Raw genomic sequence first — 40,831 nt, 5'->3', positions numbered from 1 at the left:
CTGGTAGCTCGTCGGGCTCATAACCCGAAGGTCGTCGGTTCAAATCCGGCCCCCGCAACCAATACTTAAACACCCTGACGGGTGTTTTTTTGTTTCTGCTCTCCCATAAAAAAGGCGCCATTCAGCGCCTTTTTATCATCCCCTTCTCGCCAGCGTCGCTCCATCGGCAAAATACGCTTTAATTCCCGCAAGAATGGACTCTGCAACTTCCTGCTGGAAAGTCGCCGTTTTCAGTTTGCGCTCTTCCTCAACGTTACTAATAAACGCCGTTTCGACCAGAATGGAGGGAATATCAGGCGCTTTCAGCACAGCAAACCCGGCCTGCTCGACCTGATTTTTATGCAACTTATTGATTTTACCTAGTTTATTCAGTACTGCTCTACCAAACTTCAGGCTGTCGGCAATGGTCAGCGACTGAACCATATCAAACATGGTGTGGTCGACATAGCGGTCGCCACTTTTGCTCACACCACCAATTAAGTCCGAGGCGTTCTGGGTTTGCGCCAGATATTTTGCCGCAGTACTGGTTGCGCCTTTGGTCGAAAGCGCAAACACCGAGGAGCCGCTCGGCTGGCGGCTGGTAAAGGCATCTGCATGGATAGAGACAAACAGGTCAGCACGTTGTTTCTGTGCTTTTGCTACGCGCACCTGCAATGGAATGAAGATGTCTTCATTACGCGTCATGTACACCTTCATATTGCCCTCTTTCTCGATCAGAGAGCGCAGACGGCGGGCAATCTGTAATACCACGTCTTTTTCACGCGTTTTGTATTTCCCCACCGCGCCAGAGTCTTCGCCACCGTGGCCAGGGTCAAGCATGATGACAATTGGGCGATCGCGCCCTGCCTTACCTGGCTGCGGACCACTTTGCGCAGGCGGCACCTGTTTTTCGAGATCGCCTTTGTTGTAATCCTCCAGCAGCGCCAGCAGCGGGTCTTGCATATCCTGCGCATTGACCGGATAGAGATCCATCACCAGACGCTCTTTAAATCCGGCAACCGGCGCGAGGGCAAACATCTGTGGTTTTACGTTTTGCTTTAATTCAAAAACCATCCGCACGGTTTGCGGATCAAATTGCCCGACGCGTGCTGACTTGATGAACGGGTCGTCAGCACGAATTTGTGCCGCCATCCCCTTGAGCACCGAGTTCAGGTTTACATCTTCAATATCCACCACCACGCGCTCAGGATTACTCAACGCGAACTGCTTATATTTCAGCTGACGGTTTGATTCAACCGTCACACGGGTATAGCTGGACGCAGGCCAGACGCGCACCGCCACGACCTGGCTGACCGCAGCCAGGCTGACCTGACTTACGCTCAATAGCCACATGGCACCCGCGCCTTGCAGTAAACGACGACGGCTGATTGCAGTATTGGATCCTGACATGCCTCTCCCGAGCAAAAAAATCTAAGCTGTGTAACAAGTAAACGACCAATTTGACCGGGAACTTTAGCGAAAGACGCATAATCTGTCATCTATAAAACGGTAAACATTCTTTTTATATTCACGGCATTACTGATAAAAAAGTTGTTCATGCGTAAAATTCGCACTTGCACACGGCGAAAAAACAGAATAAAAATACATTAATTTCGAATAATCATGCAAAGAGGTGTGCCGTGGTGAAGGAACGTAAAACCGAGCTGGTCGAGGGATTCCGCCATTCGGTTCCTTATATCAATACCCACCGGGGAAAAACGTTTGTCATCATGCTCGGCGGCGAAGCCATTGAGCATGAGAATTTCTCCAGTATCGTTAATGATATCGGGTTGTTGCACAGCCTCGGCATCCGTCTGGTCGTCGTCTATGGCGCGCGTCCACAGATCGACGCGAATCTGGCGGCGCATCATCACGAACCGCTGTACCACAAGAATATACGCGTGACTGACGGCAAAACGCTGGAGCTGGTGAAGCAGGCTGCGGGGACATTGCAACTGGACATCACTGCTCGCCTGTCGATGAGCCTCAACAACACGCCGTTGCAGGGCGCTCATATCAACGTCGTCAGTGGCAATTTTATTATTGCACAACCGCTGGGCGTGGATGATGGCGTGGATTACTGCCATAGCGGACGCATCCGGCGGATTGACGAAGAAGCGATTCATCGCCAACTGGATAGCGGTGCCATTGTGCTGATGGGCCCGGTGGCGGTTTCGGTCACTGGCGAGAGCTTTAACCTGACCTCGGAAGAGATTGCCACACAACTTGCCATCAAACTGAAAGCCGAGAAGATGATTGGTTTTTGCTCTTCACAGGGCGTCACCAATGATGATGGCGATATTGTCTCCGAACTTTTCCCTAACGAAGCGCAAGCGCGGGTAGAGGCCCAGGAAGAGAAAGGCGATTACAACTCCGGTACGGTGCGCTTTTTGCGTGGCGCAGTGAAAGCCTGCCGCAGCGGCGTTCGTCGCTGTCATTTAATCAGTTATCAGGAAGATGGCGCGCTGTTGCAGGAGCTGTTCTCACGTGACGGTATCGGTACGCAAATTGTGATGGAAAGCGCGGAGCAGATTCGTCGCGCAACAATCAACGATATTGGCGGCATTCTGGAGTTGATTCGCCCGCTGGAGCAGCAAGGCATTCTGGTACGTCGTTCTCGCGAACAACTGGAGATGGAAATCGACAAATTCACTATTATTCAGCGCGATAACACAACTATTGCCTGCGCCGCGCTTTATCCGTTCCCGGAAGAGAAGATTGGCGAAATGGCCTGTGTGGCAGTACACCCGGATTACCGTAGTTCATCACGGGGCGAGGTTTTACTGGAACGCATTGCCGCTCAGGCGAAGCAGAGCGGGTTAAGCAAATTGTTTGTGCTGACCACGCGCAGTATTCACTGGTTCCAGGAGCGCGGATTTACCCCGGTGGATATTGATTTACTGCCGGAGAGTAAAAAGCAGTTGTACAACTACCAGCGTAAATCCAAAGTGTTGATGGCGGATTTAGGGTAAGCGATGAATATAGCCGGATGCGGCATACGCAATACTTCCAGGTATGATAAGACGCGCCAGCGTCGCATCAGGCATTCACGTTCACTCCCGCGCACCAAACAACGCTGCCAGCCCGCTACGTCGCTCGGTACGAGTGGCGATTGCCGCACTCAAAATACGCTCATCGGCATACAGAGACAAACGTCGACGCGCGCGGGTTACCGCAGTGTAAACCAGTTCTCGCGTTACTACCGGTGTACGCTGGCTCGGTAAAATCAACGCCGCATGGTCGAACTCCGATCCCTGCGATTTATGTACCGTCATCGCCCATGTGGTTTCGTGCTCTGGCAGGCGGCTCGGTTGTACTGACTTGATATTGCCGTCCGGCATCGCAAACCAGACGCGCGTCCCCTGCCCGTGATCCAGCGCAATACCGATATCGCCATTAAACAACCCAAGCGCGCTGTCATTACGGGCAATCATCACCGGTCGGCCTTCGTACCAGCGCGAGTGTGGATGACGATGAATTTTGCGCTTCTGTTGCATAAACTGTTCAATTCGCTCATTCAGTCCAGCGACGCCAAACGGCCCTTCCCGCAGGGCGCACAAAAGCTGGTATTCATTGAACGCCTGAATGATTAAATCCGGCTCGGCACGTGCTTGTAGCAGATCCAGATAACGTCCGTAACCCACAAGAGCTTCTTCAAGCATCGCAATATAGTCTTCGCCGTTCTGCAAAAGCCGTTTTTCGATGTCAGTAAAATCCTGCTGAAAAACCGTTTTCACTGCCGTTTTATCACCACGGTTAATCGCCGCAGCTAACTGACCAATGCCAGAATCGCTGCCGAAACGGTAGCTTTTTTGCAGCAGGCAGAGACTGTCACGCAAAGATGCCGCTTCTGTGCCAGTTCCTGCCGGAACGTGAGTTCCCGTCAGGCGGCTTAGCTGCCCGGCACGCTCGGCGGTAAAGCCGGCATTGGCATAAGCACAAATATCGCCCAGCACAGCCCCTGCCTCAACCGAGGCCAGTTGATCGCGATCGCCAAGAAAGATCACTCGCGCATGATCGGGCAAGGCGTCGATCAGCCTCGACATCATAGGCAGATCGATCATTGATGCTTCATCTACCACCAGCACATCAAGATGCAGCGGGTTACCGGCATGATGACGTAAACGCTGGCTACCTGGCTGCGTACCCAGCAATCGGTGCAAAGTGCTGGCATCTTCCGGAATGCGTTTCTTTTGTTCATCGGTCAGCGGTAACTGGCGCAAAGCCTTGCCAAGCGATTCGGTTAAGCGCGCAGCAGCTTTCCCCGTTGGCGCGGCCAGTCGGATACGGCAGCGTTCACCGTCGGCCATCTGAATTAACGCAGCCAACAACTTCGCCACGGTGGTCGTTTTACCGGTGCCTGGGCCGCCGGAAATCACCGAGATCCGCCGCGTCAGCGCCACCGCTGCCGCCACTTTTTGCCAGTTAATTTCATCGCTTACTGGAAAAAGTTTGTCCAGGGTTTGCGCCAGTAGAGCTTCATCCACCTCAATGGCATGATTCACTTCGTTGAAAAATCGCGCCACTGTGCGCTCATTACACCACATGCGATTCAGGTAAAGACGATCGCCACAGAGGATCATTGGCGTTGGTTCATCTCCCCGGCTGACCGCTTGTGAAGCCAGCAAGCACTCTTCCCAATTTTGTAGCTCACCGATTTCACTGACACAGGTCGCCAACAGCGGATGCGACGCCTCATTATTTTCCAGTCGTGAAAGCGGCAAACAGACGTGTCCCTCTCCGGCATCATGACTTAACAGTGCCGCCGCGAGGGTGACGGCAGGATGTTCATCACCCGCCACAGTCAGGGCAAATTGCACATCCAGCGGGCGTAGCTGTTTGTGCTCCACAGCTTCCAGTAATTGCTTTTGCAATTTCATTACGCCTCCTCCAGGGTCATACCGGCAAACATCTCATCCATCAGGTCAATCAACCCGGCGTTGGGTCGGGTTGCGTAAATCCCTTGTTGCGGATGTTCTTTATCAACGCCACGCAGGAACAGATAAATAACGCCACCAAAGTGACGCTCATAGTCGTAATCAGCAATTCGATGGCGCAGATAACGATGCAGCGCCAGGGTATAAAGCTGATATTGCAGATCATAGCGGTGTGCCTGCATCGCCGCTGCCATAGCCTGTTGGGTGTAAGCCGAACTGTCTTCACCCAACCAGTTGGATTTATAGTCGAGCAGGTAATAACGCCCTTCGTGGCGGAACACCAGGTCGATAAAGCCTTTTAACATGCCGCGTACCTGCATGAACTCCAGCGGCGGGCAGCCAGCCGATAGCGGGTCAAACTGGCGAATTAGTGCATCAAGCTGGCTGGCAATAAGCGGCTCGCTAATCGGCAGGTAAAACTCCATCTCCACCTGTTTATCGCGGGCGGAAAGCTGACTCAGAGTGACGCCAGTTTCATTGAGCGGCGCCTGAAGAATAGCGGTGATCCACTCAGTCAACACCGGTTCCCACTGCGGTTCAAAGCCGCCAAGTTCCAGTTTTTCCCGCACCCAGTTCGGGTCAACCGGCTGGGTAAAATCGAGGTCTTCAAACAAGCTGTGCAAGAACGTCCCCGGTGAGGCGCCACGCGGGAACTGATGCGGTGTTAACGTCGGTTCTTCAACGACGCTGACCACGCCTGCGGCATCAACATCCAGCCGTGGCATCAGATCCTGAGCGATACCATGACCACGCTGCTGCAAACCTGAATAACTGGTGACGCGCCAGTTATCGCCGGGCAATCGTTGTAGCGTCTTCGCATTCAGTTCTGCAGTTAAAACATCATTAACCTGCCAGGGCTGGTTATCACCAGTTTGTGCCGTTTGCCAGGTAATATCATCATCGCATAACGCTTCAATACAGGTGCGAAGCCCTGCCGCATCTTGCGGTTCCCCTTTTTGCAGCAAACGCCCGAGCGCACTTTGGTGGACGTCGGTGTCACCTTTTTTATCGCCACGACGGCGCACCAGCGGTGCAACGCCGAGACTGCAATGCCAAACCGAACGCGTCAGCGCCACGTAAAGCAAACGCAGATCTTCCGCCAGACGTTCGGCCTCCGCGAGATCGACACTTTCTGGCGCAGCGTTAAGATCCAGAACAGCCTCAAACGAGTGGCGATCGTGATAAAACGCCTGATCCTGGACGCGAAAATTGGTAATAAATGGCAACCAGACCAGCGGATATTCCAGCCCTTTTGATTTATGGATCGTGACAATCTGCACCAGATGTTTGTCACTTTCGAGGCGCATTTGCTGGCTGGAGGCATTACTGTCGGGTTCGAGGATATGTTGCGATAACCAGCGTACCAGCGCATGTTCACTTTCCAGCTGCGTTCCGGCTTCTTGTAGCAGTTCGCTGATATGCAAGATATCGGTAAGACGCCGCTCGCCACCTGCCGTGGCCAGCAGGTTTTCTGCAATGTTGCGCGCCGACATCAGCGCCCGCAGCATCGGCATAACGCCGCGTTTGCGCCAGATTTGTCGATATCCATCAAATTCTTCGACGACTGCATCCCACGCATTTTCGTCATCATTCAACGTTTCGATATCAAGGGCGTTCAACCCCATCATCGACGTTGCTAACGCACTGCGCAGAGTGTTCTCACGTTCAGGCGTCATTACAGCCTGCAACAGCCAAAGCATCTCCTGCGCTTCCAGTGTTTCAAAAACACTGTCGCGGTTCGAAAGGTAAACGGAAGGGATTTCCAGCAGCGTTAAGGCATCGCGCACCTGGGCGGCCTCCTGGCGGCTGCGTACCAGCACACTGATGTCCGAGGCGCGAACAGGACGCGCGGTGTCGCCATTCATCAGCAATGCTTCGCCCCGCTGCCCGGCCTGTAGCCAGTCGCGGATTTGCGCAGCACATACCTGCGCCATGGTACTTTGATAATCGCCAATACCGCAGCTTTCACCTTCCATCAGCCACATTTTCATCGCCGGCTGCGTTTCACCTTTAAATACAAAACGCAGTGCCTGATTTTTTCCGGCTGATTTCACTGGAATAAACGGAATTTCGCGGAACATGAAAGCGTCATCAGCCTGGCTGAAAAGTTTGTTCACACTGTTCACCATTCCCGGCGCAGAACGCCAGTTGGTATCTAAGGTGTAGTGAGCGTGAACTTCGCTACGCGCCTTCATGTAGGTGAAAATGTCTGCGCCACGGAATGCGTAAATGGCCTGCTTCGGGTCACCAATCAGCAATAACGCCGTTTCCGGCTGATGGTGCCAGATACGGCGGAAAATCCGGTACTGCTGGGGGTCGGTATCCTGAAATTCGTCGATCATTGCCACTGGAAAGCGCGTACGGATCGCCGTTGCCAGCGCCTCTCCGCTTTCGCTACGCAGCGCGGAATCGAGCCGACTTAGCATGTCATCAAAGCCCAGTTCGCCACGGCGGCGTTTTTCGCGCGCTACTGTTTCGCGGATCTCAGCCAATGCGCGGGTGATCACCACATCACGGATCGACAATGGTTCGGCAAGCAGTTGATCGATCGCCTCAAACAGCGGATGTCGCGGTGTTTCCCCCCCGGCCTTCGTGCGATCTTCTAAGAAACGCTGAGAGAATTTTTCCAGCGACTCCGGCAACTGATAGCTGTTGGTCTCTTCTTCTGCCCAGGCGCTGATCTTGTCTATCCATTTAGCCTGATTGCTACGGTTAAACTTGCGGCGATCAATACCGGAAGATTCGATCAGCACATCCAGTTCACCTACTGCGTCACGCCACTGCTGTTTTACGGCATCGATACGCGCCACAATTTGCGCATGGCGGGAAGCCAGAGTTTCATCATCGGGCGGCGGCGCTTTGATAACCGGCGCTTCCCCTTGCAGATAACGGTTAATATCTCGCAGTAACGCCTGCGGCCCTTTCCAGGTTTCAAAGACGACCTGGGCAATTTCACGCGGTAACGGGTAGCAATGGCGACGCCAGAAATCGGCGCAGGCCTGGTAGCGCAGTAGAGACTCGTCTTCAATCAGCTGCTGCTCAAACAACATGCCGGATTCAAAGGCATTCAGGTTGAGCATTCGCTGGCAAAAACCGTGGATGGTAAAGACTGCTGCTTCATCCATCTGTCGCTCAGCTAACAGCAACCACTGCGCGGCTTGCGCTTTATCGTCGATCTCTTCCAGCAGGCGTGCATACAGCGGATTGTCGGTGGTTTCACGCAGACAGGCGATGCGTAATTCATGAATATTGCTACGGATACGACCGCGCAATTCTGCCGTGGCAGCCTCGGTAAAGGTTACTACCAGCAGTTCTTCAACGGTCAATGGGCGGGGAAAGGCGGAGGAACCGCCTAGTCCAAGTAACAGGCGCAAATAGAGCGCCGCAATCGTAAAGGTTTTGCCTGTGCCGGCAGAGGCTTCAATCAGGCGCTCGCCCTGTAAGGGCAAGCGCAAAGGATCTAGTGTCTCGGCGACATCACTCATTCTTTTCACTCATCAGGGGCATTGTTTGCTGCAACGCGCTGACGTTCTCCCATACTTTCCAGCCTTCAGGATGCACATATTCGGCTTTCCCGTTCTGGCTGCCGGAAATCTGCGACAGGATAGCCATGCCTTGCGGCTCGACCACCGCCTGATGGAAGAAATCGGCCAGTTTTTGCGGCGTCAGCAGTTTTATCTGTGCCACGATTTTATCACGCGAATCGAAGCGCATATTGCCGCGATCGAAATCTTTACTTAACTTCGATGCTTCTTCGCCGAGCGTTTGCGGTGCCTGCAGCATCTGGGTAATCACCGCCTGCTGGATTTGGGCAAACTCTTCTGGCTTCATCGCCCGCAATTTTGCCTCTGCGGTTGGGAAAAAGGCTTTGTATCGCTCCCACAGGTATGAGGGCTGTTTATCATTGCTTTGCAGCAAGAAGCCCATGCCCCACTGACGCCCTACACTCATTGGGAACGCAAACACGGCATAGCCCAACTGTTCTTCGGTACGCAACTGATTGTAGAACCAGGGCTGTACAATCTGCGCCAGCAGAGAACTGTAGGCTGAACTGGTGTATTCATCGTAGCCAGTCGGTACGAAAACCGCTGCCAGGGCAGAGTCGGTACTGTTACCGGCTTTTTCAAAGATGACGGACTGTTTTTTCTCAACCACTACATCTTTGTTACGACACCACTCTGAACCATCAGCGCCCAACTGTTTTTGCACATCGCGTGCCAGCGTTGTTGCCTGGGCTTCGGTCATGTTGCCGATAACCATAAACTCTGGTCGTGCCCCCGTTTTTAAGGCGTCGCGGTAAGCCAGCACCTCTTTCAGAGTGATGGAGGGCAAAATTTTACGTCGCTCATCTCGCGAGAAGTACGGCACCTGTGAGAGCATTTGCGCGGGCATAATCGCCTGCTCAAACGCTTTGCCCTTTTCTGCGGAATCCATCATCTGGTTATACCAGGATTTCGCCTGCTCAAGCTGATCTTCCGTAGCGGTATAGCTAAAGTAGCCCTCCAGCAGAGCCTGGAAAAGCTGCGGCAGCCGCTGAGTGTAACCATTAGCATTGACCATAAGGCCGTTGTTAGCGTTGGTGGAAAAACTAATGCCACCAACTGACGCCTGGTTGCTTAACTGATCAAGCGCCAGCCCTGCGAGATAATCATTGAGCGCAAACATTACCTGATTACGGGCGCTGTCCATGGCTTTCGGGTTACGCAAAATCAGGCTGACATCTGCTTTGGGTTCGCTGGCAAAATAACGGCTTGGCGCATACACCACACGCAGATTCGACTCATCAACAATCAGCTCTGGATGGTCGTATTTCTTCTCTGACTTAATCAGCGAGAAATCGTCAGGAATATAGGGGTTAAGCTCCGGCAAGGAGAGCGCAATGTCGGCGGCTTTTTTCTGCCAGTCAGCGAAGGTTTGTTCGCTGATTTTATCGACCTGATACGGCGCATCGACAAAGTAAGCCGTTTTATTGTGCGGCTCTTTCGGGCTGATATACCAGATACGCGCGTTCTGCGGCGTCATCATCGCCAGACGTTCTTTTACTGCTTTAGCATCGTACCGATCGGCAATATTGACTGCATCCAGCGTATGCTCAACAGGAACGCGAATCATGGTATCCGCCAGCCATTCGACGTAATCCATATCACGGGTGATTGACGGATAACGGAAGTCGATATCCAGCACATTCGCCAGCTCATCGAAATACTGTTTATCAATCCCTTTTTCGCGTAACAGATTGAGGTAGCTGAAAATGGCCGCCACAACCTGATCGCGATTCGCCAGACCTTTATCGGTTAAGGACGCAGAAATCGCTAATACGCCGCTGTTACCGTTGACGATAGGATCGGAGTTGGCGCTAATGCCCTCAACTAATCCCTGCTTTTGCAGCCAGTCAGAAAGTGTACCTGGGCTGCGATTACCAATCAGATAGGTAATCAACTCATCCGTTTTACTACGGAACTTCTCCGAGTTGTTATCGATGCGAAACTCGACGCGCAGCACTTTACGCGGCAGCGCCGGGACGTAATGAATGATAATGCCCTTTTGCGCGTCGGTGACTACCGGCACGGTGATTTCCGGTTTCTGGCTCTCTTTGTTAGGCACGCGACCGAAGGTGTCCGCCGCCATTTTTGCCAGTTCCGGCAATGGTTTGTTGCTGTAGATAACCGCCTTCATCAGATTGGCAGAGTAATATTTCTCATGGAAATCTTTCAGCGCCTGCTGCACAGGATTACCGGGTTTGTCGCTTAAGGTTTCCAGGTTACCGCCAGAAAACTTTGAACCTGGGTGCGCCGGGTTAATGGTTTCTGCGCTGACCTGCGCCATGCGCATCCCGTCACGCGTGCGCGCCATGGTTAATTCAGCGTTCACTGCATTACGTTCACGTTCGGCATATTTCTTGTCGAGCAAGGGTTCTGCAATAGCATCGGCCAGGCGATCTACCGCACCGGGCAAGGCGTCGTTCTCAACTTCCAGATAGAAAGCCGTGCGATATGGTGCCGTGCTGGCATTGTGACTGCCGCCGTGCATTTTGAGATATTCAGCGAGGCTATCTGCTTGAGGGTACTTTTTCGAACCCATCAGACTCATATGTTCAAGGTAATGTGCCAGCCCCTGATACGCTTCAGGATCTTCCAGCGACCCAACGGGCACTACCAGCGCCGAAAGCGATTTAACCGCCTGCGGATCAGAAACCAGCAAGACCACCATACCGTTATCCAGACGTATAGCCTGATACTGGCGGTTATCTTTATCACTTTTACGGATGGTTTCCTGAATCGGCTGCCATCCCGTTTCTGCCTGACTTAAGGGTGCCCAAAGGGCAACAAACAACAGTAATGCTTTGAACCAGGTGCTGCGGGGCATTCACGAACCTCATTATCAACTTTATTTTTCAACCAGATTCAATAACTTAAAGAAAATCATCCGGCAGAATATAATCTTGTGCTGAACGAGTCAGCCTGTGTCTATATAACCATCAGTCCGTGACTGGTGCGCATCATAAAGTAAGCAGATGGATTGCGCAATTTTTATACAGAACTCATGATTGATTAAAACGAAATAGCGGTAACAAGAAACGCTGCGACTGATCAACGATGGCTTCCATTGTCTCTGGCGTTAATTGCCGCCAGAGCCGTTGATACCAGATATCATCACCTTCACCACGCACCATCATGTTGCCCTCGTAAGCCTGAAGGAATTTCGTTCGAGCTTTTTGCAACGTGGAATCGTCATCCAGCATGGCATCGTTTGCCGCGTCATAACAGGTTTTTAGCCATGCGCCGCCACTTTCAGGTAACACCAGCAACGGCGCGGACATTCCTTCACGATACCCCTCAATCAGTTGTGAGAGGTAATGTAAAGCCTGTTCGGCTGCAAGCGGCGGGAAACGCCACTCGCCGTCTTTGCGTAGAAAAAGGCGGCTTTCACCGTTACCACCACTGGCACAGTAGACAAGGTGTTCTAACCAAAGTTGCATTCCCTGTGCCACACTGAGCAAAGAGGGACGCCAGCGCAGCAGGCCATCCGGCTGAACCTGCGGCAACCACCCAGTAATTTGCACACCGTTGCACGCGAGATCGATTTCCATACTCTGCCCCGGCTGGCGACAGGCAATGACTCTGTCGGCAAGCTGCTGCATCTCCTGACACTGCGTTTCCCAGAAAATTTCACCAAAAGCACCGTACGGTAAATCCCCTGCCGCCCGGAAGCGGCGGAACAAGCATTCTGCATCATCCTGATCCACCAACGCATTTAATAACTGCTGATTGATTTGATAACGACTAAGCCCTTCGAGAATAAATGGCTCGGTATCGGGAATTTCGCTGTCTTCGGTACGAAAATGCACCTGTAAACGCATCTGGAAAAACGCTCGCACCGGATGCGCCCAGAATCGTTGTAGCGTTTCCAGCGGCACGGTTTCTGGCAAGGTAAACGGTAAAGGCTGGACAAATTCAGAATGCGCCTTGCCTGCCTGGCTGGCTGCCGGTAGCCATTCACGTGCATAGCTTTGTAACTCGCCAGGCTGGTAGTTTTGCGGATCAAACGGCATCCGGGTATGGAGGCACGTAAGATGCTCTTTTACTCTTGCCTCGCTTTCATCACAGTTAAGCTCTTCATCACCCGGCAGATAATGACTTTGTCCGATGTAGTCGATCAGTTCCTGCACCAGCACCGACGGGAAACGTTCACTGTTATCCTGGATAGAACGCCCGATATAGCTGATATAGAGTTTTTGCTGTGCGGAAATTAACGCTTCCAGGAACAGATAGCGGTCGTCATCGCGACGGCTACGGTCGCCACGCTTCGGTTTCTGGCTCATTAAATCAAAGCCCAATGGTGCAAGCTGGCGTGGGTAAACGCCATCGTTCATCCCCAGCAGGCAAACCACTTTGAACGGGATTGAACGCATTGGCATCAGCGTACAAATGTTAACCGGCCCCGCAAGAAAACGCTGGCTGATACGTTCTTGATCCAGGCGTTGTGCCAGTTCATCACGTAACAGTGACAGCGGCACCGCATCGCCATACTGCGCACCTAAACCTTCGGCGATAATCGCTTGCCACTGCTGCTCAATAAGCGTCATCGCCGCTTCGGTTTCCGCATCCGGCAGGAAGAAGGCGTTGAGCATATCGCGACAAACCGGCAGCCACTCCTCAAGCGGACGCTCCTGCGCCAGGCCGCGACGCCAGATATTCAGTTGCATTAGCAGTGACGCCAGATGCCCTACCAGTTCTGCAATTAAGCCGCTCGATTCGTCATAAGGAAGAACCGATTGCCACTCGCCCTGGGCGCTCTCCATTGCATAGCCCAGCAACATGCGTGTCAGGCCAAATCGCCAGGTGTGTTGCCCGGTGGCGGGGAGTTCCAGCTCGCGAACGTTGTCGTCATCAATCCCCCAGCGAATGCCGGATTCATTAACCCACAGACGTAAATAACGTAGCCCTTCTTCGGTGATATCAAACCGCGCCGCCAGTACCGGCACGTCCAGCAGCGCCAGCACGTCCTCCGACACAAAGCGGCTGTCTGGCAGTGATAACAGGCTGATAAACGCTTCCAGCACCGGATGCGACTGCCGCGCCCGACGGTCGGAAATGGCATAAGGCAGGTAACGATCCGCAGGCGCGCTACCAAATACAGCCTGAATAAACGGACTGTAGCTATCGATGTCGGCCACCATCACGATGATGTCGCGTGGAGTAAGTGTCGGATCTTCTTCCAGCATCGCCAGCAGGCGATCGTGCAAAACTTCCACTTCGCGCTGCGGGCTGTGGCATACGTGGAAGGTGACGCTGTTATCCTGCGGATCAAGCAGACGTTTGTTGTCGCTGCGGGAAAACTCGCTCAGATTCACGCCTGCGACCGCACGGTTTTCCAGTTCCAGAATATCGGACTGGATGTTATGCAACAGGCTGTCTGGCGTAACATCAACGAATGCGTCCAGCTCCTGACTGCTCTGGAGATCGGCAAGCAGATAGATGTAGTCGCGCCCCAGTTTGCCCCACGAGGCCAGTAGCGGGTTACCAACATCCTGTTCGCCGTCGCTGTTAAACAACTGGCCGGCGTTTTCGCTATCGCGGAATAGCGGCAATTCGCGATCTTCAAAACTGTGTCGCCGCTGGCGAGTCAGCAGTTTCGCCAGATAAGCCGGATCTTTAATATCGCCCCAGTAATAGCGACAGGGGTTGGTAAACAGAAGATGGATTTCAATATGTTTACCCAGCGCCTGTAGCGCCTGTAGATAAACAGGCGGTAACGCGGAAATACCGCATATAAAGACACGCGAAGGTAACCCCGGCGGGCAGGTCGTCGCGGACTCCAGCGTTTCGATAAAGCGTTGATAGAGATTGGCACGGTGCCAGCGCGGTTGCCCCAGTTCATGGGTATATTCCACCAGCGCCTTCCACAACGGTGCTTGCCAGACCTGCGCTTCTCCCAGCCCTTCAACCAGGCGCCCCGCTTCCCACTGTGCCAGCCAGTCCGGGCGATAGACCAGATACTGGTCAAACAGATCCGCCGCTTTTGAGGAAAGCTGAAACAGCTTGCGCTTGTCGCTATCGTCAGTCAGGTAATGACGCAACAGGGTAAAATCTTCGCGATCCAGCAGTTGCGGCAGCAGAGTCATCAGTTTCCAGCTCATGCTCTGTTTGTTGAAGGCGCTCTCTTTGGGGATCTCCGGCAATACGCGGACGAACATATCCCAGATAAAGCTCGCCGGCAGCGGGAAATCAATGTTTGCCGCAATGCCGAACTTCTGCGACAGCGTCATTTGCAGCCACTGCGCCATACCGGTACTTTGCACCAGAATCATTTCTGGCTCAAAAGGATCGTCCAGCCGTTCGCGTTCGACGATAAACTCCATCAACGCTTCCAGCACGTCCAGACGATTGGAATGGTAGACCCTTAACATAGCGGCTCCTGACTACTGACGATTCGGGCAATGCAGGCGGGTCATCTCGCCTTCTCTGCCCCCGGGTGAAACTAACGTAACGCTGATGCTGACACATCCCGCCTGCGATGTCTGCATTCGGTTAACCTGCCAGTTGGCAGGTGGCGAAATCGCGCGCAGTTGCGTTTGCTGCCAGCCATGCCGCCAGAGTTGCAGATACTGGTTTCTGCTGGCAAAACTGTTTATTAATGTTCTCTGATACCCCGATAATGCAGTGACAATCATTACCATCAGCACCATCGCCAACATCACTTCCGGCAGGCTAAAGCCTTGTTGATTCTTCAGGGAAGCTGACATAACGCTCCCTCTTTCTGCGGGCAGAAATCACTCCAGCCGCGTGGCGAAAAAACAATGTTTCCATCGATGACTTCGCCTGTTCGCCACAACAAAACGCCTTCATAACCGGCAATCAGCAAGATTTCATTATCTGCCAGTAAACGCAGACAAACCCGGGCACCGGTTGCAGCGTACTGTGAGCACTGAACTGCGGGCTGCGTCTGCCAGGAGTGCATTCTGCCCCATTCCAGCGCCGACTGTACGATAGCCTGGCGACGCAATGACTGGCTTTCCATAGTCACCCGAGAGGCAAAACTGCGATCCTGTTGGCTCATTCCCTGTAGCAGCAAGCTGCCCAAAACCAGCAACATCAGAACCAGTGCCAGCGATGAAACTCCCCGTTCACTATTCACAGGTTGAATCCTGTTACGCTATAGCTGGCATCCACCACGGTTTGTGGTTCAGCCTTACTGGCGCCCCGCATATTAACCGTCAACACCGGCGAGAAACCGCTGACATCCTGACGCACGACCTGAAAAGTGTCGATAATGATGGCATCCGGATTAGTGACTTTATCCCAGCCCTTACCTTCACAAGATGTCGCACCACGTAGCGTTTCCAGCACATGCTCCTTCAGACGAAATCCAATCTGGTCGGACTCTTTTACCGGTTCGCGCTCCCAGATACCGTTACTGTTCGCATCCCACTGTACAATGATGCAGTCACCCTGCCCGACAATGACCAGCCCCTCGCCAGTGCAGCTACCATGACAATAACCCGCTCTCTGGAGATGCTTCGCGACTGTAAATATCCGCAGCCAGATTTCATCTTCCAGCGCCAGCTTACGGGCGCTCGTCAAACTTTCACGCTGTAATGCAGGCAGAAATCGTGCAGCCCCCAGCAACAGTACGCTACTGATCGCCATAGCAATCAAAACTTCCAGCAGAGAAAATCCTTGCTCTTTTACAGACATCCTTCTGTTTCTCCTTGCTGGCAAAGCCGGAGCCTTCCCCACGGCGAAACCACCAGCCACCACTCGCCCGTTGAGTTTTTGAAGCGAATATGCCCTGCCCATGCGGTATTGCGCATGCCAAATAAAGTGAGCGAAGGCGTCAGGTCGCTCATTTCTACGTCGGGCCAGCGTGGCACGAAGAGCAGCGGTGAACTGCCATGACAGGCATTCGCCCCTGCGGCAGAACTCACAAGACACCATAACTTCCCCTCCCTGATGACGCTGATACTGTGGTCGCGGTTATGCCAGTTGGCATCCTCACGTAAATAGAGCAAATAGTCCCGCGCCTGGCTGGCGGTTTGCCATAGCCGTTGCGACTGCTGCCAGTATTGCCAGCCATAAAGTCCACTTGCGCTTAACATGACCAAAATCAGCATCGCAACCAGCGTTTCAATCAGCGTATAACCACGTTGTGTTTTCATGCCGGCAGTATGCGACGAGGAGAAAAAAAGACGAGGGTCAGTTTCTCATTCTTCGGTACGTCTTCCGGAGTATTTACGCTGTTGCAGGGCGTTGCAAAATTTCGGGAAGGCGTCTCGAAGAATTTAGCGGAGAGTAAAAAAAACCGACGCACACTGGCGTCGGCTCTGGCAGGATGTTGCGTAATTTAGATAGCAACCGGCGCTTTAATGCCCGGATGCGGATCGTAGCCTTCAATCTCAAAGTCTTCGAAACGGTAGTCGAAGATGGATTCAGGTTTACGTTTGATAATCAGCTTCGGCAGCGGACGCGGTTCACGACTTAATTGCAAATGGGTTTGATCCATATGATTGCTGTACAGGTGCGTATCGCCACCGGTCCAGACAAAATCACCCACTTCCAGATCGCACTGCTGCGCCATCATATGCACCAGTAACGCGTAGCTGGCAATATTAAACGGCAGGCCGAGGAAAACGTCACAGGAACGCTGATAAAGCTGGCAAGAGAGTTTGCCGTCTGCCACATAGAACTGGAAGAACGCATGGCACGGCGCCAGCGCCATTTTATCCAGTTCGCCTACGTTCCACGCCGAAACAATAATACGGCGGGAATCCGGATCGTTTTTCAGCTGGTTCAGTACCGTAGTGATCTGGTCAATATGACGACCATCTGGCGTTGGCCAGGCGCGCCACTGTTTACCATAAACCGGACCGAGATCGCCGTTTTCATCGGCCCACTCGTCCCAAATGGTGACATTGTTTTCGTGCAGGTAAGCAATGTTAGTGTCGCCCTGCAGGAACCACAGCAGTTCATGGATAATGGAACGCAGGTGGCAACGTTTGGTTGTCACTAACGGGAATCCATCCTGCAGGTTAAAACGCATCTGATGACCAAAAATGGAAAGCGTTCCGGTTCCGGTACGGTCGTTTTTCTGTGTGCCTTCGTCGAGCACTTTTTGCATCAGTTCTAAATACTGTTTCATGGTTCCTCAGGAAACGTGTTGCTGTGGGCTGCGACGATATGCCCAGACCATCATGAAAACACCCGCGACAATCATCGGGATGGAAAGAATTTGCCCCATGCTGATGTACTGCACCCATGCACCGGTGAACTGCGCATCGGGCTGGCGGAAAAACTCAACAATGATGCGAAACGCGCCATAGCCAATCAGGAACAAGCCTGAGACAGCCCCCATGGGGCGCGGTTTACGGATATACAGGTTGAGGATAATAAACAGCACCACACCTTCCAGCAGCATCTCGTAAAGTTGCGACGGGTGGCGCGGTAGTACGCCGTAGGTGTCGAAAATGGATTGCCACTGTGGGTTGTTTTGCAGCAACAGAATGTCTTCGGTACGGGAGCCAGGGAACAGCATGGCAAACGGGAAGTTCGGGTCAACGCGCCCCCATAATTCACCGTTAATAAAGTTGCCCAGACGCCCGGCTCCAAGGCCAAATGGAATGAGCGGTGCGATAAAATCAGAGACCTGGAAGAAGGAACGTTTGGTGCGGCGGGCGAAGATAATCATCACCACAATCACGCCAATCAGACCGCCGTGGAAGGACATGCCGCCGTCCCAGACACGGAACAGATACAGCGGATCGGCCATAAACTGCGGGAAGTTGTAGAACAGAACATAACCAATACGTCCGCCAAGGAAGACGCCGAGGAAGCCCGCATAGAGTAAGTTTTCAACTTCATTTTTGGTCCAGCCGCTGCCTGGACGGCTAGCCCGACGCCCAGCCAGCCACATTGCAAAAATGAAACCCACCAGATACATCAGGCCGTACCAGTGAAGCGCCACGGGTCCTATTGAGAAAATGACCGGATCAAATTCCGGAAAATGCAGATAGCTACTGGTCATCTGTCACCACAAGTTCTTGTTATTTCGCTGAAAGAGAACAGCGATTGAAATGCGCGCCGCAGGTTTCAGGCGCTCCAAAGGTGCGAATAATAACACAAGGGAACCTGGCTGGTTGCCGGATACCGTTAAAAGATATGTATATGATCCGCGCTATAACCCCCCGCGAATCAGCCCGCCCATACCGCGACGCTCCATAAATGCCGCTACCTGATGACGAACTTCGGTCGCCAGTTGCGCTTCCAGACTGCGCTGCGCAAGATTTTCTGCTTCGGCAAAATCAATGCGCCGCAGCAGGTATTTTACGCGCGCGACAGAACGTCCGTTCATAGACAGATGGCGATACCCCAGCCCAATGAGGATTGCCACGCACATGGGATCGCCCGCCATTTCACCGCATAAACGCAGATCGATTCCCTGCGTTTCCGCCTCACGGGCGATCATCGCCAGAGCACGTAACATTCCAGGATGAAGACTGTCATAAATGTTCGCTACTCTGGTGTTGTTGCGATCAACGGCCAGGATGTATTGAGTCAGGTCGTTGGTGCCAACAGAGATAAAATCGACCCGGTTTGCCAGATGCGGCAGCATAAATACCATTGAAGGTACTTCCAGCATGATACCGATGCGTGGTTTGGGAATTGCGTAACCGATCATCTCCTCGACTTCACGTCCGGCACGTTCAATCAGGCGGCGTGCTTCGTCAACTTCATCCAGGCTTGTGACCATTGGCAACAGAATGTGCAGGTTGCCCGTTGCAGCATTGGCGCGCAACATCGCCCGCACCTGGATCAAAAAGATCTCCGGCTGATCGAGCGTAATGCGAATCCCACGCCACCCCAGGCATGGATTCTCTTCGCTGATCGGCATGTAGGGCAATTGTTTGTCAGCACCGACATCCAGCGTACGCAGGGTGACGGGTTTATCATTGAACATTTGCAGCATCCCCTGATACTGCGCCACCTGTTCTTCTTCCGACGGGAAACCACTTTGCAGCATGAAAGGGATTTCGGTGCGATAAAGACCGATACCATCAATGCGACTGCCCAGTTTTTCTTCATGTTCCGGGCTTAATCCCGCATTGAGCATAACTTTTATGCGCTCGCCGCTTTTTAACTGCGCAGGTAAATTGACATCATCTTCTGCCAGACGGCTAAGCTCAATCTCTTCGCTAATCAGCCGCTGATATTCTTGCAGCAGTACCGGCTCCGGATCGACCAGCAATTCACCGCGATAACCATCAACGATCAGCGTGCGACGATGCAGCACCGAAGGCTGAATGTCCGCGCCCATCACGGTAGGGATCCCCAGCGCACGTACCATAATCGCAGCATGGGAGTTGGCTGCGCCATCGCGCACGACAACGCCGACTAAGCGATCCTGAGGCAGCTCTGCAAGGGTTGTCGCTGACAGTTCATCTGCCACCAGAATGAAACGTTCCGGCCAGGCGTTCGCCCCCTGGTTGGCATCATCAAGGTGAAACAACAATCGCTGGCCCAGCGCACGTAAATCACCGGCTCGCTCTTTGAGATAGCTATCACTTAGCGCAGCAAACTGTTCGGCGAATTTTTCAATGACCGTTTTCACCGCCCACTCTGCAACTGAGCCTTTATCCACCTCGTCAAATAATTCGCGACGCAGACGCGTGTCAGAAAGCAGGTGTGAGTAAAGATCGAAAATAGCCGCTGTTTCTTTTTGTGCACCGGCAGCAAAGCGTTTGCTGTAGCGACGAAACTCGTTAGCCGCTTCTTCCAGCGCCCCGGTCAGTCGCTCGCGTTCCAGAGCCGGATCCAGCGTTGATGCCTGATATACCTGTTCCATTAAAGGTAACGTGGCATCCTGCCAGCCTTCAGCAATCGCCACGCCGGGCGCTGCCGGTAATGCGCGGATTCGCGTCTGGCGATATTGCCCAAACAAGGCAGTCAACTGCGACTGAGAAAGAATAGCTGCCATCTGGGTGGCAAGCGTCACCAGGAAAGATTCTTCACTTTCGTTGTACTGCCGCAACTCTCGTTGCTGTACCACCAGTACACCAAGTAACTGGCGACGTTGAATAATTGGCACGCCTAAAAACGCGCGGAAACGTTCTTCTTTTACGGAGGGGATATATTTGAAGCTGGGGTGTTTTTGCGCATCCGCAAGGTTTATCGGTTCCGCCAGCCTGCCAACCAGGCCGACGATCCCTTCATCAAACGCGAGCGTTACGGTGCGACCACGTGGCTTTTTTAATCCTCGGGTCGCCATCAGGTAGTAACAACGTCGGTCGTGATCGGCCAGGTAGACCGAACAGACCTCGGTATCCATCGCAAGACAGATGTCGGTAACCAGAATATTTAACGCCTCATTCAGGCGTGGTGCGCTGGCTACCTTTTCGACTATTTCGCGCAGGCGAGTGAGCATAATGGGCGTGACTTAACCTCTTTTACGTCGATAAGCAGATACGTTTTGTGGTTTAGGCGTATTTTCTTGCAGCGCCATCACAACACTTGCGAACTCTTTCATTACCCTACGGTAGACATCACGTTTAAATGACACCACCTGTCTGACCGGATACCAGTAACTTACCCATCGCCAGCCGTCAAACTCTGGTGTACTGCTGGTTTGCATATTGATTTCTGCATCGCCGCTCACCAGCTGCAAGAGAAACCATTTTTGTTTTTGGCCGATACAAACCGGCTTCGTGTCCCAACGCACCAAACGTTTCGGTAATTTGTAGCGCAACCAGTTACGCGTTGAAGCAAGGATTCGAACGTCTTTACGGCTTAATCCTACTTCTTCAAACAATTCACGGTACATCGCCTGTTCTGCGGATTCTCCGGGATTAATTCCGCCTTGCGGAAATTGCCAGGAGTGCTGACCAAATCGCCGGGCCCACATCACCTGCCCCTGACGATTACAAATCACGATACCTACGTTTGGGCGGTAGCCATCGTCATCAATCACCGGACTACCTCAAAATAAAGCTTTATATACGAATGATTGTTTCATACTCCAGGAAGACGGTAAACCACTCTCTGCAGGGCATTACACACTAATAACAATTGAATAACTCACAGTTAAGTGCAGAGTTATAAACAGAGGACGGGGTGGATAGCCGTTTTTATTCACCTTTTCTGTGGATAGAGTTGTGAAGAACTACGGAATTACCACGGGAAAACCCAGAGCATTCTGAATCAGTCGCTAAAATACACTTTAAAATATTCGTTATTAATCAATACATTAAACACATAAATATTGATAAAACAGAGAAATTCGTGACCCATGTCACACCACTCATTTACGCGTTGGCGAAAGATCAACCAACGTCGTATTTATCCACAGAATGTGCCACTAAGTTAAGCACCGCACCACTAAAAATTAGAGTTTCGTCGCACGTCAAGGCTGTAAATGGAAACAGTAGTGAGGGTTTTTCACAGTTATCCCAGCTTTCTGTGGATAACATGGTGTAAGATCCTGTTTATTTTCAGTGACCAGAATTGGAAAACCCACCAGGACGTTGCGCAACACCGTCACCTGTGGATTAAAAAACAAGATAAATCATAGAATTGAATAACGCTTGTGGAAAAAGTTACACTCTGAATATTCGGTACAAAATAGCTGCTTATTTTTTAACCAAGGTGTAATACCATGTCTCAACCTCGCCCATTGTCCTCTCCTCCCGAAACTGAAGCGCAGTTATTAGCACAAGCACAGCAACTTTCTGGCTACACCCTGGGTGAACTGGCAGCACTTGCCGGGTTGGTTGCGCCGGAGAATTTAAAACGCGATAAAGGTTGGATCGGTGTGTTACTGGAGATCTGGCTTGGCGCCAGCGCAGGGAGTAAACCTGAACAAGATTTTGCCGCATTAGGCGTGGAACTCAAGACTATCCCTGTGGATAGTCTTGGTCGTCCGCTGGAAACGACATTCGTTTGTGTTGCACCATTAACCGGCAATAGCGGTGTGACCTGGGAAACCAGTCACGTCCGCCACAAACTTAAACGGGTGTTATGGATACCGGTTGAAGGCGAGCGCAGCATCCCGCTGGCGCAGCGTCGCGTAGGAGCACCGTTGTTGTGGAGTCCGAACGAAGAAGAAGACCGCCAGCTACGCGAAGACTGGGAAGAATTGATGGATATGATTGTCCTCGGTCAGGTTGAGCGAATCACCGCTCGTCACGGGGAATATTTGCAAATACGACCGAAAGCGGCGAATGCGAAAGCTCTCACCGAAGCCATTGGCGCCCGGGGCGAACGAATTCTGACATTGCCGCGCGGATTTTATCTGAAGAAGAAGTTCACCAGCGCACTGCTGGCCCGTCATTTTTTGATCCAGTAGCCATCGCTTTGACCTGCTGCATTCCGGGCATATAATTACCGCTTCATTTTTTTGGCAGGGCTTTTTAGATGTTATTTGCATGGATAACCGATCCTAACGCCTGGCTTGCGCTCGGTACGCTGACGCTGCTGGAGATCGTTCTTGGGATCGATAATATTATTTTCCTTTCTCTGGTGGTCGCAAAGTTGCCCACCGCACAGCGTGGTCACGCGCGGCGTCTGGGACTGGCTGGAGCCATGGTTATGCGTCTGGCGCTGCTGGCGTCGATTGCCTGGGTTACGCGCCTGACGAATCCGCTTTTTACAATTTTCAGTCAGGAAATTTCCGCTCGTGATTTGATTCTGCTGCTGGGTGGTCTGTTCCTTATCTGGAAAGCCAGTAAGGAAATCCACGAATCTATCGAAGGTGAAGAAGAAGGGCTGAAAACACGCGTTTCATCATTCCTCGGTGCTATCGTACAGATTATGCTGCTGGATATTATTTTCAGCCTCGATTCAGTGATTACCGCCGTGGGTCTGTCGGATCATCTGTTTATTATGATGGCGGCCGTCGTCATTGCAGTAGGTGTGATGATGTTCGCCGCGCGTTCGATTGGTGATTTTGTTGAACGCCACCCTTCGGTAAAAATGCTGGCGCTCTCTTTCCTGATTCTGGTGGGCTTTACCCTGATACTGGAAAGTTTCGATATCCACGTACCGAAAGGTTACATCTACTTCGCAATGTTCTTCTCCATTGCAGTAGAAAGCCTCAACCTGATTCGCAATAAAAAGAATCCGCTCTGATATTCCGTTCGCTCTCCAGTGGGAGAGCGAACGTCTTCCCTTTATTCTCACAGTTTAAGACTTTCCTGCTTTCAAGATGTATAACGTCAGATTATAAACAGACTATTATCATTGATGGGCTTAATGAGGATAACCGGATGAAAAAATGGGCAGTATTAATTTCCGCAGTCGGACTGGCATTTGCTGTTTCCGGTTGTAGTAGTGATTATGTGATGGCCACTAAAGATGGTCGAATGATCCTGACTGATGGAAAACCGGAAATTGACGATGATACCGGGCTTGTGAGTTATCACGATCAACAAGGTAACGCGATGCAAATTAACCGCGATGATGTCTCGCAAATTATTGAACGTTAAAAAATAAGGTCAGCATCCGGCTGACCTTAAGATTTTTCGCTTTCCCTTTTCCCTTCCCTCTGCCATTTTTATATTCCTTATGTCGTGATTATAAAAAGGAAACGGCTATGCAATATCACCGTATACCCCACAGCTCGCTGGAAGTCAGCACGCTGGGGCTTGGCACGATGACGTTTGGTGAACAGAACAGCGAAGCCGACGCCCACGCACAACTCGACTATGCCGTCGCTCAGGGCATTAATCTTATTGACGTTGCCGAGATGTACCCTGTACCGCCGCGCTCCGAAACGCAGGGATTGACTGAAACCTATGTCGGTAACTGGCTGGCAAAACATGGCAACCGCGAAAAGTTAATTATCGCCTCCAAAGTGAGCGGACCGTCGCGCAATAATGACAAGGGAATTCGCCCGGATCAGGTGCTGGACAGGAAGAATATCCGCGAAGCTCTGCATGACAGCCTCAAGCGCCTACAGACTGATTACCTCGATCTTTATCAGGTACACTGGCCGCAGCGCCCGACCAACTGCTTCGGCAAACTCGGTTATAGTTGGACGGATTCCGCGCCTGCGGTTTCGCTGCTGGATACGCTGGATGCACTGGCAGAATACCAACGCGCAGGGAAAATTCGTTATATCGGCGTGTCGAATGAAACCGCATTTGGCGTAATGCGTTATCTGCATCTGGCGGACAAACACGATCTGCCGCGCATCGTCACTATTCAGAATCCCTATAGTCTGTTAAACCGCAGCTTTGAAGTGGGTCTGGCGGAAGTCAGCCAGTATGAAGGCGTCGAGTTGCTGGCCTATTCGTGCCTGGGTTTCGGCACGCTGACTGGTAAATATCTCAATGGTGCAAAACCGGCTGGTGCGCGTAATACGCTCTTTAGTCGGTTCACCCGTTATAGTGGTGAGCAAACGCAAAAAGCCGTCGCGGCGTATGTTGATATTGCCAGACGTCATGGCCTGGATCCTGCTCAGATGGCACTGGCCTTTGTACGCCGCCAACCGTTTGTTGCCAGCACGCTGCTGGGCGCAACGACGATGGAACAGTTGAAAACCAACGTCGAAAGTTTGCATCTGGAGTTAAGCGAAGACGTATTGGCTGAAATTGAAGCGGTGCATCAGGTTTATACTTATCCGGCACCTTAAGGATTAACGCCGGTTAAAACCGGCGTTAAATATTAATGACGGCGTTGCCAGACCCACAGCGCCGTTATTGCCAGCGCAAACAGCGCACCGAAGCCAATGCCAATAGGCACGACCGGGATGCCTACCATGACCGCCAGCGAGTAAATGCCCAACATCAACAGCATGGCACTGTTTTCGCCCAAGTTCTGTACTGCAATCGCATTCCCCGCCCCGACGCTTTTTTTACCCCGCTCCTGTAACAACGCGTTGAGCGGAACGACAAAAAAGCCGCCCAGCACGCCAATCAGCATCAGCAAGGCATAGGCTGGCAGCAGCTCATGTTGCAGGGAGAAAATCAGCACTACCACGCCAATTAAAATCCCGGCAGGCATACAGCGTGAAACGGTTTCCAGCGTGACCAGCTTCGCTGCCGCGCCGGCACCAACCACGATGCCAATCGCCACCATCGCGTTGAGATAGGTCGGCGTAGCGTTATCGGTAATGCCCAGCGCCACCGGCACCCAAAGTACTAACAGGAAACGCAGCGTGACGCCCGCTCCCCAGAACAAACTGGTGCCTACCAGCGAAAAACGCGTTTCACCATTGCGCCATAGCGAGGTGCAGGCATTCAGGAAACTGCGGGTCATGCTGATGAGATTCCAGGACTGCCCCGGACGCGCCGCCGCCAGTTTGGGAATGTAGATATTGGCAACGACCGCACCACCGTAGGCCAGTGCGCATGCCGCCAGGGCAACCAGAATATGCCAGTCTGCCAGTACACCACCGGCTACGGAACCGAGCAAAATCGCCGCAATGGTGGAGGCTTCCATTAAACCGTTAGCTTTCACTAACTTACTACCCGTGGTTAATTCACCAAGAATCCCGTATTTCGCCGGTGAATACGCTGCCGCACCAATTCCCACCAGCGTATAGCCGAGAAAGGGATTGATGCCAAAGCAGATACTGGCAGCGCCCAACAGCTTAAGGCCGTTAGCAAACATCATTACCCGGCCTTTGGCAAAGCTATCCGCCACCTGCCCGACAAACGGCGCAAAAAGAATGTAAGCACCTACAAACACCATTTGCAGGACAGGCTGACTCCACTCCGGATAGAACTGCGCTTTCAGTAACGCCAGAGTAGCAAACAGCAGCGCGTTATCACCAAACGCAGAAAGAAACTGCGCGACGATAACTGCTTTCATCCCCTTCGACCACAGCGAAGTGTTAGTGTGCACTGACTCACTCATCGTGTTGTTCCGCTTCGTCTACCCAGCTTTTCAACGTGACAAAGTCAGGTTTGCCGCTGCCCAGTAATGGCATCTGTTTCAGATAGCGAATGTCGCGCGGTACAGCAAGCTCCGGCACGCCGTGCTCGCGGGCATACTGTTGCAGTTTATCGCGCGCCAGTTCACTGTCCGTGGTGAAAAGCACCAGCGCCTCACCTTTGCTGGCATCGCTCTTAATCGCAGTGGCATGCATCTTGTCTGGAGAAACGCCAATGGCCAGTTGTTCCACCATTTCCAGCGACACCATTTCGCCTGCAATTTTGGCAAAGCGTTTCGCGCGCCCCTGAATCTGCACAAAGCCCTGTTCGTCGAAACGCACGATATCGCCCGTGTCATACCAGCCGCGCTCCATCTCGCCGCGAACATTCTCGGCGGTGGGCACTTCCAGCACGCCCGGTTTCTCCACGCGCAGGTAGCCGTTCATAATGTTCGGCCCTTTTAGTTGCAGGCGACCACCGTCTTCGATACCCGGAACCGCCAGCAGTCGAGCATCCATACCAGGCAAAATACGCCCTACCGTACCTGGTTTCGCTGCCATCGGTACGTTGATGGACACCACCGGCGCACATTCCGTCACACCGTAACCTTCAAGAATGCGCAGGCCAAATTTATCCTGCCAAAGCTGTTTGGTGCTTTCTTGCAATTTCTCCGCACCTGCCACCACATAGCGTAGACGATAGAAGTCATACGGGTTGGCAAAGCGCGCGTAGTGACCGAGGAAGGTCGAGGTGCCAAAAAGCACGGTACAACTGCGGTCGTACACCAGTTCCGGCACAATGCGGTAGTGCAGCGGACTTGGATAAAGGAACACTTCCGCCCCCGTCAGCAGTGGCGTAAACAGGCCAACAGTCAGACCAAAAGAGTGGAACAGTGGCAATGCCGACATAAAGCGGTCATTGGTGGTGAAGTCGGCAATAGTTTTAATCTGCTCGACGTTCGCCAGAATACTTTTATGGCTATGGACCACGCCTTTCGGATGGCCTTCAGAACCGGAGGTAAAGAGGATCAGCGCCTCTTCTTCTGGCTGCTGTTTTACCTGTGCCAGGCGCGGCACCAGCAAATGCGCGAAGATCCACACTTTGTCGGCAGTGGTGACGTCCGCTTTTAAATCTTCCAGATAAACCCAACGCACCTGAGTAAGCTGTTCCGGCAGATGCCAGAGTTTGCCTTTATCGAGAAACTGACGGGAAGTGAAGATGGTTTTTATTTCAACCGCCGTAATGGCGCTAGTCAGCCCTTTTACCCCGGCGGTGTAGTTCATCATGGCCGGAATACGACGACGAGCGATAGCCCCGAAAATCACTGCCGCACTGATGCCCGCATTGGGCAGCATTAAGCCGATGCGCTCTCCTTCAACACTGTATTTTTCGAGGATGCGACCAACAAACAGCGTTTTGATAAGTAATTTGCGATAGGTATCAGGGGTAAAATTGACATCTTCGACACACTTTTTACCCGCACCGAAGCGGTACATTGCACTCAAAAAGGATTCGTACAGCGTTTCACGCGGGCGCACAGCCATACGCGCTTCCATCATAATTTGATGCAGCATTTCGCCAGCGATTTTGCGACGGTCACGGGCACGCGGCGCATCCGGCATCTGCACTTGCGTTGGTGGCAAAATATGCAGATGAATTTGCGGGAACAAGCGACGTTTAACCAGACCTTTCAGGCGGCTGAAGTGCGTAAGTTCCGCCCCTTCAATACGCACTGGAATGACTGTCGCACCTGACTTCGCAGCGACAAAACCCGCGCCATCGTAGATTTTCATCAGCGAGCCGGTTGTCGTAATTCGTCCTTCAGGGAAAATAACCACCGGTCGCCCCTGTTCAACCAGACGTACCAAATGTTTAATTGCCATGGGTTGCGTCGGGTCGAGAGGAACGAAGTCGATAAATGATTTCAGCCAACGCATATACCACTGCTGGCTGATAGAGGTGTAAACGGCAAAAACAGGGCGAACGGGTAAAAACAGCGCCAGCAATATGCCATCAATAAATGAGACGTGATTGGGCGTGATAAGAACACGCTCGCCCTTCAGTGCCTTGGTGTCGCCTGTCACGCGAACACGGTACAGGACACGGCACAAATTACGAAAAAAGCTAAAAAGCATTCCAACTCCCTTTGCTCAATCTTCAGTAAAAGCGAATGGTGCGAGATTACACCAGAAGGAGAACACGAGCGACAGTAAAATGGGGGCGAAAAAAAACCTGCGCATCCGCGCAGGCTGGTGCAAGAGACAGGGTACGAAGAGCGTACCGAATAATCTCACCAATCAATACCTCTGGGATCTTGATTGTGGTCTGTACACAGACTGTTCGCCAGCGAGAAAACGCAAAGGAGTGAAGGGAAATGCAACCAGGTGTGTAAATTATCGGTTACTGTTACAGATTGATGACAGACAAAAAAAACCTGCGCATCTGCGCAGGTTGGTGTAATTCATGTGATCAACCCGAAGTTGACTTCACCTATCAATACCTCTGGGATCACCACTTTATCAATCTGAAGCCAAACGCCACCAGCGGTCAATCGCAACAGCGTTTCGCAAAGTGTAACCAAAGGTTTGCAATCTCTTTTTTTGTCTTACTTATTTGCGTTTCGCTCACAATCCCCGCGCTGAAAGTACAACGCCCCTTGAACCAACGGACGTTTTCCGTAACACTGACAGAATGTAAGCGTTTACCCACAAAGGTATTTTCATGGCGACCATAAAGGATGTAGCCCGACTGGCAGGCGTTTCAGTCGCCACAGTTTCCCGCGTCATTAATAATTCTCCCAAAGCCAGCGAAGCTTCCCGGCTGGCTGTACATAGTGCAATGGAGTCTCTTAGCTATCACCCGAACGCCAACGCCCGGGCGCTGGCACAACAGGCCACCGAAACCGTTGGGTTGATTGTTGGTGATGTCTCCGATCCTTTTTTCGGCGCAATGGTGAAAGCGGTTGAACAGGTGGCTTATCACACGGGTAATTTTTTATTGATTGGTAATGGTTACCACAACGAGCAAAAAGAACGTCAGGCCATTGAGCAGTTGATCCGCCATCGCTGCGCCGCACTGGTCGTTCATGCCAAAATGATTCCCGATGCCGATTTGACAGCATTGATGAAACAAATGCCCGGCATGGTGCTGATCAACCGGATCCTTCCGGGGTTTGAGAATCGTTGCATCGCACTGGACGATCGTTATGGCGCCTGGCTGGCGACGCGTCATTTGATTCAACAAGGCCATACTCGCATTGGTTATCTCTGCTCTAACCACTCTATTTCTGACGCCGAAGATCGTCTGCAGGGTTATTACGATGCCCTTGCCGAAAGCGGTATTCCGGCCAATGATCGGCTGGTAACTTTTGGCGAACCGGATGAAAGCGGCGGCGAACAGGCAATGACTGAACTGCTGGGAAGGGGGCGAAATTTCACTGCCGTGGCCTGTTATAACGACTCAATGGCGGCGGGCGCGATGGGTGTACTCAATGATAATGGTATTGATGTACCGGGTGAGATTTCATTGATTGGCTTTGATGATGTGCTGGTATCGCGCTATGTTCGTCCGCGTTTGACGACAGTACGCTATCCAATTGTAACGATGGCGACTCAGGCTGCCGAACTGGCTTTGGCACTGGCGAACAATCACCCGCTTCCTGAAATTACCAACGTCTTTAGTCCAACGCTGGTACGTCGCCATTCAGTTTCAACACCGTCACTGGAGGCAAGTCATAACGCCTCCAGCAACTAGCCGCGATTAAAGCAACTCAAGCGCCAGTAATTCTTCAATGGTCTGGCGACGGCGAATCAACCGCGCCTGACCATTATCAAACAGAACTTCTGGCAGCAGTGGGCGACTATTGTAGTTTGATGACATTGACGCACCATATGCGCCAATATCATGCAGTACCAGATAATCCCCCGCCTTCACTTCCGGCAAAGCACGGGTTTCGACATTCCCCCCCTCCTGCTGGGTAAAAACATCCCCCGATTCACATAGCGGCCCGGCGACAACGGTTTCCACCATTGGTGCGTGCTCAAGGGAATGACCATCAGCCGCCAGTGCGCTAATGTGATGGTAACTGCCGTACATTGCCGGGCGCATCAGATCGTTAAATCCGGCGTCAACCAGCACAAAGTGGCGGCTCCCCATCTGTTTGACGCTTCGCACCTGGGTAATCAACACACCAGACTGCGCCACCAGGAAGCGACCCGGTTCAATTTCCAGTTTCACAGGGTGACCCAGATGATGAGCAATCTGCTCACGTGCCGCATTCCACAGGCCATAATAATGTTCGGTATCAACCGCTTCTTCTCCCTGCTGATAAGGCACAGAAAGCCCACCGCCAGCAGAAATCGCCTGTAAATCCTGACCAAAGTCGATAACCTGCCGCACCATCGCACCACACACCTGTTCCAGATGTGCATAGTCAACACCGGAACCAATGTGCATGTGAATGCCAACCAGCTGCAATTGATGCCGCTGTATCACTTCCAGTGCGGCGGGAAGATCGGTATACCAGATACCGTGCTTGCTATTTTCGCCACCGGTATTGGTTTTTTGGCTATGCCCATGACCAAATCCCGGATTAACGCGCAGCCATACCCGATGCCCCGGCGAAACCTGGCCTAGTTGGTCGAGCATATCGACAGAACCCGCATTCACCGGAATTTGCAATTCACTGACACGCTCGAGCGTCGCCTGGTCGATAACATCAGCGGTAAAGACGATATCATCGGGATGCGTTTGTGGATTGTAACCCGCCGCCAGCGCGCGCTCGATTTCGCCCAACGAGACGGAATCTACTTTCACGCCCTGCTCTCGCATTAAGCGCAAAATATGAATATTGGAACAGGCTTTCTGCGCAAAGCGCACCACATCAAACTGCTTCAGAGCCGCAATCTGCCGACGAATGATTTGTGCATCGTAGACCCAAACCGGGCAGCCAAATTCTGCGGGCAAGCGCAGCAGATTTTCGGCGGTGAGATCGGTATCGGTGCTGAACAGTGAATGTGGCATAACAAACTCCGAATAAGTGCTTTTTTATGATTACGCCACATCATAAAAAGAATAAAAAATATCGATTTATGCCAGGTCTATGCAAAAATGATATGGATTACCGGAGAATGAGATTAAGCAGATGGCCGCCGTTAACTTACGTCATATTGAAATTTTTCATGCGGTAATGACCGCCGGAAGCCTGACTGAAGCAGCACAACTGCTACATACTTCACAACCCACCGTCAGCCGCGAACTGGCGCGCTTTGAAAAAGTGATTGGGATGAAATTGTTTGAGCGCGTACGCGGACGATTACATCCTACCGTGCAAGGGCTGCGGTTGTTTGAAGAGGTGCAGCGATCCTGGTACGGCCTGGATCGCATTGTCAGTGCCGCAGAAAGTTTGCGCGAATTTCGCCAGGGCGAACTGTCTATTGCCTGCTTGCCGGTCTTTTCGCAGTCTTTTTTGCCGCCACTGATGCAACCGTTTCTGGCCCGCTATCCTGAAGTCAGCTTAAACATTGTGCCGCAGGAATCGCCGCTACTTGAAGAGTGGCTCTCAGCCCAGCGCCATGATTTAGGCCTCACCGAGACGCTGCATACGCCTGCGGGTACGGAACGTACTGAATTACTGTCTTTAGATGAAGTCTGTGTTTTACCACAGGGGCATTCGCTGGCGGCAAAAGTGGTATTAACGCCGGAAGATTTTCAGGGTGAGAATTACATCAGCCTTTCCCGTACTGATAGCTATCGCCAGTTGTTGGATCAACTATTTAATGAACATCAGGTTAAACGCCGCATGATTGTGGAAACCCATAGCGCCGCGTCAGTCTGCGCGATGGTACGGGCGGGGGTGGGAGTTTCCGTGGTTAACCCGCTCACCGCACTGGATTATGCGGCAAGCGGTTTAGTGGTGCGGCGATTTAGTATTGCAGTTCCGTTCACCGTTAGCCTGATTCGCCCCCTGCACCGTCCGTCATCAGCACTGGTGCAGGCATTTAGTGAGCACTTACAGGCAGGTTTACCGAATCTGGTTGCCTCACTTAACGCTATTTTGTAGCGAATTACGACAGCATAAAAGCGACGGCATCCTCGGCATGAAGAGCGGTGGTATCGAACACGGGCAGGACACTGCGCTCTTCTGGCACCAGTAAACCAATTTCAGTACAGCCAAAAATGACGCCCTGCGCCCCCTGTTCTGCGAGACGAGTAATGACTTGCGCATAATAAGCGCGTGACGTTTCGGTAAATTGCCCCAGACACAGCTCTTCAAAAATAATCTGATTAATTTTCGCCCGCTCATCCGCTTCAGGCACCAGACAATCGATAGAAAATTGCTCTGCCAGCCGTCCACGATAAAAATCCTGTTCCATGGTGTAGCGCGTTCCCAGCAGCGCCACGCGCGTCATTCCAACACGGGTGATGGCACGCCCGGTGGCATCCGCAATATGTAAGAAAGGCAGTGAGCAACGAGACTCGATGACATCTGCTACTTTGTGCATCGTATTGGTACATAACACAATGCCTTCTGCTCCTGCCCGCTGTAACCCAAGCGCCGCACTGGCAAGAATCTCTCCTGTTTTGTCCCACTCACCGCGACGTTGGCACTCTTCTATTTCATGAAAATCGACGCTATGTAGCAGCACTTGCGCAGAGTGAAGCCCGCCAAGTCGCTGTTTAATGCCTTCATTTATCAGGCGATAGTAAGGAATGGTGGATTCCCAGCTCATTCCTCCCAGCAAACCAATTGTTTTCATTCCTCTCTCCTGATGTGAGTTACCGCAACAGAGCTGATTAAGGAACGAAACAAACGCCTCAACGGCCTGGTGCCAGATCTCTATTAGCGAAAAAAAGGCCGGATGTACAGCACATCCGGCCTGTGAAATCAGACACCGATATTTCTCAATTTCTCACCAGCCATCAGTCTACGTTCGATATGTTCCAGCGTGACATTCTTGGTTTCCGGAATAAGCCAGAAGGTGATGCCAACAAACGCAATGTTCAGCGCAGTGTAGAGCCAGAACGTACCTGCCGCGCCGATGCTATCGAGCAGAGTCAGGAAGGTCGCGCCGATAATCATATTCGACACCCAGTTCGTAGTGGTCGAACAGGTAATACCAAAATCGCGGCATTTCAGCGGCTGAATTTCGGAGCACAGGATCCACACCACTGGCGCGGCGCTCATCGCATAACCGGCAATACACATCATCGTCATGCCAACAGAGAGCCAGGACAAACCACTGGAAGCCGTACCGTTATCAAACTGCATCAGGCAATAGCCCAACACCAACGTGCCCAGCGCCATCACGCTAAAACCAATTTTCAGTGCCGGTTTACGCCCCGCTTTATCTACCGTAAAGACAGCAATAAAGGTGGCGAACATAAATGTCAGCCCCACCACCAGAGTCGCAATCATCTGTTGCTCTGTGGTCGTAAAGCCCGCCATTTTGAAGATGCGCGGCGCGTAGTACATGATGATATTCATACCAGTAAACTGCTGCATCGCCTGCAACAACATACCGAGGAACACTGCTCGACGGACATTACGGTTGATCTTAAACAGCGCCCAACCGCCCTGTTTTAATTTCAGGCTTTCACGAATTTCATTGAGTTCTTCTCGCGCTTTTTCCGACGTATCGCGCAGCATACGCAGCACTTCTTCCGCCTCAATATGACGCCCCTTTTCCGCCAGCCAGCGCGGGCTATTCGGCAGAAATACCACCAGAATAATCAACAGAACTGCCGGTAAGGCAAGAACACCTAACATCGCACGCCAGTTACCGCTATAGCTGAATGCCGTGTCGGATAAAAACGCCAGAACGATGCCAAGCGTGACCATTAACTGGTACATACTGATCATCTTGCCACGCACGTTTTCACTCGCCATTTCAGAGAGATACAGTGGCGCAGTGTAAGAGGCAATCCCCACCGCAATCCCCAGAACCACACGGGCCGCGATTAACATTTCGACACTGGTGGCAAACGCTGATCCTATTGAGCCCAATACGAACAGTACAGCACCAGCCATCAGGCTGTATTTACGTCCCAAACGGAACGACAGCCAGCCGTTAAACAGCGCACCGATTGCTGCGCCAAGCATCATGCTACTGACCACCCATTCCTGCAAACGACTGGTCAGCACAAAGTGATCGGTGATAAACGGTAATGCACCTGCGATAACCCCGATATCAAGACCGAATAACAATCCCGCGACCGCAGCAGCTACCGAAACAAACATATTCATACGCCGCGTATCACGCAGAGGGCGCGGCGTTAAAGCAGATTCCGTATTGATAGTAACCATTTTTTCCTGCCAGCACAGAGTAAGACATAGTGAAAAAATACGTGAACAATTAACTCAGGTGTCAGGTCGGAAATAGCATAAATATGGATTAAATTGCTGCCACATGCAGTTATGTGATGGACATTACACTTTTAAAATTAAGTAAAATTAATGACATTATAATTAAGAAACTAATTTTAAAGCAGTTAAAACTAACAAAACTCATCAATTGATAATTAATATGGATTATTTAATAGCCATGATATGGATTATGTTGATTATCAGAAATAAAAAACCCTGCCAATGTGACAGGGTCATAAATGTAAGCAAGATGAATTAACGTGCTAACCAGCCGCCATCCACGGCAATGGTGTAGCCATTAACATAGTCAGAAGCACTGGATGCCAGAAACACCACCGGCCCCATCAGATCGCTCGGCAACCCCCAACGCCCCGCAGGAATGCGATCCAAAATTTCCGCACTACGCTGTTCATCAGCCCGCAGTTGCTGAGTATTGTTGGTCGCCATATAACCCGGAGCAATCGCATTAACGTTGATGTTGTGTTTTGCCCATTCGTTCGCCATCAGGCGCGTCACACCCATCACGCCGCTTTTTGATGCGGTATATGAGGGCACACGGATCCCGCCCTGGAATGAAAGCATTGACGCGATATTAATAATCTTGCCGCCATTACCCTGCGCGATAAAGTGCTTCGCCGCCGCCTGGGACATGAAGAACACGCTTTTGATGTTCAGATTCATCACATCGTCCCAGTCTTTTTCGCTGAAATCGAGAGCATCTTCGCGGCGAATTAATCCGGCGTTGTTCACCAGGATATCAATATGCCCAAATTCAGCCACCGCACGATCCAGCAGTGCTGGAATACCATCAATCTTACGCAGATCGGCGGTCAGACTTAAAAAACGGCGCCCCAGCGCAGTGACCTGTTCAATGGTCTCAGTTGGCTCAACAATGTTGATACCCACAATGTCACAGCCCGCTTGCGCCAGACCCAACGCCATTCCCTGCCCCAGCCCAGTGTCACAACCGGTGACAACTGCAACTTTACCTTCAAGAGAAAATGCATTTAAAATCATGATAATACCTTATTAATTTATATCCGCGACTAGCGCAGATCTTTAATGGCAACGTGGTCCATATCATCAAAGACCTGGTTTTCACCGACCATGCCCCAGATAAAGGTATAAGCCCTGGTTCCTACACCTGAATGGATAGACCAGCTTGGGGAAATCACCGCCTGTTCGTTATGCATCACAATGTGACGCGTTTCTTGCGGCTGCCCCATCATGTGGAAAACGCAGGCGTCATCGTCCATGTTGAAATAGAAGTAAACTTCCATCCGGCGCTCGTGGGTGTGGCACGGCATGGTATTCCACAGGTTTCCCGGTGCCAGTTCTGTCAGCCCCATACTCAACTGGCAGGTTTCCAGCACATCCGGCACAAAGTATTTGTTAATCGTGCGGCGGTTACTGGTGAGATTATCGCCCAGCGTAACCGGAGACACTTCAGATGGCGTGACTTTTTTCGTGGGATACGTCGTGTGAGCAGGTGCGCAGTTGTAATAAAACTTCGCCGGAGTGGCACTATCAATGCTGGCAAAAACAACTTCTTTTGCACCTTTACCAACATAGAGGGCGTCGCGGTGACCGATTTCGTAGCATTGACCATCGACGGTAATCGTACCGGTTCCACCAATATTGATAACCCCTAGCTCGCGACGTTCAAGGAAGTAGCTTACGCCCAGTTGCTTACCAACCTCCCCGCCAACGGAAACCGTTTTCGTTACCGGCATAATGCCGCCAACAATAATACGGTCAATGTGGCTGTAAACCATGGTGTACTCATCCGCGACGAATACCTTTTCAACCAAAAATTCATTGCGCAGCCCTTGGGTATCCAGTGTTTTCGCGTGCGCGCTATGGATGCTTTGTCTTACGTCCACATCAACCTCCGATAATCATTGAAGTGTGAAACCAGAACGATTATGAAACATCGTTTCGTTTTTCTATTGAAGGATGATAAGCCCGTGATGTGCTCTTTTCAATTAAAAATAAAACATTGTTTCATTTTTAAGATGACGATTGTAAAAAGTGTAGTATCGATCACGAATAAGCAGGGGAAAGGAAAAAGTCAGGTTCTATATGGGACATGTATAGACGTGCCAGCCATCATTATAAAGCAGCTTGATGGCGGTAGAGGTTTAACGGATAAGGAAGAAATACAGATCTAATCGTCACGCTCAATAGTTAATGCCACGCCCTGACCACCACCAATACAGAGTGTAGCCAATCCTTTACGAGCGTTGCGTTTCACCATTTCATGAACCAAAGAAACCAAAATGCGACAGCCAGAGGCGCCAATCGGATGACCCAATGCAATCGCGCCGCCATTGACATTGACCCGGCGTTCATCCCATTCAAGCATCTTGCCAACAGAAAGCGCCTGCGCGGCAAATGCTTCATTAGCCTCAATAAGATCGACATCAGCCAACTGCCAGCCTACACGCTCCAGGCAACGGCGAGTCGCATACACAGGAGCAATGCCCATCAGCGCAGGATCAACACCAACGCTGGCAAAGGCGCGAATACGTGCCAGTACGGGTAAATTCAACGCATGTGCTTTGGCTTCGCTCATCATCATTACCGCAGCCGCGCCATCATTGATGGATGAGGCATTTCCTGCGGTAACAGAACCGTGACTATCAAAGGACGGATTTAAACTAGCCAGCCCTTCGGCACTGGCATCGGTACGCGGCTGCTCATCGGTATCAACAATCAGTAACTGCCCATTGCTTTGCGTTCTGACCGGGACGATCTCATCTTTGAATCGTCCGGCATCAATGGCCGCCCGCGCTTTCTGTTGTGAGCTAAGTGCGTAGGCATCTTGTAATTGACGACTGATACCATATTCGCGCGCCAGATTTTCGGCAGTGACACCAATATGGTAATCATTGAATGCATCCCACAAGCCATCATGCACCAGGCTATCAACCAATTGGCTATCGCCAAGCTGTGCTCCGGTGCGGCTATCAGTCAAAACATGTGGCGCACGACTCATATTTTCCTGACCACCGGCAATAACAATATCAGCCTCACCACACTGAATCGCCTGAGTAGCAAGATGCAGAGCTTTTAGCCCGGAACCACAAACATCATTAATGGTAATTGCCGAAACGCTGTTGGGAAGACCACCTTTAATAGCCGATTGCCGTGCTGGATTCTGCCCTGCCCCGGCAGTAAGAACCTGTCCAAGAATCACTTCATCCACCGCATGTGCAGCAACGCCGGTGCGCTCTAATAATGCTTTCACGACCAGGCTGCCTAGTTCCACCGCAGAATGACCAGCCAACGCTCCACGAAAGCAGCCGATAGGTGTTCGTAACGCACCGACAATCACAACATCTTTCATCACAACCTCGCACCAATTAACAGCGCAATAGTAAATGATTGTTAATTTCAATTATCCAAAATGTTTAAAAAAAGTGATTTTTATCACAAAGGAAATTTACCGTAAAAAGGGAGGATGATATCTGACTGGCACGCAAGGTTTGCATCTACTAACACACCAATCCAGAGGTTGATATAGCGTTAATCTCCCATGACTGGCCTGGTTTATGGTAAATTGCCCTCCATTTTGTTTAATTTGTAGATGATACGTTCAAATAATGTCTAAAATTTGGTCAAAAGAAGAAACTCTCTGGAGCTTCGCACTCTACGGCACAGCCGTTGGCGCAGGCACGCTCTTCCTTCCTATTCAATTAGGTTCAGCAGGAGCGGTGGTCCTGTTTATTACTGCACTGGTCGCCTGGCCTTTAACATATTGGCCACATAAAGCCTTATGCCAGTTCATCCTTTCTTCAAAAACATCGGCAGGCGAAGGGATCACTGGCGCGGTAACTCACTACTATGGCAAGAAGATCGGTAATCTGATTACCACTCTGTACTTCATTGCCTTTTTTGTCGTGGTGTTGATATACGCAGTGGCAATCACCAACTCACTCACTGAACAGCTGGCGAAGCATATGGTCATTGATCTACGCATCCGTATGCTGGTGAGTCTTGGCGTTGTGTTAATCCTGAATCTTATTTTTCTGATGGGGCGTCACGCCACAATTCGGGTAATGGGATTTTTAGTTTTCCCGCTGATTGCCTACTTCTTATTTCTTTCCATCTACCTGGTCGGTAGCTGGCAGCCTTCTTTATTAACAACCCAGGTAGAGTTCAATCAGAATACCCTTCACCAGATATGGATATCGATTCCCGTGATGGTTTTCGCCTTTAGCCATACTCCGATTATTTCTACGTTTGCTATCGACAGACGAGAAAAATACGGCGAACACGCTATGGATAAATGCAAAAAAATTATGAAGGTCGCTTATCTCATCATCTGCGTGAGCGTGCTGTTCTTCGTCTTTAGCTGCCTGTTATCAATTCCACCTTCATATATTGAGGCGGCAAAAGAGGAAGGCGTCACCATTTTATCGGCACTATCTATGCTGCCAAATGCCCCTGCGTGGTTGTCAATTTCCGGGATTATTGTCGCGGTAGTTGCCATGTCTAAATCATTTTTAGGCACCTACTTTGGCGTTATTGAAGGTGCGACGGAATTAGTCAAAACCACGTTACAGCAGGCGGGAGTTAAAAAAAGCCGAGCATTTAACCGCGCGCTGTCAATTATGTTGGTATCGCTGATTACTTTCATCGTCTGCTGCATCAACCCTAACGCAATTTCGATGATTTACGCGATCAGTGGTCCGCTCATTGCCATGATTCTTTTTATCATGCCAACACTGTCTACGTATCTCATTCCTGCCCTTAAACCCTGGCGTTCCATCGGAAATCTAATTACGTTGATCGTGGGTATCCTGTGCGTATCGGTAATGTTCTTTAGTTAATCGCTGATGTGAATGGTTCAAAATAGTCCTTATTTTGAACCATTCCAGTTCTTACAATGCCTCTCCACCATTAATCACCCTCCTGACTATCTATAGTCATAAACAAACAATATCAAGCTGTTATCCTCAGTAAAAATCTGAATATCTTAAATAAGACTATTTAAGATGCATCACTTAGATTTACACGATATCGTCTGGTTATTCGAAAACAATTTGCAGTATAGATATTCCTAATGCATTAGGCACTTATCTGATTTGCAATAAGCCCAACATGGTTAACCGAGTGAAATCCAGCCATATTTAAAACTTAATGATGTATTCTTAAATATCTTATTGAGAATAATATCAAATACAGATTTAACGCAAATCCCCATTAAAAGCTTATTAAATCAGAGCGTATTGACATCATCAATAACCAATGAAATTATGCGATTATCTATGAATAGGGAGGTTATTAACATGAGACTTTGTAGTAGATATAAAAGTCTTACATGCAATAGTTGCTCAATGCATTGCCAAATAATGCCAGAAAAGTCACCGCGCTTGCAGTATTGTGCAAACGCCTGTTTTTGTATGTGGCCCGAAGATAGTTCGTATTTTAATCGTGGTGTGGTTGAAGGCATATTAAGTAAAAATCACAATGCTCGATTAAGTGGATATATTTTTGTAGATTTTTCAGTAAGTTTTTTACGTCTTTTTCTGGATAAAGACTGGATTGAGTATCTTGCAAGTACGGAAATGGGAATTGTGTTGATAAGCGACAGGAATATGCAATCTCTTGCTAATTACTGGAGAAAACACAATCCCGCAATATCAGCTATTATATATAATGATGATGGACTGGATGTTGCTAACGAGAAGATCAGGCAGCTGTTTATTGGTCGTTACCTGTCATTTACCAGAGGCAATACATTGACTCAAATGGAGTTCACCATAATGGGGCATATGGTATCTGGCTATAATCCATATCAAATTGCAGACACTCTCGACATGGATATCCGCAGCATCTACGCCTACAAGCAAAGAATTGAAAAAAGGATGGGTGGTAAAATAAACGAATTATTTATACGTTCGAACTCAGTTCAGCATTGAAACGTAACTATCGACAATAATAATTGTATATACGGGCATTTATAATGATGCCCGTGTTTTATAAGATGAGCTTCCAATTCCGCTTGTTAATTTTTAGTTTAATTATGTGAATTTTGTGTGCCATTTCAAAAATTCATGAGCGAAAAAGCCCGGGAAGTAGACGTTATAAGCGTTAAATATGTTAATACACATGGTGTTTTAAGTTGCATTAATATATTGCAATTATAATTTTCGTAGTGAATATAAAATTAATATATAT

The 40,831-nt window shown here is 50.9% G+C and carries 31 protein-coding genes; 9 read left to right on the top strand and 22 right to left on the bottom strand.

Annotated elements, in window-relative coordinates; all coding sequences use genetic code 11:
- Positions 1-135: 135 nt before the first annotated feature.
- Complete coding sequence (gene amiC / locus A7098_RS17590) at positions 136-1,389, bottom strand: N-acetylmuramoyl-L-alanine amidase AmiC (RefSeq protein ID WP_000016908.1); 1,254 nt, start codon at positions 1,387-1,389, stop codon at positions 136-138.
- Positions 1,390-1,619: 230 nt separating this feature from the next.
- Here amiC and argA point away from each other — a divergent pair, with 230 nt between their 5' ends.
- Positions 1,620-2,951 (top strand): amino-acid N-acetyltransferase, encoded by a 1,332-nt coding sequence (argA, locus tag A7098_RS17580; protein WP_000237965.1) that lies wholly within the window; start codon positions 1,620-1,622, stop codon positions 2,949-2,951.
- A gap of 81 nt (positions 2,952-3,032) precedes the next feature.
- On the opposite strand, the gene recD is transcribed toward argA, so the two are convergent.
- The 13 genes from recD to A7098_RS24265 form a co-directional block, all read right to left on the bottom strand.
- Positions 3,033-4,859, bottom strand: a complete 1,827-nt coding sequence (gene recD, locus A7098_RS17575) for an exodeoxyribonuclease V subunit alpha (protein WP_105281178.1) — start codon at positions 4,857-4,859, stop codon at positions 3,033-3,035.
- On the bottom strand, positions 4,859-8,401 hold the full coding sequence (gene recB / locus A7098_RS17570; RefSeq protein ID WP_105281177.1) for an exodeoxyribonuclease V subunit beta: 3,543 nt from the start codon (positions 8,399-8,401) through the stop codon (positions 4,859-4,861). The genes recD and recB overlap by 1 nt, the downstream gene beginning before the upstream one ends.
- Positions 8,394-11,282: a pitrilysin gene (gene ptrA, locus A7098_RS17565; RefSeq protein ID WP_105281176.1), complete on the bottom strand. Its 2,889-nt coding sequence runs from the start codon at positions 11,280-11,282 to the stop codon at positions 8,394-8,396. Before ptrA ends, recB begins: the two co-directional genes overlap by 8 nt.
- 175 nt (positions 11,283-11,457) lie before the next feature.
- Positions 11,458-14,826, bottom strand: coding sequence for an exodeoxyribonuclease V subunit gamma (gene recC / locus A7098_RS17560; RefSeq protein ID WP_105281175.1), 3,369 nt, complete (start codon positions 14,824-14,826; stop codon positions 11,458-11,460).
- Between the two features lie 12 nt (positions 14,827-14,838).
- Complete coding sequence (locus tag A7098_RS17555; RefSeq protein ID WP_032226115.1) at positions 14,839-15,162, bottom strand: prepilin-type N-terminal cleavage/methylation domain-containing protein; 324 nt, start codon at positions 15,160-15,162, stop codon at positions 14,839-14,841.
- Positions 15,147-15,554 (bottom strand): DUF2509 family protein, encoded by a 408-nt coding sequence (locus tag A7098_RS17550; protein WP_001083702.1) that lies wholly within the window; start codon positions 15,552-15,554, stop codon positions 15,147-15,149. Before A7098_RS17550 ends, A7098_RS17555 begins: the two co-directional genes overlap by 16 nt.
- Positions 15,551-16,114: a prepilin peptidase-dependent protein gene (locus A7098_RS17545; protein ID WP_105281174.1), complete on the bottom strand. Its 564-nt coding sequence runs from the start codon at positions 16,112-16,114 to the stop codon at positions 15,551-15,553. The genes A7098_RS17550 and A7098_RS17545 overlap by 4 nt, the downstream gene beginning before the upstream one ends.
- Positions 16,105-16,575: a prepilin peptidase-dependent protein gene (locus tag A7098_RS17540; protein WP_000857047.1), complete on the bottom strand. Its 471-nt coding sequence runs from the start codon at positions 16,573-16,575 to the stop codon at positions 16,105-16,107. Before A7098_RS17540 ends, A7098_RS17545 begins: the two co-directional genes overlap by 10 nt.
- A gap of 185 nt (positions 16,576-16,760) precedes the next feature.
- Positions 16,761-17,555: a thymidylate synthase gene (gene thyA / locus A7098_RS17535; RefSeq protein WP_000816232.1), complete on the bottom strand. Its 795-nt coding sequence runs from the start codon at positions 17,553-17,555 to the stop codon at positions 16,761-16,763.
- 6 nt (positions 17,556-17,561) lie between these two features.
- Complete coding sequence (gene lgt, locus A7098_RS17530; RefSeq protein ID WP_000204651.1) at positions 17,562-18,437, bottom strand: prolipoprotein diacylglyceryl transferase; 876 nt, start codon at positions 18,435-18,437, stop codon at positions 17,562-17,564.
- Positions 18,438-18,587: 150 nt separating this feature from the next.
- Positions 18,588-20,834, bottom strand: coding sequence for a phosphoenolpyruvate--protein phosphotransferase (gene ptsP, locus A7098_RS17525; RefSeq protein WP_000957934.1), 2,247 nt, complete (start codon positions 20,832-20,834; stop codon positions 18,588-18,590).
- Positions 20,835-20,846: 12 nt separating this feature from the next.
- Positions 20,847-21,377, bottom strand: a complete 531-nt coding sequence (gene rppH, locus A7098_RS17520; RefSeq protein ID WP_000564488.1) for an RNA pyrophosphohydrolase — start codon at positions 21,375-21,377, stop codon at positions 20,847-20,849.
- A gap of 352 nt (positions 21,378-21,729) precedes the next feature.
- Entirely contained in the window at positions 21,730-21,876 is a 147-nt protein-coding gene (locus A7098_RS24265; protein WP_274541214.1) for a hypothetical protein, read from the bottom strand.
- A 185-nt stretch (positions 21,877-22,061) separates the two neighbouring features.
- Here A7098_RS24265 and mutH point away from each other — a divergent pair, with 185 nt between their 5' ends.
- The 4 genes from mutH (at position 22,062) to A7098_RS17500 (ending at position 25,037) form a co-directional block, all read left to right on the top strand.
- Positions 22,062-22,751 carry a DNA mismatch repair endonuclease MutH gene (mutH, locus tag A7098_RS17515; RefSeq protein ID WP_000082203.1) on the top strand — a complete coding sequence of 230 codons (690 nt, stop codon included), beginning with the start codon at positions 22,062-22,064 and terminating at the stop codon, positions 22,749-22,751.
- 68 nt (positions 22,752-22,819) lie between these two features.
- Positions 22,820-23,533 (top strand): TerC family protein, encoded by a 714-nt coding sequence (locus tag A7098_RS17510; RefSeq protein ID WP_000895631.1) that lies wholly within the window; start codon positions 22,820-22,822, stop codon positions 23,531-23,533.
- 137 nt (positions 23,534-23,670) lie between these two features.
- Positions 23,671-23,889 (top strand): lipoprotein YgdR, encoded by a 219-nt coding sequence (ygdR, locus tag A7098_RS17505; protein WP_000758660.1) that lies wholly within the window; start codon positions 23,671-23,673, stop codon positions 23,887-23,889.
- Positions 23,890-23,996: 107 nt separating this feature from the next.
- Positions 23,997-25,037, top strand: a complete 1,041-nt coding sequence (locus A7098_RS17500) for an NADP(H)-dependent aldo-keto reductase (protein WP_105281173.1) — start codon at positions 23,997-23,999, stop codon at positions 25,035-25,037.
- Positions 25,038-25,069: 32 nt separating this feature from the next.
- On the opposite strand, the gene lplT is transcribed toward A7098_RS17500, so the two are convergent.
- Positions 25,070-26,263, bottom strand: coding sequence for a lysophospholipid transporter LplT (gene lplT, locus A7098_RS17495; protein WP_105281172.1), 1,194 nt, complete (start codon positions 26,261-26,263; stop codon positions 25,070-25,072).
- Positions 26,256-28,415, bottom strand: a complete 2,160-nt coding sequence (gene aas, locus A7098_RS17490) for a bifunctional acyl-ACP--phospholipid O-acyltransferase/long-chain-fatty-acid--ACP ligase (protein WP_105281171.1) — start codon at positions 28,413-28,415, stop codon at positions 26,256-26,258. The genes lplT and aas overlap by 8 nt, the downstream gene beginning before the upstream one ends.
- Before the next feature lie 586 nt (positions 28,416-29,001).
- On the opposite strand from aas, the gene galR reads away from it, so the two are divergent.
- Entirely contained in the window at positions 29,002-30,033 is a 1,032-nt protein-coding gene (gene galR / locus A7098_RS17480; RefSeq protein WP_000201036.1) for an HTH-type transcriptional regulator GalR, read from the top strand.
- Positions 30,034-30,039: 6 nt separating this feature from the next.
- On the opposite strand, the gene lysA is transcribed toward galR, so the two are convergent.
- Entirely contained in the window at positions 30,040-31,302 is a 1,263-nt protein-coding gene (lysA, locus tag A7098_RS17475; RefSeq protein ID WP_105281170.1) for a diaminopimelate decarboxylase, read from the bottom strand.
- A 121-nt stretch (positions 31,303-31,423) separates the two neighbouring features.
- Between lysA and lysR the strand changes: the two genes are divergently transcribed.
- Complete coding sequence (gene lysR, locus A7098_RS17470; RefSeq protein ID WP_105281169.1) at positions 31,424-32,341, top strand: DNA-binding transcriptional regulator LysR; 918 nt, start codon at positions 31,424-31,426, stop codon at positions 32,339-32,341.
- Positions 32,342-32,345: 4 nt separating this feature from the next.
- Here the strand turns inward: lysR and A7098_RS17465 are convergent, their stop codons facing one another.
- The 5 genes from A7098_RS17465 to A7098_RS17440 form a co-directional block, all read right to left on the bottom strand.
- Complete coding sequence (locus A7098_RS17465) at positions 32,346-33,038, bottom strand: aspartate/glutamate racemase (RefSeq protein WP_000848678.1); 693 nt, start codon at positions 33,036-33,038, stop codon at positions 32,346-32,348.
- 128 nt (positions 33,039-33,166) lie between these two features.
- On the bottom strand, positions 33,167-34,585 hold the full coding sequence (gene araE, locus A7098_RS17460; RefSeq protein ID WP_000256430.1) for an arabinose-proton symporter AraE: 1,419 nt from the start codon (positions 34,583-34,585) through the stop codon (positions 33,167-33,169).
- Between the two features lie 315 nt (positions 34,586-34,900).
- Positions 34,901-35,662: a 2-dehydro-3-deoxy-D-gluconate 5-dehydrogenase KduD gene (kduD, locus tag A7098_RS17455; protein WP_000602499.1), complete on the bottom strand. Its 762-nt coding sequence runs from the start codon at positions 35,660-35,662 to the stop codon at positions 34,901-34,903.
- A 29-nt stretch (positions 35,663-35,691) separates the two neighbouring features.
- Positions 35,692-36,528, bottom strand: a complete 837-nt coding sequence (gene kduI, locus A7098_RS17450) for a 5-dehydro-4-deoxy-D-glucuronate isomerase (protein WP_000383255.1) — start codon at positions 36,526-36,528, stop codon at positions 35,692-35,694.
- Positions 36,529-36,812: 284 nt separating this feature from the next.
- Entirely contained in the window at positions 36,813-37,994 is a 1,182-nt protein-coding gene (locus A7098_RS17440) for an acetyl-CoA C-acetyltransferase (RefSeq protein WP_000656049.1), read from the bottom strand.
- Positions 37,995-38,250: 256 nt separating this feature from the next.
- On the opposite strand from A7098_RS17440, the gene A7098_RS17435 reads away from it, so the two are divergent.
- Positions 38,251-39,480: an amino acid permease gene (locus A7098_RS17435; RefSeq protein WP_000036849.1), complete on the top strand. Its 1,230-nt coding sequence runs from the start codon at positions 38,251-38,253 to the stop codon at positions 39,478-39,480.
- A 459-nt stretch (positions 39,481-39,939) separates the two neighbouring features.
- Positions 39,940-40,572, top strand: coding sequence for a helix-turn-helix transcriptional regulator (locus tag A7098_RS17430; RefSeq protein WP_010354900.1), 633 nt, complete (start codon positions 39,940-39,942; stop codon positions 40,570-40,572).
- Positions 40,573-40,831 lie beyond the last annotated feature (259 nt).

Origin of the sequence: Escherichia sp. MOD1-EC7011, from assembly GCF_002965005.1 — a bacterium.
Lineage (GTDB): Bacteria > Pseudomonadota > Gammaproteobacteria > Enterobacterales > Enterobacteriaceae > Escherichia > Escherichia ruysiae.
The sequence above is the reverse complement of the archived record's forward strand: the minus strand, read 5'-3'. Positions and strand labels throughout refer to the sequence as shown.

Bases quoted from the DNA above. Each gene is read 5' to 3' on its own strand.
- amiC (WP_000016908.1), bottom strand. From the start codon at position 1,389: ATGTCAGGATCCAATACTGCAATCAGCCGTCGTCGTTTACTGCAAGGC.
- recD (WP_105281178.1), bottom strand. From the start codon at position 4,859: ATGAAATTGCAAAAGCAATTACTGGAAGCTGTGGAGCACAAACAGCTA.
- recB (WP_105281177.1), bottom strand. From the start codon at position 8,401: ATGAGTGATGTCGCCGAGACACTAGATCCTTTGCGCTTGCCCTTACAG.
- ptrA (WP_105281176.1), bottom strand. From the start codon at position 11,282: ATGCCCCGCAGCACCTGGTTCAAAGCATTACTGTTGTTTGTTGCCCTT.
- recC (WP_105281175.1), bottom strand. From the start codon at position 14,826: ATGTTAAGGGTCTACCATTCCAATCGTCTGGACGTGCTGGAAGCGTTG.
- A7098_RS17555 (WP_032226115.1), bottom strand. From the start codon at position 15,162: ATGTCAGCTTCCCTGAAGAATCAACAAGGCTTTAGCCTGCCGGAAGTG.
- A7098_RS17545 (WP_105281174.1), bottom strand. From the start codon at position 16,114: ATGTCTGTAAAAGAGCAAGGATTTTCTCTGCTGGAAGTTTTGATTGCT.
- A7098_RS17540 (WP_000857047.1), bottom strand. From the start codon at position 16,575: ATGAAAACACAACGTGGTTATACGCTGATTGAAACGCTGGTTGCGATG.
- thyA (WP_000816232.1), bottom strand. From the start codon at position 17,555: ATGAAACAGTATTTAGAACTGATGCAAAAAGTGCTCGACGAAGGCACA.
- lgt (WP_000204651.1), bottom strand. From the start codon at position 18,437: ATGACCAGTAGCTATCTGCATTTTCCGGAATTTGATCCGGTCATTTTC.
- ptsP (WP_000957934.1), bottom strand. From the start codon at position 20,834: ATGCTCACTCGCCTGCGCGAAATAGTCGAAAAGGTAGCCAGCGCACCA.
- A7098_RS24265 (WP_274541214.1), bottom strand. From the start codon at position 21,876: ATGTTATCCACAGAAAGCTGGGATAACTGTGAAAAACCCTCACTACTG.
- mutH (WP_000082203.1), top strand. From the start codon at position 22,062: ATGTCTCAACCTCGCCCATTGTCCTCTCCTCCCGAAACTGAAGCGCAG.
- A7098_RS17510 (WP_000895631.1), top strand. From the start codon at position 22,820: ATGTTATTTGCATGGATAACCGATCCTAACGCCTGGCTTGCGCTCGGT.
- ygdR (WP_000758660.1), top strand. From the start codon at position 23,671: ATGAAAAAATGGGCAGTATTAATTTCCGCAGTCGGACTGGCATTTGCT.
- A7098_RS17500 (WP_105281173.1), top strand. From the start codon at position 23,997: ATGCAATATCACCGTATACCCCACAGCTCGCTGGAAGTCAGCACGCTG.
- lplT (WP_105281172.1), bottom strand. From the start codon at position 26,263: ATGAGTGAGTCAGTGCACACTAACACTTCGCTGTGGTCGAAGGGGATG.
- aas (WP_105281171.1), bottom strand. From the start codon at position 28,415: ATGCTTTTTAGCTTTTTTCGTAATTTGTGCCGTGTCCTGTACCGTGTT.
- galR (WP_000201036.1), top strand. From the start codon at position 29,002: ATGGCGACCATAAAGGATGTAGCCCGACTGGCAGGCGTTTCAGTCGCC.
- lysA (WP_105281170.1), bottom strand. From the start codon at position 31,302: ATGCCACATTCACTGTTCAGCACCGATACCGATCTCACCGCCGAAAAT.
- lysR (WP_105281169.1), top strand. From the start codon at position 31,424: ATGGCCGCCGTTAACTTACGTCATATTGAAATTTTTCATGCGGTAATG.
- A7098_RS17465 (WP_000848678.1), bottom strand. From the start codon at position 33,038: ATGAAAACAATTGGTTTGCTGGGAGGAATGAGCTGGGAATCCACCATT.
- araE (WP_000256430.1), bottom strand. From the start codon at position 34,585: ATGGTTACTATCAATACGGAATCTGCTTTAACGCCGCGCCCTCTGCGT.
- kduD (WP_000602499.1), bottom strand. From the start codon at position 35,662: ATGATTTTAAATGCATTTTCTCTTGAAGGTAAAGTTGCAGTTGTCACC.
- A7098_RS17440 (WP_000656049.1), bottom strand. From the start codon at position 37,994: ATGAAAGATGTTGTGATTGTCGGTGCGTTACGAACACCTATCGGCTGC.
- A7098_RS17435 (WP_000036849.1), top strand. From the start codon at position 38,251: ATGTCTAAAATTTGGTCAAAAGAAGAAACTCTCTGGAGCTTCGCACTC.
- A7098_RS17430 (WP_010354900.1), top strand. From the start codon at position 39,940: ATGAGACTTTGTAGTAGATATAAAAGTCTTACATGCAATAGTTGCTCA.